This is a genomic window from Trichocoleus sp. FACHB-46, from assembly GCF_014695385.1.
In the GTDB taxonomy this organism is placed as follows: Bacteria; Cyanobacteriota; Cyanobacteriia; order FACHB-46; family FACHB-46; genus Trichocoleus.
On the sequence record NZ_JACJOD010000014.1, the window covers coordinates 57672 to 115342 of the forward strand.

At 49.2% G+C, this 57671-nt stretch carries 54 protein-coding genes and 1 tRNA gene (2 of these 55 cut by a window edge); 33 read left to right on the forward strand and 22 right to left on the reverse strand.

Going from position 1 to position 57671, the window contains the following annotated elements:
* From chlG to H6F72_RS10620, 3 genes are all read right to left on the reverse strand, one after another.
* Positions 1 to 630: the 5' portion of a chlorophyll synthase ChlG gene (gene chlG, locus H6F72_RS10610; RefSeq protein WP_190434506.1), read on the reverse strand. It extends 462 nt beyond the left edge of the window; the window shows 630 of its 1092 coding nt (coding positions 1-630); its start codon is at positions 628 to 630; its stop codon lies off the left edge, out of view.
* Positions 631 to 687: 57 nt separating this feature from the next.
* Complete coding sequence (locus H6F72_RS10615; protein ID WP_190434508.1) at positions 688 to 1800, reverse strand: ArsA family ATPase; 1113 nt, start codon at positions 1798 to 1800, stop codon at positions 688 to 690.
* A 157-nt stretch (positions 1801 to 1957) separates the two neighbouring features.
* Entirely contained in the window at positions 1958 to 2152 is a 195-nt protein-coding gene (locus tag H6F72_RS10620) for a DUF2862 domain-containing protein (protein WP_190434512.1), read from the reverse strand.
* A 207-nt stretch (positions 2153 to 2359) separates the two neighbouring features.
* Here H6F72_RS10620 and hisF point away from each other — a divergent pair, with 207 nt between their 5' ends.
* The 5 genes from hisF (at position 2360) to H6F72_RS10645 (ending at position 7326) form a co-directional block, all read left to right on the forward strand.
* Positions 2360 to 3130 (forward strand): imidazole glycerol phosphate synthase subunit HisF, encoded by a 771-nt coding sequence (hisF, locus tag H6F72_RS10625; protein ID WP_190434515.1) that lies wholly within the window; start codon positions 2360 to 2362, stop codon positions 3128 to 3130.
* 160 nt (positions 3131 to 3290) lie between these two features.
* Entirely contained in the window at positions 3291 to 3638 is a 348-nt protein-coding gene (locus H6F72_RS30200; protein WP_242016880.1) for a hypothetical protein, read from the forward strand.
* A gap of 496 nt (positions 3639 to 4134) precedes the next feature.
* On the forward strand, positions 4135 to 5106 hold the full coding sequence (locus tag H6F72_RS10635; protein ID WP_190434518.1) for a response regulator: 972 nt from the start codon (positions 4135 to 4137) through the stop codon (positions 5104 to 5106).
* A gap of 202 nt (positions 5107 to 5308) precedes the next feature.
* Positions 5309 to 6091, forward strand: a complete 783-nt coding sequence (ubiE, locus tag H6F72_RS10640) for a bifunctional demethylmenaquinone methyltransferase/2-methoxy-6-polyprenyl-1,4-benzoquinol methylase UbiE (RefSeq protein ID WP_190434524.1) — start codon at positions 5309 to 5311, stop codon at positions 6089 to 6091.
* A gap of 5 nt (positions 6092 to 6096) precedes the next feature.
* A complete protein-coding gene (locus tag H6F72_RS10645) occupies positions 6097 to 7326 on the forward strand; it encodes a DUF445 domain-containing protein (protein WP_190434527.1) in 1230 nt (409 codons plus the stop codon).
* A 22-nt stretch (positions 7327 to 7348) separates the two neighbouring features.
* Here the strand turns inward: H6F72_RS10645 and rsgA are convergent, their stop codons facing one another.
* The 5 genes from rsgA to grpE form a co-directional block, all read right to left on the reverse strand.
* Complete coding sequence (gene rsgA / locus H6F72_RS10650; RefSeq protein WP_190434530.1) at positions 7349 to 8470, reverse strand: small ribosomal subunit biogenesis GTPase RsgA; 1122 nt, start codon at positions 8468 to 8470, stop codon at positions 7349 to 7351.
* Positions 8467 to 8736 carry a sulfurtransferase TusA family protein gene (locus H6F72_RS10655; RefSeq protein ID WP_190434533.1) on the reverse strand — a complete coding sequence of 90 codons (270 nt, stop codon included), beginning with the start codon at positions 8734 to 8736 and terminating at the stop codon, positions 8467 to 8469. Before H6F72_RS10655 ends, rsgA begins: the two co-directional genes overlap by 4 nt.
* Positions 8733 to 9860 (reverse strand): molecular chaperone DnaJ, encoded by a 1128-nt coding sequence (dnaJ, locus tag H6F72_RS10660; protein ID WP_190434536.1) that lies wholly within the window; start codon positions 9858 to 9860, stop codon positions 8733 to 8735. Before dnaJ ends, H6F72_RS10655 begins: the two co-directional genes overlap by 4 nt.
* An 89-nt stretch (positions 9861 to 9949) precedes the next feature.
* Positions 9950 to 11908: a molecular chaperone DnaK gene (gene dnaK, locus H6F72_RS10665; protein WP_190434538.1), complete on the reverse strand. Its 1959-nt coding sequence runs from the start codon at positions 11906 to 11908 to the stop codon at positions 9950 to 9952.
* 185 nt (positions 11909 to 12093) lie between these two features.
* Positions 12094 to 12846 carry a nucleotide exchange factor GrpE gene (gene grpE / locus H6F72_RS10670; RefSeq protein WP_190434541.1) on the reverse strand — a complete coding sequence of 251 codons (753 nt, stop codon included), beginning with the start codon at positions 12844 to 12846 and terminating at the stop codon, positions 12094 to 12096.
* Between the two features lie 724 nt (positions 12847 to 13570).
* Between grpE and H6F72_RS10675 the strand changes: the two genes are divergently transcribed.
* From H6F72_RS10675 to H6F72_RS10690, 4 genes are all read left to right on the forward strand, one after another.
* Positions 13571 to 15571, forward strand: a complete 2001-nt coding sequence (locus tag H6F72_RS10675; protein ID WP_190434544.1) for a GspE/PulE family protein — start codon at positions 13571 to 13573, stop codon at positions 15569 to 15571.
* An 85-nt stretch (positions 15572 to 15656) separates the two neighbouring features.
* Positions 15657 to 16769 carry a type IV pilus twitching motility protein PilT gene (locus H6F72_RS10680; RefSeq protein WP_190434546.1) on the forward strand — a complete coding sequence of 371 codons (1113 nt, stop codon included), beginning with the start codon at positions 15657 to 15659 and terminating at the stop codon, positions 16767 to 16769.
* A gap of 246 nt (positions 16770 to 17015) precedes the next feature.
* Positions 17016 to 18245, forward strand: a complete 1230-nt coding sequence (locus tag H6F72_RS10685; RefSeq protein WP_190434549.1) for a type II secretion system F family protein — start codon at positions 17016 to 17018, stop codon at positions 18243 to 18245.
* Between the two features lie 237 nt (positions 18246 to 18482).
* Positions 18483 to 19094 (forward strand): hypothetical protein, encoded by a 612-nt coding sequence (locus H6F72_RS10690; protein WP_190434552.1) that lies wholly within the window; start codon positions 18483 to 18485, stop codon positions 19092 to 19094.
* Positions 19095 to 19120: 26 nt separating this feature from the next.
* Here the strand turns inward: H6F72_RS10690 and H6F72_RS10695 are convergent, their stop codons facing one another.
* Both H6F72_RS10695 and H6F72_RS10700 read right to left on the reverse strand, forming a co-directional pair.
* Complete coding sequence (locus H6F72_RS10695; protein ID WP_190434556.1) at positions 19121 to 21019, reverse strand: serine/threonine-protein kinase; 1899 nt, start codon at positions 21017 to 21019, stop codon at positions 19121 to 19123.
* A 240-nt stretch (positions 21020 to 21259) separates the two neighbouring features.
* Positions 21260 to 22303, reverse strand: a complete 1044-nt coding sequence (locus H6F72_RS10700) for a saccharopine dehydrogenase-like oxidoreductase (protein ID WP_199299025.1) — start codon at positions 22301 to 22303, stop codon at positions 21260 to 21262.
* Between the two features lie 367 nt (positions 22304 to 22670).
* Between H6F72_RS10700 and H6F72_RS10705 the strand changes: the two genes are divergently transcribed.
* The 3 genes from H6F72_RS10705 to H6F72_RS10715 are packed head-to-tail and all read left to right on the forward strand — an operon-like array spanning position 22671 to position 23792.
* Entirely contained in the window at positions 22671 to 22880 is a 210-nt protein-coding gene (locus tag H6F72_RS10705) for a DUF2997 domain-containing protein (RefSeq protein WP_190434558.1), read from the forward strand.
* Positions 22881 to 22926: 46 nt separating this feature from the next.
* Positions 22927 to 23313: a DUF1257 domain-containing protein gene (locus H6F72_RS10710; protein ID WP_190434562.1), complete on the forward strand. Its 387-nt coding sequence runs from the start codon at positions 22927 to 22929 to the stop codon at positions 23311 to 23313.
* Positions 23313 to 23792, forward strand: a complete 480-nt coding sequence (locus H6F72_RS10715; RefSeq protein WP_190434564.1) for a ferredoxin — start codon at positions 23313 to 23315, stop codon at positions 23790 to 23792. Before H6F72_RS10710 ends, H6F72_RS10715 begins: the two co-directional genes overlap by 1 nt.
* A 108-nt stretch (positions 23793 to 23900) precedes the next feature.
* Here the strand turns inward: H6F72_RS10715 and H6F72_RS10720 are convergent, their stop codons facing one another.
* From H6F72_RS10720 to H6F72_RS10735, 4 genes are all read right to left on the reverse strand, one after another.
* Positions 23901 to 24179: a YiaA/YiaB family inner membrane protein gene (locus H6F72_RS10720; RefSeq protein ID WP_190434567.1), complete on the reverse strand. Its 279-nt coding sequence runs from the start codon at positions 24177 to 24179 to the stop codon at positions 23901 to 23903.
* A 175-nt stretch (positions 24180 to 24354) separates the two neighbouring features.
* The gene (locus H6F72_RS10725) at positions 24355 to 25896 is read right to left on the reverse strand and encodes a DUF4335 domain-containing protein (protein WP_190434570.1); all 1542 of its coding nucleotides are present in this window, start codon (positions 25894 to 25896) and stop codon (positions 24355 to 24357) included.
* A 73-nt stretch (positions 25897 to 25969) separates the two neighbouring features.
* Positions 25970 to 26641 (reverse strand): DUF3038 domain-containing protein, encoded by a 672-nt coding sequence (locus tag H6F72_RS10730; RefSeq protein ID WP_370527476.1) that lies wholly within the window; start codon positions 26639 to 26641, stop codon positions 25970 to 25972.
* A gap of 210 nt (positions 26642 to 26851) precedes the next feature.
* The gene (locus H6F72_RS10735; RefSeq protein ID WP_370527477.1) at positions 26852 to 29257 is read right to left on the reverse strand and encodes an endonuclease MutS2; all 2406 of its coding nucleotides are present in this window, start codon (positions 29255 to 29257) and stop codon (positions 26852 to 26854) included.
* 379 nt (positions 29258 to 29636) lie between these two features.
* On the opposite strand from H6F72_RS10735, the gene H6F72_RS10740 reads away from it, so the two are divergent.
* The 7 genes from H6F72_RS10740 to H6F72_RS10770 all read left to right on the forward strand — a co-directional run bounded on the left by H6F72_RS10740 (position 29637) and on the right by H6F72_RS10770 (position 37374).
* Complete coding sequence (locus tag H6F72_RS10740; RefSeq protein ID WP_190434577.1) at positions 29637 to 30800, forward strand: GuaB3 family IMP dehydrogenase-related protein; 1164 nt, start codon at positions 29637 to 29639, stop codon at positions 30798 to 30800.
* Positions 30801 to 31088: 288 nt separating this feature from the next.
* Entirely contained in the window at positions 31089 to 31412 is a 324-nt protein-coding gene (gene trxA, locus H6F72_RS10745; RefSeq protein ID WP_190434580.1) for a thioredoxin, read from the forward strand.
* A 337-nt stretch (positions 31413 to 31749) separates the two neighbouring features.
* The gene (locus H6F72_RS10750) at positions 31750 to 32817 is read left to right on the forward strand and encodes an LOG family protein (RefSeq protein ID WP_190434583.1); all 1068 of its coding nucleotides are present in this window, start codon (positions 31750 to 31752) and stop codon (positions 32815 to 32817) included.
* A gap of 721 nt (positions 32818 to 33538) precedes the next feature.
* The gene (gene bchL, locus H6F72_RS10755; RefSeq protein ID WP_190434586.1) at positions 33539 to 34402 is read left to right on the forward strand and encodes a ferredoxin:protochlorophyllide reductase (ATP-dependent) iron-sulfur ATP-binding protein; all 864 of its coding nucleotides are present in this window, start codon (positions 33539 to 33541) and stop codon (positions 34400 to 34402) included.
* Between the two features lie 47 nt (positions 34403 to 34449).
* Entirely contained in the window at positions 34450 to 35856 is a 1407-nt protein-coding gene (locus tag H6F72_RS10760; RefSeq protein WP_190434588.1) for a ferredoxin:protochlorophyllide reductase (ATP-dependent) subunit N, read from the forward strand.
* A gap of 158 nt (positions 35857 to 36014) precedes the next feature.
* Entirely contained in the window at positions 36015 to 36572 is a 558-nt protein-coding gene (locus tag H6F72_RS10765; RefSeq protein ID WP_190434592.1) for a hypothetical protein, read from the forward strand.
* 196 nt (positions 36573 to 36768) lie between these two features.
* Entirely contained in the window at positions 36769 to 37374 is a 606-nt protein-coding gene (locus tag H6F72_RS10770) for a DUF3318 domain-containing protein (RefSeq protein WP_370527488.1), read from the forward strand.
* 140 nt (positions 37375 to 37514) lie between these two features.
* Here the strand turns inward: H6F72_RS10770 and H6F72_RS10775 are convergent, their stop codons facing one another.
* Positions 37515 to 38300: a 7-carboxy-7-deazaguanine synthase QueE gene (locus H6F72_RS10775; protein WP_190434600.1), complete on the reverse strand. Its 786-nt coding sequence runs from the start codon at positions 38298 to 38300 to the stop codon at positions 37515 to 37517.
* 315 nt (positions 38301 to 38615) lie between these two features.
* Between H6F72_RS10775 and H6F72_RS10780 the strand changes: the two genes are divergently transcribed.
* The 8 genes from H6F72_RS10780 to H6F72_RS10815 all read left to right on the forward strand — a co-directional run bounded on the left by H6F72_RS10780 (position 38616) and on the right by H6F72_RS10815 (position 46263).
* Positions 38616 to 39905: a glycosyltransferase family 4 protein gene (locus tag H6F72_RS10780; RefSeq protein WP_190434603.1), complete on the forward strand. Its 1290-nt coding sequence runs from the start codon at positions 38616 to 38618 to the stop codon at positions 39903 to 39905.
* A gap of 160 nt (positions 39906 to 40065) precedes the next feature.
* Positions 40066 to 40773 carry a bis(5'-nucleosyl)-tetraphosphatase (symmetrical) YqeK gene (yqeK, locus tag H6F72_RS10785; RefSeq protein ID WP_370527478.1) on the forward strand — a complete coding sequence of 236 codons (708 nt, stop codon included), beginning with the start codon at positions 40066 to 40068 and terminating at the stop codon, positions 40771 to 40773.
* 3 nt (positions 40774 to 40776) lie between these two features.
* A complete protein-coding gene (gene rsfS / locus H6F72_RS10790) occupies positions 40777 to 41208 on the forward strand; it encodes a ribosome silencing factor (protein WP_190434608.1) in 432 nt (143 codons plus the stop codon).
* A gap of 57 nt (positions 41209 to 41265) precedes the next feature.
* Positions 41266 to 41763: a CGLD27 family protein gene (locus H6F72_RS10795; RefSeq protein ID WP_190434611.1), complete on the forward strand. Its 498-nt coding sequence runs from the start codon at positions 41266 to 41268 to the stop codon at positions 41761 to 41763.
* A gap of 130 nt (positions 41764 to 41893) precedes the next feature.
* Entirely contained in the window at positions 41894 to 42847 is a 954-nt protein-coding gene (locus tag H6F72_RS10800) for an asparaginase (protein ID WP_190435073.1), read from the forward strand.
* 50 nt (positions 42848 to 42897) lie between these two features.
* A tRNA-Met gene (locus H6F72_RS10805) sits at positions 42898 to 42974 on the forward strand.
* A gap of 237 nt (positions 42975 to 43211) precedes the next feature.
* Complete coding sequence (locus tag H6F72_RS10810; RefSeq protein WP_190434614.1) at positions 43212 to 44858, forward strand: DUF697 domain-containing protein; 1647 nt, start codon at positions 43212 to 43214, stop codon at positions 44856 to 44858.
* Positions 44830 to 46263 (forward strand): GTP-binding protein, encoded by a 1434-nt coding sequence (locus H6F72_RS10815; RefSeq protein ID WP_190434617.1) that lies wholly within the window; start codon positions 44830 to 44832, stop codon positions 46261 to 46263. The genes H6F72_RS10810 and H6F72_RS10815 overlap by 29 nt, the downstream gene beginning before the upstream one ends.
* A gap of 177 nt (positions 46264 to 46440) precedes the next feature.
* Here the strand turns inward: H6F72_RS10815 and H6F72_RS10820 are convergent, their stop codons facing one another.
* A complete protein-coding gene (locus tag H6F72_RS10820) occupies positions 46441 to 47271 on the reverse strand; it encodes a TlyA family RNA methyltransferase (protein ID WP_190434620.1) in 831 nt (276 codons plus the stop codon).
* A 73-nt stretch (positions 47272 to 47344) separates the two neighbouring features.
* Here H6F72_RS10820 and H6F72_RS29700 point away from each other — a divergent pair, with 73 nt between their 5' ends.
* On the forward strand, positions 47345 to 47953 hold the full coding sequence (locus H6F72_RS29700) for a hypothetical protein (protein ID WP_199299026.1): 609 nt from the start codon (positions 47345 to 47347) through the stop codon (positions 47951 to 47953).
* Between the two features lie 167 nt (positions 47954 to 48120).
* Here H6F72_RS29700 and apcB read toward each other — a convergent pair whose 3' ends face one another.
* Together apcB and H6F72_RS29705 are read right to left on the reverse strand one after the other, a co-directional pair.
* The gene (apcB, locus tag H6F72_RS10830; protein ID WP_190434623.1) at positions 48121 to 48630 is read right to left on the reverse strand and encodes an allophycocyanin subunit beta; all 510 of its coding nucleotides are present in this window, start codon (positions 48628 to 48630) and stop codon (positions 48121 to 48123) included.
* 353 nt (positions 48631 to 48983) lie between these two features.
* Positions 48984 to 49346, reverse strand: coding sequence for a hypothetical protein (locus H6F72_RS29705; RefSeq protein WP_199299027.1), 363 nt, complete (start codon positions 49344 to 49346; stop codon positions 48984 to 48986).
* 520 nt (positions 49347 to 49866) lie between these two features.
* Here H6F72_RS29705 and glnA point away from each other — a divergent pair.
* The 4 genes from glnA to H6F72_RS10855 all read left to right on the forward strand — a co-directional run bounded on the left by glnA (position 49867) and on the right by H6F72_RS10855 (position 53886).
* Positions 49867 to 51285: a type I glutamate--ammonia ligase gene (glnA, locus tag H6F72_RS10840; RefSeq protein ID WP_190434626.1), complete on the forward strand. Its 1419-nt coding sequence runs from the start codon at positions 49867 to 49869 to the stop codon at positions 51283 to 51285.
* 170 nt (positions 51286 to 51455) lie between these two features.
* A complete protein-coding gene (locus tag H6F72_RS10845; RefSeq protein ID WP_190434629.1) occupies positions 51456 to 52364 on the forward strand; it encodes a ferritin-like domain-containing protein in 909 nt (302 codons plus the stop codon).
* Between the two features lie 243 nt (positions 52365 to 52607).
* Entirely contained in the window at positions 52608 to 53108 is a 501-nt protein-coding gene (locus H6F72_RS10850) for a YbjN domain-containing protein (protein WP_190434633.1), read from the forward strand.
* On the forward strand, positions 53065 to 53886 hold the full coding sequence (locus H6F72_RS10855) for a biotin/lipoate A/B protein ligase family protein (RefSeq protein WP_199299028.1): 822 nt from the start codon (positions 53065 to 53067) through the stop codon (positions 53884 to 53886). The genes H6F72_RS10850 and H6F72_RS10855 overlap by 44 nt, the downstream gene beginning before the upstream one ends.
* On the opposite strand, the gene H6F72_RS10860 is transcribed toward H6F72_RS10855, so the two are convergent.
* Together H6F72_RS10860 and psaK are read right to left on the reverse strand one after the other, a co-directional pair.
* On the reverse strand, positions 53879 to 55108 hold the full coding sequence (locus H6F72_RS10860; protein ID WP_190434636.1) for a site-2 protease family protein: 1230 nt from the start codon (positions 55106 to 55108) through the stop codon (positions 53879 to 53881). The two genes, H6F72_RS10855 and H6F72_RS10860, sit on opposite strands and share 8 nt — an antisense overlap.
* 316 nt (positions 55109 to 55424) lie before the next feature.
* The gene (gene psaK / locus H6F72_RS10865) at positions 55425 to 55733 is read right to left on the reverse strand and encodes a photosystem I reaction center subunit PsaK (protein ID WP_370527479.1); all 309 of its coding nucleotides are present in this window, start codon (positions 55731 to 55733) and stop codon (positions 55425 to 55427) included.
* A 188-nt stretch (positions 55734 to 55921) separates the two neighbouring features.
* Between psaK and H6F72_RS10870 the strand changes: the two genes are divergently transcribed.
* Positions 55922 to 56587, forward strand: a complete 666-nt coding sequence (locus H6F72_RS10870; RefSeq protein ID WP_190434643.1) for a phosphoribosylanthranilate isomerase — start codon at positions 55922 to 55924, stop codon at positions 56585 to 56587.
* Positions 56588 to 56665: 78 nt separating this feature from the next.
* On the opposite strand, the gene folE is transcribed toward H6F72_RS10870, so the two are convergent.
* Both folE and H6F72_RS10880 read right to left on the reverse strand, forming a co-directional pair.
* A complete protein-coding gene (gene folE / locus H6F72_RS10875) occupies positions 56666 to 57373 on the reverse strand; it encodes a GTP cyclohydrolase I FolE (protein WP_190434647.1) in 708 nt (235 codons plus the stop codon).
* A 57-nt stretch (positions 57374 to 57430) separates the two neighbouring features.
* Positions 57431 to 57671, reverse strand: the 3' portion of a protein-coding gene (locus tag H6F72_RS10880; protein ID WP_190434650.1) for an SDR family oxidoreductase. The gene runs 485 nt beyond the window's last position; the window shows 241 of its 726 coding nt (coding positions 486-726); its start codon lies off the right edge, out of view; it ends in the stop codon at positions 57431 to 57433.

A 57671-nucleotide genomic window follows, 5' to 3' on the forward strand; every position in this document is an offset into this window, starting at 1 on the left:
CCAGCCATTCTGTTTCAGCTTCAGTGGTGGAGCTGAGTAGATATAAGACACCAACGAACCCCCTGCCGCCAAAGCCGTCAGCGTGGGAAATGTATGCCCTGCCCACTGATCTAGGGCGTAGGCAATACCAATACCACCCAGCAGCAAGGCCCAAATTTGGACCTTGACTTGAGGTAGAGAAATGGCTCCCGAAGGAATGGGGCGGTAGGGTTCGTTGATCGCATCTAGATCTCGATCATAAAAATCGTTGATGGTTTGGGTGTAGCCCGTCAGCATGGGTCCCGACATCAACATACAAGCGGCTGAGATCAAGACATTCTCTAGACTCCAACTGAAGCGTCCGCCAGAAGCTGCACCACAAACGACTCCCCAGATTAGAGGAATCCAGGTAATCGGCTTCATCAGTTGCAGGCGAATCTTCCAAATCGAGGTTTCTCCTGCTTCCGCTCCTTTCATACCTAGGAGTTGCCGAGCTTTGGCACTCCGATTAGCAGCCTCTGGAGCAGTTGTGCTCAGAGGTGCAGCGGTATTGGCTTGCACCTCTAGATCTGCGGCAGTATTTTGGCCTTGTGCCACCTCAACTGCTGGAGAAACGTTGGAGTCTGGAGTTAAGGGAGTCGGGTCAGACATAGGGTTTCTAGATTCCATGCCTAGTCCAGGCAATTAGTGCTCAACAGATCTTATAGATTAAAACGAGATGATTAAGTAACCATCTTGGAATTTGGCACCTGTCACGGGTTTACCGCTTAATTCCGGTGGCAAGGAAATGTTACGCCGTTGGTCCCCTGCTTCAATCGTAATTTCAGGGCCATTTTGAGACAGCTTAACTTGCTTTTTGTCAAAGCCTGGGAGGAACAGAGCGACTTTGCGCTCAGCCACATTGACTGCGATCGCTCTAGGCGCTTGATCGGCTTGGCTGAAGTCAGGCAACGCATCGACTAAAGGTTGCCAATCATCTCCTGTTCGCACCGGAAAAGCATTAATTTTGAGCGGATCAAACTCAGTGGTGACAGTTTGAGCCACAGCCTGACTCACCATTGCTTGGTTCAAAATCACCCCGCCTACGGTGAGACCAATCTGCTGAGCACTGCCCCACAGATAACGAGCCGTTGCGATCGCTGCTGGGTCGGCGGTGGTAACTAGGTAGGCTGCCACACGATGAGGATTGGTAACAGCGGCTCTCCCGTCGTCTAATATATTGCTCACCTGATTCGTCGGCTGAGCCCAATTATCCGGTGACCAACTGACGTTTAGCACAGTGCCAACTAAAGGCTGAATAAAGGGAGATTCTAAAATAGTTCTGCCTAGATCAGAATCGGTAAACACCTTGCGAAAGCGGCGCACATACCAACTCAGCACTTCGGGCATACCCAGCATCCGCAGCGTACTTTGGTCGCCGGAACCGTCATAGACAATGACATCATACTGACCGCTGGCATCGTACTCGCGCAAAGCATTGAGGGCCAAAGCACTATCCATACCGGGTAGCACCCCCAACTCTTGACCAAACACAGCCTTTAAGATTGGAGTCCGTAAATACTGGGCTTCCAGTTTCTTCACTTCTTCCCAACTGCGTTCTAGCAAAGCAGCGCTTTGCAATTGCACAGCCTGCAAGTTAGAGGCAATTTCCTGAGGGTCAGCCGTCAAAGCATTTCCCAACAACACACCCAAGTTTGGGTCTGGCGCTTGACCGACGAGCAGGACTCGCTTACCTTCACTGGCATAGCGTTTAGCAGTGGCGATCGCAACCGTTGTCCGACCTGTGCCACCTTTTCCTAAAAACGTCAAAATTAAGGACATTAAAAGCTTCCTATAACAACAGCGCGCAACTCATTTGCTGCCTAGGACTTCTATGCTAAATGGCTGCACTGAAGGCTGTCCTCAGCTTAGCGGTAGGTTCAGCGTCAACCACTGTAAGAACGGAGCGCTTCAAGACTGGCTCACTTCAGCAACCGTCCTATTGGCTTACTTCTATTTCATCCTCAAAAAACCAAGTCGCAAATTTATCATCAAACTCTACGAGCACGCCCACACTGCTGCTATCCACCATCCTGAAATCACGAATGGTGCCAATTTGGCCCAATTTACTAATAACAGCAGGCGGAACGCGATCTCTCAAACGGCGAAGTTGTACTTTTTGACCGACTTTCATGGTTGAACTTAGTTGAACTCAATTGTTACAAACCATTTCACAGTCTATCAGCGTCTTGCTATTGCAACAGCATCCCTAGCGGCAAGAAATTTGGTTCCATCAAAAACCCTGGCCTCTGCTCCTGCGGTAAAGTCAAATGGGCTGGTAGAGGTTGCACAATCAACCGCCATTGCTGGCACCATATTGATACTGTGCAAGGAAACTGCGATGTTAGCGAAGCGGATTTTGCCCTGCTTGGATGTAAAAGCAGGACGAGTAGTAAAAGGAGTCAATTTCGTAGATCTGCGTGACGCTGGCGATCCGGTGGAGTTGGCGCAAGCCTATAACGCAGCTGGGGCTGATGAGCTGGTCTTTTTGGATATTACAGCAACCCACGAAGACCGAGGCATCATTTTTGATGTCGTTCACCGTACCGCCGAACAAGTGTTCATTCCTTTGACGGTGGGTGGAGGCATCCAAAACTTAGAGACAATTAAGAATTTGTTAAGAGCGGGAGCTGACAAAATCAGTTTAAATTCTGCGGCGGTACGCGACCCAGATTTAATCAATCGAGCCAGCGATCGCTTTGGTAGACAGTGCATTGTCATTGCCATTGACGCTCGGCGGCGACCAGATCCCAGCAACCCCGGTTGGGATGTGTTTGTACGGGGTGGGCGAGAAAATACAGGACTCGATGCGATCGCCTGGGCCAAAGAAGTCGAGCAACGAGGAGCGGGTGAATTGCTGATTACCAGTATGGACGCGGATGGCACCCAAGCAGGCTACGACGTAGAGCTGACCCGCACCATTGCTGAGCAAGTGCAGATCCCAGTCATCGCCTCTGGCGGTGCCGGAAACTGTGAGCATATCCATACGGTTCTAACTGAAGGTAAGGCCGAAGCAGCCCTGCTGGCATCTCTGCTGCACTACGGTCAGTTAACGGTGAGCCAGATTAAGCATCACCTTGCTGATCATCAGGTGCCCGTAAGGTTGCTGTAACTTTGGCTAGTTTTACTCTCAGCCTCTCCTGATAAAAAACTGATAACAAAGGCAATTCACTGAAATCACAGACAGCGGTCTAGATCCCGGACGGAGCTTACCGGTTAGGCTATCTTAATTTCTGTTACAATCCGTAAAGATTGCCTTTCGTAAACAACCAATGTTTACTCCTTTGATCGTTCTCGCTATTTTGATGGTCGTTATTGCCCTCGTGACCTGGGCCTTGCGCCTGATGCAAGAAGCCATTGAGCATCAAGAATTTTCTTTGATGCTGGCAGGGTGCTTAGTTGCGACAGCCGCCGCTGCAATCATGGGAGTTTATCTGATGATGGGCGACTACATGGGTTACGTGAGCCAGCTCGCCCAGCGTCCTTATGTAACCTACACTTTTTCCGAACTGCCGATTTGGGAAATTCAAGCCGAAGAAGTAGCCCAAATCAGCCTACCGCTGCATCGAGAAACCTTACAGAAGCGTGCTCCTCAAACCTTCGCTACTGTAAATCCCTAACAACAAGAATATTGGTGTCTCGTTCTTTCGACAGAAAATTCATAAAATGCTTGGGGTTGCTAGGTCTAACGCAGCTCTGAGCAATTCTGAGATAGCAGGTGAAAGCTTAAAACTCGATAAGATTCGAAACTTAAAGTCAAAATTATACAAATTTCCTGGGCTAGGAAAGCAGTTAAACTTTACTAGAAATTTCTCTGCATCAGGTTAGAAATACGGAACTAGAGGCCACACTAGAAGGGCTTAGCTTAGTGCTTCACCTCTTCACTTCTAGACTTAGCATTAGACATAGCATCTGGTTCGATCTAGGGTCCAATCTATCCAACCTTTGACCTGCTGTGAGGCTAATTTAAACAACTAAAGTTAAGTTGATAGTCCAATAATATTGGCATTTATCATTTACAACTTTGTTTGTAGTCTCACCAGTGTCTTTGGGAACTTTGAATAAAGTGGATGAGTTGCTCACCCAGATCTTCCGCAGAAATCTATTAACACCCGTATGGACAACGCCATCCCAGAACTTGCGATTCCCGAACTTGATAATATTAGTCGTCAGTTAATGAGCCTAGAAAAACCTCAAAAGCCCAAAATGCTCGTAGTAGATGATGAACCAGATAATCTGGATTTGCTCTACCGTACCTTTCGGCGTGATTTTCAAGTCCTACGAGCTGAGAGCGGCGTCATGGCGTTGGACGTGCTCGCCACCGAAGGTGAAGTAGCGGTGATTATTTCAGATCAACGCATGCCAGAAATGAAGGGAACGGAGTTTCTCAGTAAAACCGTCCCGCAATTTCCCAATACCATGCGGATCATCCTGACAGGTTTTACAGATGTTGAGGACCTAGTAGAGGCTATCAACTCTGGACAGGTATACAAGTACATCACTAAGCCCTGGGACCCTAACGAACTCAAGGCTGTAGTGCAACGAGCCGCAGAAACTTACGAACTGCTGAAGCAGCGGACTGAGGAGCTACGACGAGCCCAAGCCCAGACAAATCTACTCTCCGCCATTGTCCATGTTGCCCAAAGCTCCTCCAGCTTAGAGGATTGCTTAGAACCGATTGCGATCGCCTTTGGCAGAAACTTCCTGGCGTATGGTTGTATTTTGCAATTGGTAGAAGGTAACGCTTTAGTGGCAGGTCAGGGCACTTACAGTACAGCCGACGGTCTAGAAAACTGGCTAGATCAAGATCCACTAGCGAAAGCAGCGATCGCCAATCAGCAAATGCAAGTTGCGGTCAACATCCCCACAGATGATGCTTTGGCTAGTGTCGGCCACTATCAAACCTCTGGCGTGCAAGCGCATCTCATTGTCCCTATTACCTATCGTGGTGAAGTCTTGGCAGTACTCTCGCTGCAATGGAAAAAGCCTTGCAAGTTGCGGGAAGACGAGTTGACCTTGATTCACTTATCGGCTCAGCAAGTGGCACTGGCTTTAACCTGCACTCGCTACTATCGTCCCGTGGTCTAGGGTTTAATTTGGGCCAAAAATGCATTTCCATAGTTTGGGTGATCGAGGGGTGGGTGCGATCGCGCTCACCAAACTTTCTAAAACCTCATAAATCATGGGTAAGCATCGGCATGTTTAGTTACCAAGCTTGTCTTTCATGCCAAGGTAGAGTAGTAGGCTAGTGTAACTGGCCTAATTTTGACGCGGTTTTATAAGTTTGGTAATGACACCCGATTGCGATCGCAAAACTTCTTTAGTAGAAAACAGCCTTAGTTCTCAACAAACTGTAGAGCTACAAAATGCGGCTCAAGCCGCTCCGATTCAAGCTTTATTTGACCGGATTGCTCCCATCTATGATCAACTTAATGATTGGCTGAGCTTGGGGCAGCATCGAATTTGGAAACAAATGGCGGTCAAATGGAGCAATTGCCAACCAGGAGACACTTGCTTAGATCTGTGCTGTGGCAGCGGTGATTTAGCCCAGCGGTTGGCTCGGCAAGTTGGCCCGACGGGTCGAGTGGTTGGCGCAGACTTTTCTAAAGCCCAGTTAGCGATCGCTCAGCAACGGCTAGAAGCTAGCTCTTGTCCTGCCATTATCGATTGGGTTGAGGCGGACGCATTAAATCTTCCCTTCTCAGATGCTCAATTCGATGCAGCGACAATGGGTTACGGGTTGCGCAACGTGACCGACATTCCCCGTAGCTTAAAAGAATTACATCGTGTCTTAAAACCAAAGGCCAAAGCAGCGATTCTCGACTTTCATCGTCCTGCTAATCAAGATTTTCAAGCGTTTCAAGCTTGGTATCTGAATACCATTGTGGTGCCCTTGGCAGAACAATTTGGCCTGCGCGAAGAATATGCTTACCTCAGTCCTAGTCTAGAAAAGTTCCCTATCGGCTCTGAGCAGATGTATCTAGCTCGTCAGGCTGGTTTCTCTGAAGCCACACACTACCCAATCGCCGGGGGTACGATGGGAGTATTAGTTGTGACAAAAGGATCTGACTAAGTACCTTGGAGCTGTCTAACCTCTGGCTTTTCGCTGGTCCTCCTGTCGTCGGTGGCATCATTGGCTACTTCACCAATGATATTGCCATCAAGATGCTGTTTCGCCCCTATCGGCCCTATTATCTGGGCAAGAAGCAACTGCCATTTACGCCTGGCTTAATTCCCAAAAATCAGGAACGTTTGGCGAAACGAATTGCAGATACCATCATGGGGTCTTTGTTGACTCCAGAGGAATTGCAAAATCTAGCCCGTCGCCTGCTGAAGACAGAGCGAGTTCAAGGAGCCATTCTATGGCTGCTACAGTTAGGGCTAGATCAAGTTCAGGCAGATAAAGAGCAAAAAACCGCCAAGATTTTAGGTGGCATTCTACGGGATTTGTTGGGCCAGTCGATGCCGCGCTTGCTCAAAGTCCTAGCGCGGCGAGAAGATTTTTTAGAAACTCAGTTGAACCAGATTTTTGATCAGGTTTTGTTGGAGTTTCAACTGACAGAAGACCAAGCGAGCAAATTGTCAGACTGGCTGCTACAAGTCGTGCTACCACCGGATGTGGTTCGCCAGGCCCTAATCGATTTTTTGACCGATCGCAACATTCAAATTATTGATGAGGGCTTTCGGGAAAAAGCGAGTGGTACTTATTGGGTCGTTGCCAATCTCTTCGGGCTGCGTAACTCTTTGACCCGTCTACGCACTTTCTGCCTGGATGAACGGGAAGCTAGCAACACTCGTATTGCCGAGCTGATTTTGTCCTTAGCCGTAAAACAGCGCTTGCGGGAGTGGTTGCAAAATCTGTCTTTACAGAATTTGCCCGTCTCTACCGTTCGGCAGCTACGCAAAACCATGCGTGACAGCGTGCGGCTTTATGTGCAGAATCGGGGAGCTGAGGTCTTGCAGGGCTTGAGCAAATCTATCGACTGGGAAAACATCGCGACGATTGTGCTCAGCCGCTTACGCAATTCTGCTGTGGTTAATGCTTCCTTAGAAACAGTGAGTCAGGAACTCGCTTTGGTTCTAGAACGATATTTAGAGCGAGATTTGGAATCTATTGTGGCGCAAGCAATTCCAATTTTAGACATCGATCAGGTGATTATTGATCGAGTCAAAGCCACTTCTGCGGCTGATTTAGAAGGGGCGATTCAAGGCATCGTCCGTAGCGAATTACAAGCGATCGTCAATTTAGGTGGCATTCTTGGTTTTGTCATCGGCTCTTTTCAGAGCATTTCGTTCTTGCTACGCTGACTCAGCGGAAATCTAGTCACGGTTAGTCAGGCTCAACTAAACCGCTATCCATATCTTTGTATAGTTCTTTGAGGTTCTGTTGTTGCACACGACGAGACACACGGCGATACCGCTTAGTTTCCAGTTTAGGTTCGTACTGAACTTGTCCTTCTTCTCCGCTTTTCACTTTAGTGGTTGATTCTGCGTCTTTGAGGCGGGCGATCGCGGTATACCGAGCGACTGCTTCATCCAGCGAATTTAGATAATCCTCGTAGCGTTCCCAGTCACCCCGAACCGCGCAGTTCGGTTCATCACGGTGCAAGCAATCACTGAATTGACAGTTGGCACTTGCCAAGCGCTGTCGTGCTTCTGGGAAACAGTAAGCTAAATCTTCTGGCGCACTATCCACTTCCGGCTGGTTAAACCCAGGCGTATCAGCTAGCAGCCCTCCTGTAGGTAGCTCGAACAATTCCACATGCCGAGTGGTGTGGCGACCCCGCCCCAACTTGCCGGAAACGCGACCGACCCGTAAGTCCAACGTTGGAATCAAATGGTTAATTAAACTCGACTTGCCAACGCCAGAAGGTCCCGCCACTACCGTGATTTTTTGGCTCAGGCGCTGTTGTAATTCCGTCAGGCCATCCTCTTGATACACGCTAATCAGAATTGGTGCATAGCCCCATTGGTTGAGGCGATCGCACCATTGCTCCTGTTCGGCTGGTGTCAGCAAATCTCGCTTATTCAAACACAACACTACGTCTATCCCAGTCGATTCCGCTTTGACTAAAAATCGACTCAGTTGATGTGGGTCTAGCGTCGGTTCTGCTAAAGCAAACACCAACAGAATTTGATCCACATTAGAAATGGGGGGACGACTTAACTCAGATGTGCGCGTCAAAACCTGGGCAATCGCGCCTCGACCACCTGCCCAGTCGGGTTCTTCAATTTGTACGCGATCGCCCACCATCACCTGCTGACCAATCTTCTTCAGCCGAGCGCGACGGGTACATAACAACTCTGTCACTTCTAATGTCTCTGGCTCAGCAAACAACAAGTGAGCAGTGTCTAATCGCACCTGATAATAATTTGCTTGAACAGCCACAACCGTTCCGAGAAGCTGGGGTGCAGCTTCGGCAGCATTGAGTTCTACTCCAGCAACATTCATGTAGAAACAGTTGGCCGTCGAACCCTTAAAGCAAAGAATTCACTCCGATCTTCCACTAGTTCAATGCCGTAACCTTCCATTGCTAGACTGTCAGGCACTTGCTCAATCGGTTCTCCTGGATCAAGCCAGACCTCTAGCAGTGAACCAGGAGCCATTTGTTCTAAGCGGAGCTTGGCTCGCACAAAGTTGAGCGGACAGGGAGTGCCACGCAGATCAATTTGAGCATCTGGAGTACCAGAGTTCGTCAATGATTCAGCGTTACTCATCCCCGAAACAGTCCTCCCAGAAATCCTTCTAATCCGCCTTTACCCGTGCGATCGCCTTTGATTTTGGCTAGCTTCTCGAGTAGCTCTCGCTCCTCAGCCGTAATGCGATTCGGAATATCAATTAAAATCGTAATTAAGTGATCCCCCCGGCTGACAGGATTGCCCAGGCGAGGCACGCCTCGATTTTCCAGCGTTAATACAGTGCTTGGCTGTGTCCCAGGTGGAATCAGCAGTTCGGCTGGACCATCTACTGTATTCACCTCTAAGCGACACCCTAGAATTGCTTGAAGGTAACTAATTTTTATTTCCGAAAGGACATTAATGCCATCTCGCTGAAATTCTGGGTCTTCGTTGATGAAGAGGTATACATAAAGGTCGCCAGGTGGGCCACCCCGTTGTCCAGCATCGCCTTCACTGGAAACTCGCAACCGAGTGCCATTATCAACCCCAGCAGGAACTGTAATCTTCAGCTTCTTGGTTTCCTGCTTTTGGCCGTTACCACTGCAAACCTCACATTTGTCCTCAATCATCTGCCCAGAGCCATTACAGGTCGGACAGACTGAGACCTGAGTAAAGCTCCCAAAGGGAGTGCGAGTCGCGCGACGCACCTGGCCAGAACCCGTGCAAGTAGAACAGGTGCGCGGTCTAGTTCCCGGTTTAGCACCAGAACCGCTGCAAGTTGCACAAGTTTCTAAGTGACTAATCCGGATTTCTTTTTCACCACCAAAAACCGCATCACGGAAGTCTAGCTTCAGGTCTAAACGAAGGTCATCTCCTCGCGCCGGACCGCCACGTCTCCGCCCAGTTGAGCCCATCCCCCCAGAAAAGCCGCTAAAGAAGCTTTCAAAGATGTCCGCAAAACCCCCCATATCGCTCATATCTTGGAAGCCAGCTCCCGCTGCGGAGCCTACGCCTGCTTCACCAAAGCGATCATAGCGAGAACGAGTTTCTGGCTCGGAAAGAACTTCGTATGCCCGATTAATCTCTTTGAAGCGCTCCTCAGCCCCATCCTCTTTATTGACATCAGGATGGTACTTCCGTGCTAAACGACGATAGGCACGCTTAATTTCCTCCTTGTCAGCGTCTCTAGAGACACCAAGTATTTCATAGTAATCGCGGGCCATAGAATGCTGTTCTGGGGGTGATTGAGGATAAAAAAATAACTAAAAGAGCGGAACGAACCATTCAATAGAGTAGAGCATTACCACCGGGGCTAGTCGATGGCTTCGTAGTCAGCGGCTACTGTATCATCATCGAAATTCACATCTTCGTCTTCATCTTGAGAAGCTTTAAAGTTATCACTGCCATCGAACGTGGGGTCACCGTCAGTGAAAGAGTAGTCTTGATCGTCGCTGGAATCTGCTGCTTGTTGATAAACGGCTGCTCCAATTGCAAACAAGGTTTGCTGGAAGGTATCGAGCCGCTGCTTCATTTCTTCAATACTAATGGAGCGATCGCCAAGAGCGGCTTGTAACTCTGTCGCTTTTTCGTTAGCTTGAGCCTTGAGAGCGTCCCCAATTAAAGCACCATTGTCTCTAATTGTAGACTCGTAGCTGTAGAACAAACTGTCTGCCTGGTTCTTCAGTTCGACTACCTGCTTGCGTCTAATGTCCTCGTCTGCAAAGAGAGAAGCTTCTTGCCGCATCCGCTCAATTTCGCCGTCACTCAAACCCCCTGTGTTGGTAATCTGGATGCTTTGTTCGCGTCCTGTACCTTTGTCACGGGCCGAGATCTTTAAGATACCGTTCGCATCAATATCAAAAGCTACTTCAATTTGAGGGACACCGCGAGGGGCTGGAGGAATCCCAGTCAGCTGGAATTTTCCTAGGCTTTTGTTGTCTCTAGCCATCGCCCGTTCCCCTTGGAGAGCATGAATCTCTACCGAGGTTTGACCATCTGTCGCGGTCGAGAAAACTTGAGTCCGACTGGTTGGAATGGTTGTATTCCGTTCAATCACCTTGGTAAAGACTTCTCCTAGCGTCTCAATACCTAGGGATAGAGGAGTCACATCTAGGAGCAGTAAGTCTTTGACTTCGCCACCCAGCACTCCACCTTGAATTGCAGCACCCAAAGCCACTGCTTCATCAGGATTCACAGAGCGATCGGGAGCTTTACCACCGAAGAACTTCCGAATTGCGTCTTGTACCGCCGGAATCCGCGTGGAACCGCCCACTAAAATAATGCGATCGATGTCATCAGTTTTTAGATCACCATCTTTTAGGGCCTGACTAACCGGGTCAATGGTGCCCTGGACTAAATGGCCTACCAGTTCTTCAAACTTAGCTCTACTGAGATCCATCTCCAAATGCTTGGGTCCAGTCTCATCGGCAGTAATAAAGGGCAGGTTGATGGAAGTTGTCACTGTACTAGACAACTCAATTTTGGCCTTTTCCGCCGCTTCCCGCAGACGTTGAAGTGCCATCTTATCCATTGAGAGGTCGATGCCTTCTTGATCGCGGAAGCAATCAATCATCCAGCGAACAATGCAGTTGTCAAAGTCATCGCCGCCGAGGTGATTGTTGCCTGCTGTGGCTTTTACTTCAAATACTCCATCGCCTAACTGCAAGACGGAAACGTCAAAGGTGCCACCACCTAAGTCAAAAACCAAAACTCGTTGGTCTTGATCTTGTTTGTCTAAGCCATAGGAAAGGGCAGCAGCAGTCGGCTCATTAATAATGCGCAGGACTTCCAAGCCAGCAATGGTTCCTGCATCCTTAGTTGCTTGCCGCTGAGCATCTGTAAAGTAGGCAGGAACTGTAATCACAGCTTGGGTAACAGGCTCACCCAAATAGTTTTCAGCATCCTGCTTGAGCTTTTGCAAGATCATGGCTGAAATCTCTTGCGGAGTATAGGTCCGTCCGCGCACCTGCACATCAACGGTTTCGTCTCGACCTTTAATGCATCCATACGGAACCCGACCGCGCTCAGCTTCGGTATCTTCCCAGCGGCGACCGATAAATCGTTTGATACTGAAGATTGTATTCTCAGCGTTGGTTACGCCTTGACGCTTAGCCAGTTGCCCAACTAAGCGATCGCCAGCCTTACCAAATCCCACAATACTCGGAGTTGTCCGCCCACCCTCAGAGTTCGAGATAACGTTCGGTTGCCCGCCTTCTAAGACAGCAACACAACTATTCGTCGTGCCTAAGTCGATACCAATGACCTTTCCCATAGCTAGCGGCGGTTAATGTAGGACAACAGAAGTGGACAGAGCTTGAGCGTTTGTGGAACCCTAATCTCAAAGCATTGTTCTTTGCCTTGAGATTCCGTAACCAATCCAACCCTTAAGCACTCAGAAGCTAGACTACCCGTAACTGCATCTGAAGCTCACAAGGATTCCTGTCAAATCAAAGCCTATCAGCTGTCTCCATGACCTCGGTCACTCTCCTCAGAGGTTACCACGGGGTCTGGAGCAGCAGCAACTTTCACCATTGCGTGACGCAAGACGCGATCGCCAAGCATATAGCCTCGGACTAACTCCTCTACAACGGTGCCCTCTGGATGCTTATCTGTGGCTTCTCGCATCACTGCTTCATGCAGGTTTGGGTCGAAGTCTTTACCTTCAGATCGCATCGGCGAAACGCCAACTCGCTTCAAGCAGTCTACGAGCTGCTTGTAGACACTCTGATAGCTCTTGTGAATGTTCATCTCGCCGTCATTTTGCGGCTTGATGTGGGAGCGAGCCCGCTCAAAGTTGTCTACGACAGGCAACAACTCGGTAATGGTGGAGCACTTAATTTTTTCTTCTAGCTCTTCTTTTTCTTTCTGAGCCCGTCTGCGGAAGTTATCAAAGTCTGCGGCGATCCTGACATATTGATTAGTCCGGTCGTCTACCTGAGTCCTGAGAGACTCCACTTCTTGAGATAACTCTTCTAGAGCTGCCTGATACTCAGATTCACTTGCAGCATTATCAGGCTCCAAAGTGAAACTTCCATTCTCAGAGCTTGCTGCTGTAGGACTATCATCATTGGCCTGGGAGGCCAAGTTGAATTCTTCGGAATTTAAATCTGCTTCTATTGACATGGTTTGGTCGGCTATTTCTTCAGGAGACCCAGAAGAATCAACTGTCAGATCTTGAAGGTTCTCTGGCTGATTTTCTTCACCCATCATTGTGCACTAATCCTACATTAAGAGAATGCTACCTTGACAACCCCGCTCTTGGCATTCCCTAAAATGCCTTAAAGGAAACTCCATCGCCAAGAGTTGACTAACTCTCAACTGGCCAACCACGAGCTAGCAGCCGTAAACTTCCACGACATACCATTCCTCATTGTAACGACTGGGTCAGTAAGTGCCTTGACTGACTTGACAATTGCGATCGCAGCTCCAGGATTGCCTAATCTGTAAATTGAGTCTTTGCAATAAGACGCTTATCTGTCTCACTAAACATAGTTGAGTTAGAAAATTCACAAATTGGGCAATGAGTTATTTATAAGTGCAATACCACCAAAGTGTGTTGCAAAATCCTACTAATTTTTAGCTCAAGGGCTATGATCTTGAGAACTTCGTTATAGTCTAAACATCAAACCAAAGGTAGATAGCCTACGCTTTGGCGACTGCTAATTAGCTGAATAGCAAAAATACCTAAAGCCAATTTAATTTTTGCCTTCCCAACTCACACTCTCCGTCATAGCCCTTTGAGTTTAAAGGACCAAGATGATAGAGCAGTCTCTAGGCGTGACCTTTAAACCTCCCAGCTTGTCAAGGCTAGAAGTACTCAAGAATCCAAAGAATAGAGAGTTGGGATCATAGATTTACCAAACATCATATTGCTACTCGTAATTCTGCCCAGGACTTGTGGGAACACTTAAAAAGGAGATCTTCTTCATCAGCTATGACTAACTCTTCATCACAGCGGCGCGCCCTTATCGTCAAGAATGACTTCTCTCCCTTTGGGAATAAGCTCATTCAGTCTGGGTATGTCAACCACGAACAGATGCAGCAGGCTCTGATTGAGAGTCGTAAATCTGGCAGACCGATTACAGAAGTTCTAGAGACTATTACAGGGCGTCAACTTACTCCCGACCTGCTGCGGCAGTACAAGAAGCAGCAGCTTTTTGAACTGAAGATTCTCTATGGGGTTGAGTCCCTTGACCCTGAAGTCAGTGACATTACTGCAAGTCAGGTGGGGCATTTAATTGATACTCTGATCCCCATTGACATTTGCCGCCGCTACCGATTAGTACCGCTCTCTAGGCATGACTCCCCCCCTGGTGTCTTGGTCGCAATGGTTGATCCTGACAACTTAGACGCTCAGGATGACCTCAATCGCATTCTGCGGGCTCAAGGCTTAGCTTTGTCTCGGATGGTGATCACGCTGGAAGACTACAACCAGCTGATTTCTAAATACTTAGATGAGCAAGTTGAGAAAACTAAGCAAATCGAAATTCAAAAGTCTGTTGATGTTCAATCTGACTTGGAAGGCTTAGAAAATTTGGATCTTCAGGATGCCCCTGAAGATATGGAAGCCAATCTAGATGATGTCGCCAAAGGAGCATCCGACGCTCCAGTCATTAGCTTGGTCAACAAAATCCTCATCAAAGCGTTGCAAGACGGAGTCTCTGACATCCACATTGAACCCCAAGAGGAATACTTAAGAATTCGTTTCCGCAAGGATGGGGTGCTACGTCAGGCATTTGATCCACTACCCAAAAAAATCATTCCAGCCGTCACAGCCCGCTTCAAGATTATTTCTGAACTAGACATTGCTGAGCGTAGAGCTCCCCAAGACGGTCGGATTCGGCGGGTTTTTCAGGACCGCAAAATTGACTTCCGGGTCAACACCCTGCCTAGCCGTTATGGCGAGAAGGTAGTTTTACGAATCCTTGATAACTCAGCGACTCAACTGGGCCTAGATAAGTTGATCTCTGATCCAGACTCCTTGCAGATTGTCCAAGAGATGGTTAAACGTCCCTTCGGCCTAATTCTAGTGACGGGACCGACTGGTTCTGGTAAAACCACTACTCTGTACTCAGCTTTAGCAGAACGTAACGATCCAGGCGTCAATATCAGTACGGCAGAAGACCCAATTGAGTACTCTTTACCGGGTATCAATCAAGTCCAGGTCATTCGTGAAAAGGGTATGGACTTTGCGGCCATTCTGCGGGCGTTCCTTCGACAAGACCCAGATGTGATTCTGGTGGGTGAAACCCGGGACAAGGAAACCGCGAAAACGGCGATTGAGGCAGCCTTGACTGGGCACTTGGTATTAACCACCCTTCATACCAATGACGCTGCTGGCGCGATCGCTCGTCTAGATGAAATGGGCGTAGAACCATTCATGGTTTCTGGAGCCCTACTTGGAGTTGTGGCTCAACGTCTCATGCGACGGGTCTGCCCCGAATGTCGGATTCCTTATAACCCTGATCCTAACGAACTAGCCAAGTTTGGGATGTCTAGCACTCACGATGCGGGAGTCACTTTCTATAAAGCGAACACACTACAGCCAGAGCAAATTCAGGAAGCTAGAGCGCAAAATCAGCTTTGCTCTGTTTGTAATGGCGTTGGCTATAAAGGGCGTAATGGTGTTTATGAGGTGATGCGAATTACGGAGCAACTGCAAGTTCTGATTGCCCAAGGTGCACCTACGGAGCGGATCAAAGAGGTTGCCGTTGAAGAAGGCATGCAGACCTTACTCGCCTACAGTCTTAACTTAGTGCGTCGAGGTGCTACGACATTAGAAGAAGTGGAACGGGTAACCTTTACTGACACAGGCTTGGAAGCTGAGCTTAAAGCTAAGCGCAAGAGTTCCCTAACTTGTCGGGTTTGTGGAGCTGAGGCTAAACCAGAATGGATAGACTGCCCTTACTGCACTACTCCTCGTTTCCAAGATTGACGAAAACTGAGTTAACTACTTTTGCGATCGTCCCCAGCTATAGGCGAATCTTACCCATCTACCTTGAAATTTGTGAGAGAAATCTATGGAATTAATGATTGAAGACTTGATGGAAGAAGTGATCGAGCGGGGTGGTTCAGACCTGCACCTTTCTTCTGGACTGCCTCCCTACATTCGCGTCAGTGGTCACTTAACTCCTACAGAGCACGAAGTCTTGACGTCTGAGAGCTGCCAGAGACTTATCTTCAGCATGCTAAACAACACCCAGCGGAAGAATTTGGAGCAGAACTGGGAGCTAGATTGCTCTTATGGTGTTAAAGGATTGGCTCGTTTCCGAGTCAACGTTTATAAGGACAGAGGAACCTACGCCGCTTGTTTAAGAGCTTTAAGTTCCAAAATTCCTAGCATGGACCTCTTAGGGTTGCCAGACATTGTCCGAGAAATGTCAGAAAAGCCTAGAGGCTTAGTGCTCGTTACTGGCCCAACCGGATCGGGTAAGTCAACCACCTTGGCTTCCATGATCAACAACATCAATATGACTCGCGCAGAGCATATTCTCACGGTTGAGGACCCAATTGAATTTGTCTATGAATCAGTTAAGAGCGTGATTCACCAGCGCCAAGTCGGTGAAGACACCAAGAGTTTCGCGAATGCGCTAAGAGCGGCTTTACGGGAAGACCCAGACGTCATCCTTGTAGGTGAAATGCGGGACTTGGAAACGATTCAACTTGCCATCTCAGCCGCTGAAACAGGCCACTTAGTATTTGGTACATTGCATACCAGTTCTGCTTCACAAACCGTTGACCGGATGGTAGACGTGTTTCCCCCGGAGCAGCAAATGCAAGTACGAGTACAATTATCCAACTCCTTAGTTGCTGTCTTCAGTCAGACTCTCGTTCCCAAAAAGAACGTCAAGCCGGGTGAATACGGTCGAATCATGGCTCAGGAAATCATGGTTGTCACCCCAGCTATTGCTAACTTGATTCGAGAAGGAAAAACATCCCAAATCTATTCCGCGATTCAAACAGGCGGTAAATTAGGGATGCAAACCTTGGAAAAAGTTTTGTCCGATCTCTATAAAGCTGGAAGTATTTCTTTCGAGGCTGCCATCTCGAAGACTTCACGACCTGACGAGATGCAGCGGATGATTGGTGGAGCACCTGCTGCGGCCCAGGCAGGTACAGCCGCTAGACACTAGTTAAGTTGTAAGCAAGTTCTAGTTTCTGACTAATAATGACTTATTGAATCAGTCATGCTGATTAGCAGAAACTAGAAACCGTTACCATTTAGCCATGTCTCGAGTAATTTTTACAGGTCAGATAAGTTAATAAATATCTGGGGAGAAGTAGCATCGCTGTTTTTGACAGTGGATACTAAGTTAGGCTTCGCTGCTCCCCTAAACCAATTTTGAGCCAATTTAACCACTTTTAGCCAGATTTGCACTATGCCTACTTACATTGCCAGTGCACGTGATGCCAGAGGAAATGCCAAAAAACAAAAAATCACTGCAAATTCTCCGGGTGAAGCTCGTTCTACGTTAAGAGAACAAGGCTTTGTGGTCCAAGACCTTAAGGAGGACAAGAGCCTTGACCTTAGTAAGATTGACCTTCAGAAGTTTCAGCTTGCTTTCACGAGCGTTTCAGTCAAAGATAAGGCCGTTTTCTCCCGACAGTTTGCTGCGCTTGTGAATGCTGGGGTGGCAATGGTTCGTAGTTTGGGTGTGCTATCTGAGCAATGCACAAATCCCAAACTCAAAGCATCACTTCTAGAAATTAATGGAGACGTACAGCAAGGTACTAATCTATCGGATGCAATGCGTAAGCATCCCCAGTGCTTTGATATGTTGTACGTCAGCATGGTGCAAGCAGGTGAGGTAGGCGGTGTACTCGACGAGGTACTCAATCGTCTAGCTAAACTTCTAGAAGATATTGCTCGGTTGCAAAACCAGATTAAGTCAGCAATGGCTTATCCTGTAACCGTCGGTGTTTTGGCAACGGTTATTTTTATTGGTATGACCGTTTTCCTCTTACCAACCTTTGCTTCTATCTTTGAGGAATTAGGAACAGAGCTGCCAGCTTTTACCCAAGCTATGCTCGCTATTAGTAAATTCCTAAGAACTCCCCAGTACGTTGTAGGCCTAATTCTGATTCTCTTTGGCCTTAGTTTTGCCTATAAGCAGTACTACAAAACACGGGCAGGTCGCGAAACTATCGATCGCTTGTCCCTGAAAGCACCTTTGTTTGGCGACTTGATTCAGAAGACTGCAACTGCTCGCTTTTGCCGTACTTTCGGAGCCTTAACCCGCTCTGGAGTGCCCATTCTTACAGCTCTAGAGATTGTGAGAGATACGGCGGGTAACCAAGTCGTTTCTAATGCGATTGATGAAGCTCGGAGAGAAATTCAAACAGGCGGCATGATTAGCATTGCTCTCCAGAGAGAACAAGTCTTCCCAATCATGGCTATTCAGATGATTAGCATTGGGGAAGAAACTGGGGAAGTTGACAAAATGCTGATGAAAGTCGCTGACTTTTATGAGGATGAGGTGGAGCAGGCAGTAAAAGCTCTAACCAGCATTATGGAACCGATTATGATCATGTTCTTAGGAGGCATGGTAGGTTCGATTCTGCTTTCCATGTATCTGCCTATGTTCAAGGTTTTCGAAAGCATTGGCTAAACATTAAAAGGCTTTGACTTTCAGTTTCTCTAAACCCTCTGCTCTTTAGTAGGGGGTTTCTTTGTAGCTAGGAGAGTCTGAATTAAGGATGGTTCAGCTAGTACAAGTTCTCACTAGCATTGATTCAGGCAATGTTGATTTAGACAATGCTACTTTCGAAACATTGAACTCTGAACTTTTAAGCCTAGGTACAATACAGAAAAGGTCTATTGCTTACTCCAAAAGTTTAATAAAGTTATGGCGATTAAACCATCTCATTACGAAGAGCTATTAGCTGAGTACAGTAACCAGCTAGCAGCGATCGCTCTATTAAAACAGCATCGGCCTTACTTAGAAATGGTGCCTAGCATGCGCCGTTCCGAAGAGAGCATTATCACTATTCCTTTACCCTTAATCAGGGTAAACCAAGCTGAGCAATTTCAAGAGCATAATGCTGCTGATTATAGTCAGGCTCGTCCCAGGGTTAAGGAATTAGTTCGGCTGCCTTGTGAGGTAGCCATTATGATGTGTGATCCAGAATGGAAGATTAAAACGGGAGTTGAGATTTTAGTCTTTATTCATCGCCCTCAAGAAGACTTTTCTACCTTATTGGGACGTTGGCGACAAACTCAAGTATGGCTCGATCGCGGGTATGAATGGCTCATGCCGCCACGCTATGAACATATTTTGAATGAGGGAGCGGAAGCTGTTCATCCTCTGTTTATCACTTTTGATGAAACACCAGCCAGAATCAAGCGTGGCCTTACAGGGGCTACGCTACCTTTCGTGAATCAATCGCTTGGCAGCGTGAATGAGGTAGAGGAGGCAGGAGAGCCTGAAACTTCTAGCAGCTTAAATCTGGAAGAATGAGTGCGAGTTTGCAGCTCGCGGCTACCTTAGAGAAATTGCAGGGAGATCGTAAACTTTTCAGGCTTGAGAGACGAAATTTCGAGTGTATAGTCTCCATCGGCAGGAAATTTGCCGCGCCAAACTTGCGGCTGTTGCCCATTCAAGTTACCGATAGACTGACCATTGGGTGCGATCGCCTGGATACGAACCGACCCTTGTATCACCTTAACTACTCCTGTTTGGCCTCGCCTAGCCGCTAATAAGTATCGGCGGGGCTGTTCTGGAACAACGCTTCCGGCAACTTTAGCGCCCGTTGCCCCAGGAGCAATTGTAATGCGAGCGATCGCTTGGGTAGAGACTGCGATCGCCTGGCTTAGCGGTGTAATCGCTACTTCTAGCTTGTAAGCCCCACCACCAACCACTTGGATTAAGTAGTCGTCATCTTTGGGCAACTGACCCGTCCAGCTCTGAGTGGCGTAAGCAGCCGCATCAATGCCTTGTTGATCAGACCTTAGTAAGTTCATTGTCACCTCAGGTCCAGTCAGGGCCACTGTCATAATTTGACCTTGCGCGGCTCTAAGAACATAGGATTTCAACGGTTGGTTTTGTAAGTTGCCCTGGATGACGCTGGAAATAGCTCCTGAATCAAATTGAATCGGTTCAGCCTGATTCGTTCTAGATGAAGTGGCATTGGCATCTTGCTTAGAGCCAATGATTTGAGAAGCTTCCGATTGAGGAATCCGAGCCCCAGACACCCAAACCTCATTGCGCTGTGGTCCACCTGCTACGGTCAAGCGCCACAGCACTGGTACCGTTAGCGCTAACAGCAGCGTGATGGCAATGCCAACACTCACGCCGATCCAGCGGTGCCATTTTTTGGAACCTTTCAAAGTTTTATTTTGGTTAGCAGCTCCAAATTGTACGAAGGGGCGATCGCCACTCATAGCCTGGCTTAACTTGGACGACAGAATGGATGAACCCGCAATAACGGCGGCAGAAGCTGCAACATTGGCCCCGGAATTTAGCTGGGTCGTCGGTACAGCCGTTTCTAGCAGAGGTTGCAGTTCAGTAAGCACTGCTTGAGCAGACTGGTACCGATCGCCTGGACGTAACGACAGCATCTTGTACAAAATGGCTTCAAAGCGATCGCTAATCTGCGCATAGGGGCGCAACTGCCAGTTTAAGGTGCCGCTATCCAGCAAAGTCTTGGGTTCTTTGCCAGTTAACAAAACTAAGCTAGTGGCAGCTAAAGCATATAAATCGCTATGAGGATGTACCTTGCCCGTTTGTAACTGCTCTGGAGGTGCGTAGCCTGCTTTGCCTACACAGGTAATCTCCGAAGGATAAGAAGAAGTGGAGAACGAAGGAAAAGCAGTATAGAGGTAATTAGCAACCGATTTGACCGCCCCAAAATCAATCAGGATGGGCAAACCCAGAGTAGAGTTAGCAGCCACCTCTTCAGCTCGGCTAGGTCGCAGCCGTAAAATAATATTTTCGAGAGAAATATCACGATGAATAATGTTGCGATCGTGAATGTAGGTCAAAACTGGTAACAGATGACTAAGAAACTGCAAGACTTCTAGCTCTGAAAACACTTTTCCCTGCGTTTTTCTCTCTTGCAAAAGATGACGGTAAGTTTGACCATCCACAAACTCTTGCACAGAAAATAAACGTTGATTATCCTCAAAAGCGGCTAGAAACCGAGGAATTTGCGAATGCTGAATTTGGTAGAGTACCGTAGCTTCTCGCTGAAACAGGGCCTCGGCTTTTGCCAATAAAGCTCCATCTTGCTGCGGTACCGCCAACTCCTTCAACACGCAAGGTTCATTAAAACGTTCCACGTCCAGCGCTAAATAAGTCCGGCTAAATCCACCTTGACCTAAAACTTGCTGAATTGCGTACCGTTGCCGTAACAGCGTTCCTACAGGAATTGAAGGGGGCGTCATTGCTATTTGTAGTTCTTTGCCAAACCATCCCAACTTGGCCAGAACTCATAGGTCCTCACCAAGGTAATGATTCTTACGTATTCAGGCTGGAACTACCACGGTGTTACACCCCTCAAGGCTTTCAGCCCCAGAGGATGAGCAATGCTACAGCAAAGAACTAGAAAAATTGACTTTGTATATGGCAAAAATCAATTTTCCTAGTGTAAATGATTCAAAGACTGAAGTAATCACCCGAAGTTGTTATCGCACAAATTGCGGCATCACTTCCGCAGCACTCAACAATCCGTAGATCCCACGCTGACGCAGATTAAACCCAGCTTTGAGATAACCGAAGGCGGGACCGCAGACATTAGCAGCCATGCTGGTTTCATCTCCTAAAGTAAAGGTGTGAGTTGAGATTTTGCCCTCAAAGGTTCGTCCCGTCACTTGGACATTAGTGCTAAGGGGCTTCTTGGGGTTACGAGTATCAACTACGCCTCCCACAGTGACGCGATCGCGAGGGCAGATGCCTGCCAGCTCCAACATCACATCATCAGCATGTTCCATATTTTCTAGCGTAATTAGACCATTGGTTTGGTCCAACAGGGTTTCTATCTCGGCATCGGTCATGGCTCTCGCTTTTTCGACGTTGTAGCCAGGCAGATGGGCGATGTCTTCTCGCACGGTTGCTCGATAGGCTTCCCAGTTAGCAATCCCTACCCCAAAAGTAATTTTGACGCTGTGAATTTCCGCATAACTTTGGGCTGCTAAAGCCGCACCCGCCGTCAATAAGCCAGGAGTCGCTCCACATCCTGTCATGTAGGTAATTCCTGCCGCTTGCAATTCCGCTTGCATGCCTAAGAGCTGTTCTACGGCACTAGTGCGCTTGATCGCATCCACCAGCACCCCTTGCCAACCTGCTGCGATAAACTGCCGTGCCACAGAAGCCATAAATGTGTTGGGCAAGTTTGGTAACGCTAAGAAGTAGCCATCGACGTTACCTACCTGTTGAATCAAGTCAGCAATGCTGTTATTACTCAGCACACCTCCAGTTTCTAGGTATCCAATAGAACCTTCAGCCTGATATGTCGTGATACATTGCTGCGGAGATAACCCTTCAGATGCATAGGCGTATCCCTTTTGGTCGGCTACTGCGACCCAGAGCATCTCTTGTTTAGGAGCGAGAACTCTAGCCGCTGCCTGACCCAATCCGCCAAAGCCAAGGATTCCAACTCGAATGGGTGCCTTTACAGACGAAAAACTGGATGGAGAATAGTTCAAATTTGTCGCTTGCGCTTCGCTCATTACCGATTACATGAATCAAATTAGACTCTCATTATCCTGGGTTATTTAGGTGTTAGATCAACCCATAGGCGGAAGAGCAGAAACATTAGAAATGATTTTATATTTTTGTAAACCTTAATTTTGCGGTCTCGCTCTCCCTTGACTGGTTTGGAGAGTTAAGCGAAACTGACAGTTACTGGGGTAAAGCTCACTTCAAATAACAAGTTTCGTTAAGCTTCAACTCTTTATATCTCGGTTAATAAAAATTCAGCCCAGTGGCTAACTGAGGTCCCTTCTCTTAAAATCATATAAACATTTAATAATGCAGCGTCTTAGTGACCCCTGAACGCGCTCCTACCTAAATCACCCTACAGCCCTCAGCCAAAGCATGGAAACATTGGAGTTTGTGATTTACCCAGATGGTCGGGTCCTGGAAAAAGTAACCGGGATTGTTGGTGCCTCTTGTGCTGAAGTTACCGCAGCCATTGAAGCTCAGCTAGGGCAGGTACTCAGCCATGAGGCGACCTCAGAGTTTTTTGCTACAACGGTGCAACAGGCTACGACGGTATCCACTCAGGCTACTTTTAGTGAGTGGTAAGTTGTTTATTCAGTTTTGTCCTTGTTTAATTTTTTGACAAAAAACTATGTCACACTTTAGCCAAATTAAAACTCAAATCCGCAACCTCACCTCCTTACAAGCAGCATTGAGCGATCTAGGAGTTGACTGGAAGTCTGGTCCTCAGGCTGTTAGAGGATACCGTGGGCAAACCACCACGGCTGATCTTACTATTGAACAGAAGAATGGTTACGACATTGGTTTTAGCTGGAACGGCAGTGCCTACGAGTTAGTGGCAGATTTGCAGTTTTGGCAACAAAATTGGTCTGTCGATCGCTTCCTCAACAAAGTGACGCAGCGCTACGCCTACCACACCATTGTCAAGGAAGGGGCGCAATCGGGGTTTCAAGTTGCTGAGCAACAACAAAATGAAGACGGTTCAGTTCGCTTAGTGCTACAGCGCTGGAGTGCGTAATGTCTGACTTTCCTTCACCTTTCGCAGACCCTAACAGTTCGCATGTGGGAGGTGAAGGCCAAGCAAACTTGCGGACTGGTTTTGAACCAGAACTCGGTGGTCACTGGCGGGACGCTGCTGAACGCTCTGGTCTGGAGCCAGAACTGGGCGGCAGCTTTAGGCAGAAGGGAGTCTACGTTGATGAGATTACCTGCATCGGCTGTAAGCATTGTGCTCATGTGGCACGAAATACCTTCTATATCGAGCCAGATTATGGGCGATCGCGAGTAATTCGTCAGGATGGCGATCCGGAAGACATTGTTCAAGAAGCGATCGATACTTGTCCCGTAGACTGCATTCATTGGGTAGACTACACCGAACTCAGGCAGCTAGAAGAAGAACGGAAGTATCAAGTCATACCACTTCCCGGTTTTCCAGTTGACCGGGCTGTGATTGCTACCAATCGTCGCCGTCAAAAGCTGAGAATTCGCCGTAAGTGATTTGTTAGCGTTGATTGGGCGATCGCCTAAAGAGTTAAAAATAAGCAAGGGTGTCTAGTTACCCTTGCTTATTTTTTATGCTTATCTGGGCTTGGAGCAGCATTCAGCCTAAACGAGGGGGTGATGTTCTTTGAGCAACTTTTCTGCCCTTGCTTCATCTAGTTTGTAAGCTAGCTTTCTCGCCTCATGGGAGTCACGGGTAGTTTTAGCAACGCTGAATGTAGATCCAACCGAGAAGGTTAGGCCCATGCCCATAAACCCTTTAGTCCAGTTATCTACGGGCAGATAAGCAATGCCGATGGCTGTTGCAGAAATTGCGAGAGCAAAAGATGCCCAAGACTGAATAAGCCAGCCTGGGCTGTGAACTTGAGGTCCCATATCTTGCATAGTTTACTGATCGCCCCTTGTAATTCAATTGGCTTTGTGGCTCAACGTATCAATTCAAACAACAGCTACATGAATCACAAGGGCAGTTCCTGAAGTGCACACAAAAGCATAGACGGTATTAGCCTGCCTGGGTTAGGGAAAGCACTGCCTTTACTTCGCAAGCCATAGCTTAGCTTCATTCTAAGAAAGTGCGGACCTGTCCATCTGGGCTTAACACCACTCGAACTCGTGGAGATTGGCCTCCCTGAATCGGAGTTACAAAAGCCTCACCGACTAAAGGCATTCCCGTGCGATCGATGTAGTCTCCTGCCGATTGGCCTAAAGGAACGATGCGCTGAATTGAGCCATCTGCCCCAATCAGAAGCGTGTACTCTAGCGTCTGGGTCAATCCTTCTGGTGGTTGCCAACGCTCCTCAAAGTAACTTCTCACTTCGGCTACTTGAGGAATGCTATCAAACGCAGAACCAGCAGCTACGTCAGCCGCAGGAGCTTGAGCCGCCTCTGCACCCGAACGAGCAGTTTCACCTGCTGCCTCTGGCGCTGCGGCATTGCGAGCTGCATCTAGGGTTGGAAGCTTTGCTGCTGCTGGTGGTGGCGGCACAGGTTCTGCCTCCGGCACATTTTCCAGTTCAAACTGTGGCGCGGATTCAGCTTGGGGTGCTAGAGCCACTGGTCCAGACTCTACCGGAATTGAGGCGATCGGCTTATTGGTAGTAGGTGCAGGATTTGAACTAGCACCTGCTGGAGCGGGCGGCACTGGAGCCAGAGCGATCGCATTCGGAGCAGCCGTATCCGGTACTGGCACAATCGGCAATCCTGACTTGAGCGCTCCTGCGGGTGGCGGTGGCGGCACCATTTGAGGAGGGGCAGGAACACCTAAAGGTCCAGTTGCTACTTGTCCTGGCACCATTGCTTGCTGCCCGGTCGCTTGAGGGGTCGAAAGGGAGACCGCTGTTTTTAGTTCAGGCGTCGGTTGATCCAGACTCTTAACTACTCCAGCAGTCACACCAGCGGTTAGCAAAACAGCCGCAGCCGTAGGTGCCCAAGCTGGCAGAACTGGAACCCAGCTACGTTGATTCAGCTCGGGCAGCGCCATCGCATCTGCCGCATATTCATCTAATGCAGTGGCTAAGTCAGCCAATTGAGTGGCGCTTAACGTGATGAATGGTCTAGACAATCCACTGGCTAGAGAGCCTAGGTGAAGTCTGTGAGACAGAAGCCCTTGTGGTTCCAGAAAAATTCTGGGTGACTCAAGCACCAATGGAGCCGAGGGAGCCGCTGCCTCCGCCGCACTGGCTAGCTCACCAGATTGCTCAGTTGAGAGGGCATCCGGTTCTGGCTCGATGACGCTCAGCGCCGCAGTCCTCGCTGATCTCGCAGCATTGAGATCGATCGGAGGAGAAATTAATGGTGGTGCTTCCAAGGTTGCGACTGACGATCGCCCCCCGGCACTGATCAAAGCGGGCGATTGCTTGAGAAAGTCTTGAACGTAGGCACTCACCGCATCAGACAGTTCATCTAGCTGAAAGCGATCGCCCCGTAAAGAAACCTGCTCAGAGTCTGTCAAACGAGGGTCATCCAAACTCAGATGAAATCGCAGTTTTCTCAGGAGTGGACGACCTGCCCAACGAGACAATGGCGAATCATTGGCAACGATTTCTAGGGTGCAGGTGGGCGGAGTATACCGTCGCAGGACTGAGGTAGACAAAAAAGGCATGGGTGGTTCTGGAATGCGTCGGAGTAGGCTAGGCAATCGGAACTGAGTGAAGTAAGGGTGCTAACCCATAGGGTTAGACAGCGGCTACGCCATCCCGTGAACGATCCAAGAGGGCTAGCCAGAAACGACGAGGGCCACCAGGCGCACCGTAGAACAAGAGGTCGATCAGCAGCTTGAGCGCCAAGTGAGTCAGGATGTCGGGTGGCGTGTCTTCCCCTTCTTCCATGCGCTCCTGATAGGTGTTATTGAATTTGTCTAAATAATCTCCTAGAAGCGCCGCTTGGTGAGGTTCCTTGTTTTGTTCTGTGAGTTGTTCGAGTAGCGCCACAGCCCGACGAATTAATTCTTGGTGCTGTTTGGCCAGGTGACAACTAATTAAAACGAGCGATCGCGCCTCCTCAACATCCAACTTCTTGCGCCCCCCCTGGCCCTTACGTAGCGGACTCGACTGCCGCAACCGCCATAGAGCCACGCGATCGCTCACCATCTCTTCTAGGTTTAGATCTGTGGCTGCTTGCAGCATGGCCTCAGAACCAATCCCTGCCAACGCCTCTAGGGCCAGCAATATCAAGTCCAGATGAGCTTTGATATTGTCCAGTTGTCCAGAGTCAGGTTGGGAGGGTAGGGGAAACTCTTCCCATTGAGATGAAGCAGGCGGCTTAACGGTGGAGCGCATATCTTCAGGATAGAGAACGGGGCAAGACACAAGCAGACGGTTACAGGTCTTGAAACAAGACTGGGGCATCAGGTAAAGCTCTTAACTTTTACCTGACAGGAGAAAATAGGAATGCGAGGGTTTAAGGGCCATTTTAGCTAGTCTAACGAGTAGCCTGACGCAATCCAATCACCCTCTTGGATAGAGACAGATCCAGTCCGCCTCTTTCCTAAGATAGACCGCTGCGATCGCAGAAATGCTCCTGAGCTGTTGCAATTTTACTAACTGAATGGTCTACCTTCATTTGAGATAGGCAACCGTTACGCCTGAACCGCCTTCCGCTTGTTCAGCTAGTTCAAACCGCTCGACTTGGGGATGGTGCTTGAGAAATTCATGCACGCCTTGGCGTAAACGGCCAGTGCCATGACCATGAATAATCCACACGGTTCCCTGACTTTGAGCCTCTCTAATCGCTGCTTCAAGGGTGGCTTCCGAGTCGGCCACACGACTGCCTCGAATATCTACGGTATTGCGAGAGGTGCGAATCACCGGAGCAGGCTTTACCTCTACCGGAGCAGGTTCTGGAGCTGGTTTGGGTTTGGCTACTATTTCTGGCTTTTGCCCGTCCAGCGATTCGACATCCTGGAGCTTCACTGTCATTTTCATCAAGCCAAACCGCACGGTCAGCTCGCCATCGTCATCAGGACCGCTAAGGACGTCGGCGGTCTGACCTAAGCGGGGAATCCGAATGCGATCGCCCACTTGGGGACGGAAAGCAGGCTTGGGTGGTGCTGGCTTCTGTTTCGAGGGCAGACGGCGACCCGCAATCTCATTCAGCGCGTTGGTGGCTTTTTGCGCTTCCTGGGCGGTCATGGGGCCTTGCTGCAACTGCCGAATTACCTGGGCAATTTCCCCTCTGGCTTGGGCAATCGCGTCTTGTACCGCTCGTTCTTGGGCCAGTTGAAGATCCCGTTCCCGCTCTTGGAGTGCCGTTGCTTTCTGAGAAACTTGGCGATGCAACCGTTCTGCTTGCTCTAGCAGTTGGGACGCTTCTTGAGCTTTGGTTTCTTGCTGTCGGCGCTGCGCTTCTAGACCCGCAATTACCTCGTTTACCTCTTCGGACGCGCCACCCACATATTGCTGGGCTTGGGTGGTGATTTCTGCCTTTAAACCGAGACGGCGAGCGATCGTCAAAGCATTCGAGCGGCCAGGAATGCCCCACAGTAAACGGTACGTGGGTGAGAGCGATACATCATCAAACTCAACGGCGGCATTTTCAAACCGATCGTCTTGGTACTTCAGAGCTTTGAGTTCGCCGAAGTGAGTGGTCGCGATCGCCAGTTGAGCTTGATCCGCCAAGTATTTCAACAAAGCTACTGCTAGGGCACTGCCCTCAGAAGGATCGGTGCCTGCGCCGACTTCATCAAGCAGCACCAGCGATCGCTCAGTCATGGCCTCAAGAATGCGACTAATGCGACGAATGTGCCCAGAAAACGTGGAAAGACTTTGCTCAATCGACTGCTCATCGCCAATGTCAGTCAGAACCTGGTCAAACCAAGGAATTTCTACAGGTTCGCGAGCCGGGATAAACAGCCCCACCTTCGCCATCAAAGCCGCTAAGCCCAAGGTTTTCAGCGTCACGGTCTTACCGCCCGTGTTGGGTCCGGTGATGGCGACCACACGAATTTGGGGCCGAATCATTAGATCGATGGGGACTACGGCTCGCCCTTGTTCGTGCTGTTGTTGCCAGACCAGAAGTGGATGGCGCAAGTTTCGCAACGTCACGTTTTCCCCTGCCACTCGATCGACAAAGCGGGGTGGGTTGGCTTGCAACCATAAGCTGTAGCGGGCGCGGGCTGTGGCTAGGTCGAGGGTGGTCGCGATCGCCAATAACCGTTCCAAATCTGCTTTAACTTCAGCCACCTGAGTCGTCAGCACTTGGCGTACCGCTTCTTCTTCCGCCTGTTCTCTCCGCAGCAATTGCCGCAACTGGTTATTCAACTGCACCGTGGAATGAGGCTCGACATACAGCGTCGCCCCACTCATAGAAGTGTCATGAATAATGCCCGGAATCGCGTCTTTCTGCGGCGCTTTCACCGGAAGTACAAAGCGATCGCTCCGCTGCGTAATCAACTGTTCCTGCACCGCATTTGATTGCCGTTGCAAAATGTTTTGCAACATTTGATAGACACGATCGCGCACCTGCTTTTGCTGCTCGCGAATTTCGCCCAATTTGGGGCTAGCTCGGTCCATCACCTTGCCGCGCTCGTCAATGCAGCGGTGAACTTCCTGTTCTAATTCTGGATAAGTTCGTAGTTCTGCCACTAACTCAGTTAAGACGGGCACATCCGTCTGGTTGTCGATCACGCGGCGGAGGTTACGCGCTCCTGCCAATGTCGTCGCGATCGCAAACAGTTCTTCTCCAGTCAATAGCCCTTGGCGCTCTGCCCGTTCTAGCGCCTCCCCAATATCACTAATGCCCTCAAACGAAAGCCCCGATGTGAGGCGACTTTCTAGTTGATAAACTTCTTTGGTTTGGGCCAGCAACCCTAAACTTTCATCTAATGTAGTGGGAATGGTGAGGTGTCGCGCTGCGATCGCCCCTAACTTGGTAGCCGCAAAGGTCGATAAATGTTGGCACAGGCGCGGCCATTCTAAAAGGTCTAAAGTTTCAGCTTGAATCAAAGTCTGAGTGCCGAGTCTCAACGAATGGGTGACTGGGAATTGATTAAATAATCTTAAACTTAGCGAGTCCGAATCATCGAACCTCTACGCTTCTATCTATATTGTAACGAGCTGCTTCTGTCCTGCGATCGCCCACCATCCACACCCAGCAAGATTAGTCTTTTGAAGATTGAGAATTTCGGCCAGCAGGCTGATCGTTAAGTTCTTTTAGCTTTTGACAAAGAAATAGATAGTCCAGGGTTAAACTAAAAACCGCTTAGTGCTTTCCCGGATAGACAGACAAAATTACGCGATCGCCACACCCTTAATCGAAAAAGACCAAATCCTTAACGCTGACAAGACCCATCCTTCACCCAAATTTGGTAGTCTAGTCCAAATGGTCTTGTGAAGAAATAGAAGCGTGGAAATTCAACTTGGGCGGGGTAAGACGGCTCGTAGAGCATACGGATTCGACGAAATTGCGTTAGTGCCCGGTCAGCGGACGCTTGATCCAAGCTTGGCTGATACAAGCTGGAAGATTGGTGGCATCGAACGGCAAATCCCAATCATTGCGAGTGCGATGGATGGAGTCGTAGATGTCAAAATGGCTGTGCTCCTATCTCAGTTGGGAGCGTTGGGTGTATTGAACCTAGAGGGCATTCAAACCCGCTATGCCGACCCCAACCCCATTCTGGATAGAATCGCTTCGGTAGGAACCACTGAGTTTGTTCCCCTGATGCAAGAGCTTTACGCAGAGCCGATCAAGCCAGAGCTGATCGAGCAGCGAATTCAGGAAATTAAGAGCCAAGGCGGTATTGCTGCGGTTAGCGCAACTCCCGCTGGAGCGGCCAAGTTTGGTTCGATTGTGGCTAAAGCAGGCGCTGACCTGTTCTTTATTCAAGCAACGGTCGTTTCTACAGCCCACCTATCTCCAGAGTCCATTGTGCCCCTGGATCTAGCTCAGTTTTGCCAAGAAATGCCTATGCCTGTGATTCTAGGCAACTGTGTCACCTATGAAGTGGCCCTAAACCTGATGAAAGCAGGGGCGGCAGGCGTATTAGTCGGCATTGGTCCAGGTGCGGCTTGTACTTCTCGGGGAGTCCTGGGTGTAGGGGTACCTCAAGTTACCGCGATCGCCGACTGTGCCGCAGCGCGGGATGACTACTACCAAGAAACGGGCAACTACGTCCCCGTGATCGCGGATGGCGGACTGGTGACAGGTGGCGACATCTGTAAGTGTATTGCTTGCGGTGCGGATGGGGTGATGATTGGCTCTCCCTTTGCTCGCTCAGCTGAAGCACCCGGTCGCGGTTTCCACTGGGGTATGGCGACTCCTAGCCCCGTCTTGCCACGCGGAACCCGAATTCGGGTCGGCACCACAGGCACCTTAGAGCAAATTCTCCGTGGTCCTGCCCAACTTGATGACGGTACTCACAACTTCCTCGGTGCTTTGCAAACCAGCATGGGCACCTTAGGAGCTAAAAACATCAAGGAAATGCAGCAAGTTGAAGTCGTAATTGCTCCCTCTTTGCTCACCGAAGGCAAGGTTTATCAGAAAGCGCAACAGCTAGGAATGGGCAAGTAATTTTACTTCCCAACAAATTCTTAAAACTTTTCCGGTCTCTACCCAGGAACCCTGGAAAAAATAAAGCTGTCGCTTACAATAGAAGTAGCGGAGACGCATGTTTCCGTTCACTCCTCACACCACACTCCGCCTGGACTTACCGTTCGGGCGGTTCTTAATTTTAAAGGAAGATTTTCTGAGGATTGGAGCCCTGGAATCTCTACCTAAATGTATAAGCTTTAAGAGCCAAGGGGACTGTTTTGTCTATGATAAAATTTTGGAAAACAACGTAGGCAAGGATTTCCGAGCATGTCAGCAGCCGCACAAGTTACGGATTCTAGTTTTAAGCAAGAAGTACTTGAGAGTGAAGTTCCAGTTTTAGTCGATTTTTGGGCTCCTTGGTGCGGTCCTTGTCGGATGGTCGCTCCTGTCGTTGACGAAATTGCCCAACAGTACGACGGGCAAATCAAGGTCGTCAAAGTCAATACCGATGAAAATCCTAGCGTTGCTAGCCAATATGGTATCCGCAGCATCCCAACGCTAATGATTTTTAAGGGAGGGCAGCGAGTGGATATGGTAGTTGGCGCTGTACCAAAGACCACCCTAGCGAACACTTTAGAAAAGTATCTTTAAGCTAAGTGGGGCCAAACCATTTTGTTGAGAAATCTTTTGTATCTCAGGTCTTAATTGATTCAATAGCCTGGTTTACGAAGCTTTGTCTGCTTTGATGTTTTAGAACTTAAGCCTTCTCTTGATATCAGCGCTTGGGATGTAAATGCCGAAGCGCTTTTTGCATTTTTTTATATTTTTCAGCCCTAGCGACTGCACCAAGTTCTAGTGCGTTCTTGCTAATTTTTATGCCGCCAGCGTTGATCCCTATCGTGATCCCTCAGGCCTCAGCTTCCTTCTGGGACGTACAAATCGTCTGGGAATCTCGGTAGAATAGAATGCCGCCAGTTGAGAAGCATTCATGGTCTCCTCGTCATCTTTCAACGAGCTTGCATCGCTCCAGACCAATCTCACTGAATTAATTAATCGTCTGCCGACACATGAGCAGGGAGAGTTAATTCAACAAGCTTTGGTCACTATCATGCGGATGGCCGAGGGTGAAGTAGACCGCTTGGATTGGAAGATTGTGACTGCTTCCTTACAGGATATGGAACGAGCCTTTAAGGCTTTCTATCCTTACCGCCACGTTCGCAAAATTTCTATGTTTGGGTCTGCTCGGATTCAACCCGACAGTGTTGAGTATCGAATGGCTGCTGAGTTTGCCCGTCGCATCACAGAACAAGGCTTCATGGTGATCACCGGAGCAGGCGGCGGCATTATGCAGGCAGGCAATGAAGGAGCGGGAGTAGGTCAATCTTTCGGCCTCAACATTCATTTGCCTTTTGAGCAAGGAGCCAACCCTTTCATCCAAGGCGATCCCAAGCTGGTTTATTTCAAGTATTTCTTTACTCGTAAGCTTGTGTTTTTAAAGGAAAGTGACGCTCTGGCGCTATTTCCGGGTGGCTTTGGGACGCAAGATGAAGCTTTTGAGTCTTTGACGCTCAGTCAGACTGGTAAATCTGCTCCTGTACCTCTGGTGTTGATCGATCGCCCAGGTGGAGATTATTGGCGGAGCTGGGCTGAATACATTGACAAGCAGTTGCTACAGCGAGGCTTAATTAGTCCAGAAGACCCCAGCTTGTATACGGTTACTGATGATCTAGATTTAGCTTGTGAGGCGATCGCGAGTTTCTATCGAGTGTTTCACTCTAGCCGCTATGTCGGGAGTCTACTGATCATTCGGCTCAAGTCCGAGTTGATGGACAAAGATATAGAAAAGCTGAATGAAGAGTTCAGTGACATTTTGGTGAAGGGACGCATCGAAAGAAGCAAAACTCTGCCACAAGAAGCTCCAGACGAGACAATCGACTTGCCTAGATTGGCCTTGTATTTCAATCAACGCGATTTAGGCCGCTTGTACCAACTGATTGCTGCCATTAATCGCCTGGGTCTGCCTTCTCCCAACACCGAGCACCCAGAACAAAAGTAATCACCATCTTTGTCATTTTTACGAGTTGGGGCGAGATTCACTCACCCCAATTTTTTTGTGGATATTGTTGGAGGATTAGATGCGATGTGACGTTTGATAAAGCTTTGAGGCTGATCAGGGCAAAATTCACCATATTTAACAAAACTCTTGAAACTGCCTGGTCTCGTCTTTTTCGCCTGAGGATATGTACTTATCGCAGGTTGATTTCAAGTTGGCGATCGCCCTTCACTCAATTGTTCACTGCTGACTAAAACTGCTGAGTATTCAAGCGTTTCCAGGTTCAAGCCATTGAAGCAGAGACAAAGGGAGCCTAGAGTGTCGCGATCGCCGCTCAGTCATTTCTGGCGCTTTAGGGAAGAGATTGAGTGGGTTAAGAGCGCTCACAGTTTGAATGAGTCTGAATCCTCTCTACATAGAAATTGAAGTAGAACATTTTTTGTTTTTTGTTCCACTTTCTATAAATATTATTTAATAAAATTGTCTGATTGGGGTTTTATAACCTTGAAGTAGGTTCTGGCAGATTTAACCCTCTTGCAGAACCTTAAAGACTTCCTAGCATCGTTATACGCCTCCAAATGTCTCCACACCCCCTTTCTTTTCCTTGGAGGTTCAACAATAATGCATTCAACAGGTTGACTAAAGCGCATTCCACGGTCACAACAAGCGCCGTGCAGCCAATGCGTCCCCCAGATTTTGATACGAAGCTATAGGAGAGACTGGCGTGAAACTAGCAGTTTATGGCAAAGGCGGAATTGGCAAATCGACGACGAGCTGCAATATTTCAGCCGCTCTAGCCAAGCGCGGTAAAAAGGTTTTACAAATTGGCTGCGACCCAAAGCACGACAGCACGTTTACCCTCACGGGCTTTTTGATTCCCACCATCATTGACACACTGCAAGCCAAAGACTACCACTACGAAGATGTTTGGCCAGAAGATGTCATCTACAAAGGCTATGGTGGCGTAGATTGCGTGGAAGCTGGTGGTCCACCCGCTGGGGCAGGTTGCGGTGGCTACGTCGTAGGTGAAACCGTCAAGCTGTTGAAAGAACTCAACGCCTTTGATGAGTACGATGTGATTTTGTTTGATGTCTTGGGCGACGTCGTTTGTGGTGGCTTTGCGGCACCTCTCAACTATGCCGACTACTGTCTAATCGTGACCGACAACGGCTTCGACGCTTTATTTGCAGCAAACCGGATTGCGGCTTCTGTCCGAGAAAAAGCTAGAACTCACCCTCTGCGCCTCGCTGGCTTGATCGGCAACCGGACTTCCAAGCGCGACTTGATTGACAAGTACATTGAAGAAGTGCCCATGCCTGTACTCGAAGTGCTACCTCTGATCGAAGACATCCGGGTTTCCCGAGTCAAGGGCAAAACTTTGTTCGAGATGGCCGAGTCCGATCCTTCCTTGAACGTTGTCTGCGACTACTACCTCAACATTGCTGACCAGATCTTGGCTCAACCCGAAGGTGTCGTACCCACCGATACTCCTGATCGGGATCTGTTTGCTCTATTGTCCGATTTCTATCTCAACCCCGCCCCAGCGCCTAAGAGAGAAGACGAAGAACTAGATCTAATGATGGTTTAAGCACCAGCCGCCCCAAATTAATAGAACCCTGGAGAGGAACACCGTTCATGACCCTTGCTGATACTCAGCCCCAAGCCCTCAATTTTGAGTGTGAAACTGGTAACTATCACACCTTCTGCCCGATTAGTTGCGTGGCTTGGCTATACCAAAAAATTGAAGATAGCTTCTTTCTGGTCATTGGCACCAAGACCTGCGGCTACTTCCTACAGAACGCGATGGGTGTGATGATCTTTGCCGAACCTCGTTATGCGATGGCAGAGCTAGAAGAAGGAGATATCTCGGCCCAGCTCAACGACTACGAAGAACTCAAGCGCTTGTGCGATCAGATTAAGCGCGATCGCAACCCCAGCGTGATTGTTTGGATCGGCACTTGCACCACCGAAATCATCAAAATGGACTTGGAAGGCTTGGCTCCTAGGCTAGAGTCAGAAATCGGGATTCCGATTGTGGTGGCTCGGGCTAATGGGTTGGACTACGCCTTTACTCAAGGAGAAGACACTGTTCTAGCGGCCATGGCTCAGCGTTGCCCAGACAAGCCTGCGACGACCGAAGCAGGTAAAAATGAACAAAATGCGATCGCCAAACTGCTCAACTTTGGTCGCAAGAAAGAAGAAGTCGCCGCCGAAGAATCGGAATACGCCGAGCATCCTCCTCTCGTTCTGTTTGGCTCATTGCCTGACCCTGTCGTTACACAACTCACCTTAGAGCTGAAGCGGCAAGGGATTAAAGTCAGTGGCTGGCTACCTGCCAAACGTTACACCGAGCTGCCCGTAATCGAAGAAAACTACTACGTGTCTGGGGTAAATCCTTTCCTCAGCCGCACCGCTACTACACTCATGCGTCGTCGCAAATGCAAGCTGATTGGCGCTCCCTTCCCCATTGGTCCCGATGGCACCAGGGCTTGGCTAGAAAAAATCTGCTCGGTCTTCGGCATCGAACCCCAAGGTTTAGCCGAGCGGGAAGCTCAGATATGGGCCAGCTTGGAAGATTATCTCCAGTTAATTCGGGGCAAATCTGTCTTCTTTATGGGAGACAATTTGCTAGAAATTTCTCTGGCTCGCTTCCTGATTCGCTGTGGCATGAGTTGTCCAGAGATCGGCATTCCTTATATGGACAAGCGCTACCAAGCGGCTGAACTGGCGCTACTAGAGAAGACTTGTCACGAAATGGGAGTGCCAACTCCCCGAATTGTCGAAAAGCCTGACAACTACAATCAGATTCAACGGATTCACGAACTCAAACCAGACTTAGTAATCACTGGCATGGCCCACGCCAATCCCCTGGAAGCGCGGGGCATCAATACCAAATGGTCTGTGGAGTTTACTTTCGCCCAGATTCACGGCTTTACCAACTCCCGTGACATCCTAGAACTGGTAACTCGGCCCCTCCGTCGGAACAATAATCTGAAAGACCTGGGTTGGGATAAGCTGGTCCGAGAAGAAGCCAAACTCTAGTCTGTCAGCATCTACCTCCTGTGATCTATGCCTCTGCTCTGCCCCCACCCTTGGTGGGGGTTTTGTCTGATTACCTCTTCTCAGATAAATTCAATAGGGCAGAGGATTAAGCATTTTGATTTCACCCGCTTGCTTAGCGAATCACCGATGAGGCACCTATGGGCGCGACATTGCAACAGATTGCCAAATATTTAGATAACAAAGGTTGGACTTACGATCTTGATGAAGCAGACTATCGCATCGTTACAGGCGTTGAGGCGGACAATGTAGAAAACTTCGTCATTGTGGTTCAGCTAGACGAGGAGGGCAAATTCTTTAAGCTGTTTGCCCCTCAAGTCCTTTCGGACATCCAAAATCATCCCTACAAAAATGCCATCCTGCAAACCATGTTGTGCATCTCTTGGGAAACTAAGATGCTGCAATGGGAATACGATCCGTCTGATGGTGAAATTCGAGCCATCATTGAATTCCCTCTCGAAGATTCTCTATTGACAGAACGCCAATTTAACCGCTGTTTAGCAGGGTTAGTGCAAATCGTAGATGAAGTGGCGATGCCACGATTGCAAGCTGTGATGGAGACTGGGCAAGATCCAGGCTACGAAGAAGAAGGAGAGAGATTACTGTTGGCGCTGCAAGAACAAGCACCAGGACTTTTGGAGCTGTTAGAGCGAGCAATGGAAGCTAGGAAGCGACGCGGTACGTTTCCGTCTGAGTAAATAATAAATAAGGCGGAGGCGATCGCTAGTTTATTCTTACTGATGTAATTCTCGTCTAATGCCCTAGATTAACTAGATAAGCAGAGAATTATTGGCATAGAAAGACGGCTATACTCCAAAGTAGTATCTTTTCTTGTTGCGAGTTGCCAAGGCCCGGACTATGACATCGTATGCAACCTCCACGACCAGAGCCGAGATGAGCGAACTCCGGCGTTTAAAAGCCTTGCTACCCCCTGAACTGCAAAGTTGGGTCATGGTGGAGGGAGCCACAACTGTTAACCCTCCTTTGATTACGGCTGAAGAGATTGGCAAGGATCAAGTTGAAATTCAGATTGACTTAATTCGCTGGGAGCAACTAGCGATCGATCAGCGTAACTTACTATTTTGGCACGAAGTCGCTCGCATCCAGAACGATACAATCCCCAAAGATGGTTGGGAAATGGCAGCTTTAGCCATTGGTCTGGGTGGCGCTGTAGGAGAACTTTGGGTCCAAGATGGGTTGCTGTTGCTGCTAGCCCTAGGATTGTGTGGGGTTTCGGGCTACCGCTTGTTCCAGAAGAACAATAACGAGCGTACAGTCCGAGAAGCGATCGATGCCGATGAGAAGGCGATCGCCCTAGCAACTCGATTCGGCTACAGCTTACCCAATGCTTACAAGAGTCTAGGCAGTGCCCTCAAAGCTTTAATTGATCAAACTCCCAAGAAGCGGCAACGAGGCAAATACGAAGCCCGTTTGGAAGCTTTGAAGCGCAGTGCAGCGAAAGCTAAAGCCAAAGCCAAGGGTAGCCGTCCGGAACTGTAAAAAATTCATCATTGCGCCCCGTTGCCGAGACTTTTTGGCTGACTTAAACGGAGTTGGGGAAACACTCAGCTCCGTTTTAACTTATACCAACTCCCTAACTCTGCCTTACAGATTCTTATAGGGGCGAACGGCGTTCGCCCTTACAGTTGGCCCAACATTTTATGAGTTTGGGGGACAACCCGAACTTGCTTTAAATAGCGCTTCATCAGAGTTTGCCAGGTCAGAACTTGATCGGGAGTGGGTGGCGAAAAATCATGACCCAGGGAGTGAGCAGCATCTAGGGGAGTTACAGGTTGAAGAAAGACTGGAATCGCTGGATCCACCGCAGCTACTAATTCAGCCGTCTGCTCTAAATCTTCTAGTTTGGTGGCTTGGGAGGCGATCGCCTTGACAAACACTTCTACCGAGGCATCATGACAGCGTTGGAGAAACTCGGCATGAGTTTGCCACAAAGTCTCACCACTGACGCTAGGTAGCTTCACATCCATGCCCACCGCATCTAGATACGGCAAAATCATTGCCAACTGTTCAGGGCGATGCCCGCCACTTTCGAGATAAATGGGCAGTCCTGTTTGCTGACGCACTTGAGGTAAAAATTCGGCTAGAAATGCTGCGTGCAGCAGAGGTTCGCCTCCAGTTAGGCTAATGCTGTCGTGTAGTCCTGGCTGATTTTGCCGCTGCACCCAGTCTAATAAAGTGGGTAAAGACACTGGATTGGGATGCGTCTCAAAATCTCGTAGTCCAGGCGATCGCTCAATTTGACAAGTAGCAGGGGCCGTCCAGGTATGAGCGCTATCACAGAAGTAGCAACGTAAATCGCAGAAGGCAAACCGAATAAAAAGTTGGCGCGTGCCTACATTTAGTCCTTCGCCTTGGATAGCTGAAAAGACTTCAACCAAGCGAGCTGTGGCGGTGTCAGCGGTCATCTCAACAATTGCCGTTAGCAGGGAAAACCCATTGTAGACGACCAAACAGCGCAAAATTCGGGGTGTCTCTAGGTTCAGTGGCCCTACTCAGAAAAACAGCCGCTTTTAGAGGGAAGGTTCATCGGATCTTTAAAAGAACAAAATCCTACAAAAAGATTCGCTGAAGCATAACCATTAAAGTTTCTTAAGTATGTGATCTATCGCTAAGTTGCTAGTGAGGACGCAGCAACATTCTAGAGTCCTATGCAATATAGGCAAACTCTGAAGGTGTGCGTTGGACTCGCAGCTCCGTAGAACGATCTAAGTTTAGCGACTATGCGAATTCTAATTTATTCCTATAATTACCATCCAGAGCCAATCGGGATTGCCCCCTTAATGACCGAATTGGCAGAAGGATTGGTGCAACGAGGCCACGAAGTTCGCGTCGTCACTGGCATGCCCAACTACCCCCAACGTCGCATTTACGACGAATATCAAGGGAAGTGGTATGTCACTGAAGAAAAAAACGGAGTTACAATCCAACGCAGTTTTGTTTGGGTGAAGCCAAAGCCTGGTTTACTCGATCGCATTCTCCTAGATGGCAGCTTTGTCTTGACCAGCTTCCTGCAAGCCATGCGCGGTTGGCGGCCTGATGTCATCTTGCTCACGGTTCCACCTTTACCCGTTAGTGTTCCTGCTGCGCTACTCGGCTGGATACGACGCTGCCCAGTGGTACTGAATCTACAAGATATTTTGCCGGATGCAGCGGTGCATGTCGGGCTGTTGAAGAGTAAGACCATGATTCGTGTCTTCTCAGCCCTAGAAAAATTTGCTTATCGCACCGCCACCAAAATCAGCGTGATTACGGAGGGGTTCGTGGATAACCTCACCGCGAAGGGAGTTGATCCAGACAAGATGGTCTGCATTCCCAACTGGGTGGATGTCAACTTCATCCGACCCCTGCCTAAAGAAAACAATGCCTTTCGAGTCGCCCATAAACTCGAAAACAAGTTCGTCGTCCTCTACTCTGGCAATATCGCGCTGACCCAAGGACTAGAAACAGTCGTTGAAGCCGCTACCCGCCTACGCCACATTCCCGAAATCGCTGTAGTGATTGTAGGTGAGGAAAAAGCGCTGCAAGGCTTGCGAAACTACTGCCAATCTCGAGGGGCAGATAATGTACTGCTCTTGCCTTTTGCACCACGAGAGAAATTGCCGGAAATGCTCGCCGCCTCTGACATTGGCTTGATTGTGCAAAAGAGCAATGTGATCTCTTTCAATATGCCATCCAAAACCCAGGTGCTATTGGCGAGTGGTCGCCCCATTATTGCCTCCGTTCCTGACACTGGAACGGCTGCTAGAGCAGTCCAGCAAAGCGGGGGAGGTGTTGTAGTTGAGCCAGAAAGTCCTGAAGCACTGGCCGCCGCCATCTTGGAACTGCACGCCAATCCTGCTAAAGCCCAACTGCTGGGCCAGAAAGGTAGACAGTTTGCGGTTGAGCGCTATGCCTTTGACCAAGCACTTAACCAGTATGAAGCTCTGTTTAAGACAGTGGCAGCAAACGCTTCTAATAAGCGTCCTGTTTTACCAGAACTCGTGACTGAAAAATCCTTGGTCGATCTCTAAATCTTCTAGGAGAGAAACTTCACACTGAAAACCAGTGTTAGCCCAGGTATCGTGGTATCTGGGCATTTTTGTACGGTTTACAAACCCCTAACTTTAGGTGCTGATACCAATAATTCAGCTAAAATGGGAAGCAGATTGAATAAATCTTTCCTCAAAAATTTTGCAGGTCAAACCATCTTCTAGTTTGGGCAATCGTCCTTCTAATCACTCTTCAAATGCTTCTGGCCCTCCCCCTCCTGGCATTGACTATCAGCCAGGTATAGTAGAACGCGAACGGGTGTTGAGTTGGCTAGCAGAAAATGTGCCTGACGCGCGGCTCAAGCATATTTTGAGAGTGGAGCAAACTGCTGTAGAGCTAGCTCAGCATCATGGTTTAGATGTAGAGAGAGCAGCCCAGGCAGGCTTGATGCATGATCTCGCAAAGTATTTCAAGCCCCAACGTCTCCTAGAAATGGCTGAAGCTGAGGGTTTAGAGATAGACCCTGTAGAAGCGGCCCATCCTCACTTACTTCATGCACCCGCAAGTGCCATTGTAGCTAGAGATGAGTTTGGGATTGAGGACGAAGAAGTCTTGCAAGCTATCTGTGACCACACATTAGGTAGACCTGGAATGGGTTTATTGAGTTGTGTTGTTTTTTTAGCAGATAGTTTAGAGCCAGGACGAGGAGAGAATCCTGAATTAGAGGCCTTGCGACAAAGCAGTTTGCAGGATTTACACCAAGCAGTTTACTTAACTTGTGACTATTCTTTGAAGTATTTTCTCAATACCCATCGGCTAATTCATCCTCGAACTGTTCTCACGCGCAATTGGTTCTTGAAACGATCGCATCCTACGAATTCTGTTATTACACAAGGAATTGAGAACTAAATAATGACCGATTTCAAAGTACGTTCTTACCCAGCGGTTGCTACTTCATCTCAACCGGCTGATGTGGCGAAGCAAGATACCAGTAAGCAATTGGCTTTGATGGTTGCTGAAGCTGCCGACGATCGCAAGGGAGCTGACATTGTCATCCTCAAAGTCTCTGAGGTTTCCTACTTAGCAGATTATTTTGTCCTAGTCACAGGTTTCTCCAGCGTCCAAGTGCGGGCGATCGCACGCTCCATTGAGGACAAGGTAGAGGAAGAATCCCAACGCTTCCCACTCCGCACAGAAGGCCAAGGCGATGGTACCTGGATGGTGCAAGACTACGGCGATGTTATTGCTCACATCTTTATGCCAGAGCAGCGAGAATTTTATAATCTTGAAGCGTTTTGGGGCCATGCGGAAAAAATTGAATTTTCCACGTTGGCAAAGGATTAGGTAAATTAAAGGGACTAGATGGCTCTCGGGTAGCCTCTGCACTTGCTAGTGTTGCCTATGGATATTTCTACCCCTATTTGTCCCGTTCCTTCTGAGCAGCAACCGCTCAACGAATACCAAGACTTGAAGGAGTCTTGGTTTTTCCGTTGGGCTACGTTACCTCTGCAAACTTACTTCACCACAATGCTCTGGATTTGGGTTTGCAGTTGGGTTGTGGTTGGGCCAGTAGCAACCTACAGCTTTTCCTGGGTGAAGCATCCAGTGCAGTTTGCGCTCAGCGGTGCAGCAGGGGCCAGCTTGATGGTGGCGCTGCCTTTACTCCGCCTATATTTGGGCTGGAGTTATATTCGCGATCGCCTCCTCAACGAAACTGTCTTCTACGAAGAATCTGGTTGGTATGACGGTCAATATTGGCCCAAGCCGCCGGAAGTGCTGACGCGCGATCGCTTAATTGTCAGCTACGAAATTCAACCGGTTTTACGGCGTTTACAGCGCAGCTTCGGAGGTCTCATCGCGCTTTTCTGTTGTGGTGGCATTGTTTGGCAATACCTCTAAGCCCCAAATCTAAGCCCCAGAACATTAGCCGACAAAATTAGTCCCACAAAAATTAACCAAAATATTGCAAGTGTTATAGCTCTGTAAGCTAGGCTTGCCTTGGGAACTGGAGTATGTCACAGTCTTAGCCATGACTAGGGGAAAACGAACTCAAGCCGCTGAGCTAGAAGTTAGATTACTGCGTGAAGGTTTGGTCGAGTCCAGCCATCACGTCCAAGCTGTCGCCTGTGATGACCGAGGGCGGGTGTTGTCAGTTGCAGGCAATGCAGAAACTGCTACCTTTGTGCGTTCTGCACTCAAGCCGTTTCAGGCGCTATCTATAACCACAACGGGCACATTAGAGCGCTACAACCTGACCGATCGAGATTTAGCGATTATTTGTAGCTCGCACAAGGGCACGATTGAGCAAGTGCGGCAGGCTTTTAATATCCTGTGGCGGAGCGACATTGATCCATCGGCGCTGCAATGCCCAACTCCTGAAGGCAAGCGCAGCCCATTGGAGTACAACTGCTCTGGCAAACATGCTGGGATGCTAGCAGTCTGTCAACAACGCAACTGGCCGCTGTCTAATTATTTACAACGCAATCATCCAGTTCAGAAGTTGATTTTGGCTAAGGTTGCCGAGCTGCTCCGCATGCCAGCCGAGGAATTTATAGGTGCACGCGATGACTGTGGTGCTCCTACCTATTTCTTGCAGTTGGGACAAATGGCGACTCTCTATGCCCAGCTTGCCTCTGGCAGCAGTTTAGATATGGAGCGAATTGTCCGAGCCATGACCCATCACCCAAATATGGTGGCGGGAGAGGGCGAGTTTGACACCGAGGTCATGCGTCTGACTCAAGGCGAGTTGGTCAGCAAATCGGGTGCTGAAGGCGTGCAGTGCATTGGTCGAGTGGGTGAAGGCTTAGGGCTAGCCATTAAGGTAGTGGATGGAGCTAAGCGAGCTAAATACGCAGCAGCAATTCACATTCTGAAGCAGCTGGGTTGGGTGACACCGGCGATCGCAGAGACTCTAACCGAGAGCTTTATTACCCTGAGTTCATTCAAGCGTTTAGACGTTTTGGGTGAATTATCCCTAATTTAGAAATTGGGGGTTGCAATCTCAGAAGCTTTTGGTTATATTAATAAAGCCGACGCGGGGTAGAGCAGTCTGGTAGCTCGTCGGGCTCATAACCCGAAGGTCCATGGTTCAAATCCATGCCCCGCCACCAAATAAAAATAAAGCTCTGTAGTTAATCGCTACAGGGCTTTATTTTTGTCTTGAATTTGTTAGCCACCCGACTACACCCTCTAGAAGCAGAGTCCTACCCGTAGAATAGAGGTATCAAGGGCAATGTGAAGCTGGGCACGTAACACTTTTGGTCAGGCGTGGAATTTTTCGCCGCAGAAGTGATACTAGTCAGGCTAGAACTGCTAACAAAAACTTTTTATCAATTGCTGGTAATTCTATGACTGTCCTGTGGCGGCGACCTGTTTTAGTCGGGGGAGTAGGGCTTACCTTTGGGCTGTGGTTTCTAGAGAGTATGGCGCACTCGTTGGCAGAGGTCAGCGGTTTAGTCACCCTAGGAGCGATCGCAGCAGGGACAGGTCTTTGGTTTCTTCAGAAACCTAACGCTCAAATTGCTCCCATTTCTGCTCCAGCGTCTCCTGTGAGCCGTCTACAGGTTGAGCAAAGCCTCACGGAAGTTGAAGACAGAATTCAGCGGTTACAAGCTGAAGTAGCCACCTTAGACAAGGTGCGCCCGGAAACCATTGCCCGGATTCCAACCCTAAAAGCGCAGCTTCAAGCCTTAACTCCGGAATTAGAGCGGCAGGCACTTCGAGTTGCCGTGGTGGGGGGACAAGCGGTGGGCAAAACTTCTTTGGTTCACGTCCTGCAAGCACAAGGATTGTCTTTACCGCCATCTGTTTCTTGGCAAGATTTACCTGCCCTGCTCGCAGCAGAAACTTCCACCCTCGATGCCGATACGATCGCTGAGGCGCAAACCGCAGACGCAGTTATCTTTGTGGTGGTAGGAGACTTGACTGCGTCAGAGTTGCAGGTGGTGCAACAACTGGCTACAGCTAATCAGCGCTTACTTCTAGTTCTGAATAAGCAAGATCAGTATTTACCCACTGAGCGATCGCTGGTGCTCAAGCAACTGCAAACGCGCACTCAAGATTATTTAAGTAGTGCCGATGTAGTCGTGATCGCGGCAGTTCCTAGCCCTTTGAAAGTGCGCCAACACCAAGCCGATGGGTCAGTGCAGGAATGGATGGAACAGCCCCAACCCGAAATCAATCTACTCTCCGAGCGGTTGCAGCAGTTGTTAACTCAGGAGAGTCAGCAATTGGTTTGGGCAACCACTTGGCGGAGCGCGATCGCTTTGAAGGCTGAGGTGCAGGCAGTTCTAAATCAGGTTCGCCGCGATCGGGCCTTGCCGCTGATTGAGCAATACCAATGGATCGCCGCAGCCACGGCTTTTGCCAGCCCAGTCCCCGCTCTAGATCTCTTAGCCGCCAGCGCCATTAATGCTCAGCTAGTCCTAGACCTGAGTGCCATTTATCAGCAAAAGTTTTCCTTACAACAGGCGCAGACCATTGCTAAGACAATGGCTGGTTTGCTGCTGAAATTAGGGTTAGTAGAGCTGTCTACCCAGGCGATCGGTACCGTGCTCAAGAGCCATGCCATTACCTATGTGGCAGGTGGGGCTGTGCAAGGTGCTAGTGCTGCTTATTTAACTCGCTTGGCTGGATTGAGTTTGAGTGAATATTTTGAGGAACAAAGTGCCTCGATTCGCTCAGAGGCGGAAAATCCCCTCAGTCTCGATCGCCTCACTCAAGTTCTCAAAACCGTATTCCAGCAAAACCAGCAAGTGAGTCTCTTCCAAGCTCTAGTGAAGCAGGTGACAGAGCGCTTTACTCCCAATCCCTCTCCTCAGCCACAACCTCAATTGCAATTAATCGCTGCTACAGAGCCAGCCTTACCATTGGCATCTATCCCGTTGCCAAACCTACAGCTAGCTAGCCACGAATTGGAGCTAGTAGAGGAGAATAGATCTGCGGTCAGTCTTTCCAGTACTAGCCTTGAGTCATCCTCCCTCCTCTCAACCTAACGCCCCTAACAACGCTCAGTCTGCTTCCAGTTCGGCCCGTTCTACTCCACAAGAATCTCATTTCAGTCGAGCTAGAGCCAGCCTACGGGAAATCTTGGCACGGCATACCCACCGTTTGCGGCAATTTAAGCTGCCTAACAATTTAGAGTTACAAGCGGCTTTGCAAACAGAGCTAGAGAGCTTAGCTGCCACCCTGAATAAGCTGGACCAAGGAGTGATCCGGATTGCCACCTTTGGGTTGGTAAGTCGCGGGAAGTCAGCCGTATTGAATGCTCTGTTAGGCCAAAAAGTTTTGCAAACGGGTCCGCTGAATGGGGTTACGCAATGGCCCCGCTCGGTGCGTTGGGTGCCGAATGCAGACAGCAAGGTGCAAGTCGAATTAATTGACACGCCTGGCTTGGATGAGGTGCAAGGACAGGCTCGGGCCAAAATGGCTCGCGATGTGGCGCGCCAAGCAGATCTGATTTTGTTCGTGGTCTCTGGCGATATTACCCAGACTGAGTATCAAGCGTTGTGCGAACTCCGGGATGCTCAAAAACCGCTGCTTTTGGTGTTCAACAAAATTGATCTGTATCCCGATCGCGATCGCCAAGCGATTTATAAAAACCTACAACAACTAGGAGCGAACACCAAAGACAGCCGACGCCTCCAGCAATTGCTCTCGACTGAGGAGATTGTCATGGTGGCGGCTGAGCCTGCCCCGTTGCAAGTGCGGGTAGAGTGGCCCGATGGTCGTATCACCTATGAGTGGGAATCGCCCCCACCCCAGATTGAGCCGTTGCAAGACAAGCTGCTGACGTTGTTGAACCGGGAAGGGCGATCGCTCCTAGCATTGAATGCCCTGCGGCAAGCGCGGGAAGCCGAAACCAAAATTGCCCAAACGACCATTGAGCTATGCAGTCCGGAAGCGGAGGCATTGATCTGGAAGTTCACTCGCTATAAAGCAATGGCAATCGCCTTAAATCCAATCGCGTTTTTGGATTTAGCGGGGGGTGTGGTGGCGGATTTAGCGCTAATTCGAGAGTTGGCGCGGCTCTATGGCCTACCGATGACTCGCTATGAAGCTGGGAAGCTTTGGAAAACTATTTTGCTTAGTTCTGGCAGTTTGCTGCTCAGTGAGTTGGGCAGTGGCGTTTTGTTGGGTTTAGGCAAGAGTACGGTGGCGATCGCTTCGGGTGAGAACCCAGCCAACTTTTCTGCTTATGCTGGGGTAGCTGTGGTGCAAGCAGCGGCAGCAGGGTATGGAGCTTACGCGATCGGGCGGGCGGCTCAGGTGTATTTGGAGCAAGGTTGTACTTGGGGACCACAAGGGCCAAATACGGTGATTCAAGATATTTTGAGCCAAATTGAGCCGAACACGATTGTTTATCGCTTGCGGCAGGAGATTGGGGAGTTTTTGGGGTAGCTAGTGAAGCTGAGTTACCAAGGCTTGGGGCACTCGCCCCAAACCCCCGCTGAGGGACGGTTGCGTCCCCCAGACCCCCTCCAAACGAGTTAAATGGTGGGAGTTTCGAGTTTTAGGCTGTGGTAGCTGTTGGTTTTTAATTATTACTTTCTGACTCCTAGTTCCTGTCTCCTCTTTTCATCCCTCATCCTTCATTCCTGTAAGTTCTTGCTGAGCCGCTTTAGTGATCTGGACGATCGCGCCTAGATCTGGAATAGGAGTGGATGCACTCATACTTAGCCATAAAAGGTATTCGATGTTTCCGGCTGGGCCTTGTAGGGGGGACCAAGTTAAGCCTTGGTAGTGCCAACCGAGGGCTTGGGCAGTTTGGATGACTTGGGCGATCGCTTCCGCTTGGTCTTTGGGGTCGCGGACTACGCCGTTCTTACCAACGCGCGATCGCCCCACTTCAAATTGTGGCTTCACAAGCAAAATTGCCTCTCGCGGTTCTTTGAGCAATTGCCACAGGGCGGGTAATACTTTCGTTAAGGAGATAAAGGAGACATCGGCGACTCCGAGATCTGCGTCAGGCTGACTTTGCTCGTATAGCTCTTCTGGTTTTAAGTGCCTGAGATTGGTGCGCTCTCGGAGGACCACACGGGGGTCTTGGCGCAAGGTCCAGGCTACTTGCCCATAGCCAACATCAATGCCGTACACTTTCTGCGCTCCTGACTGCAACAGACAATCGGTAAAGCCGCCTGTAGAAATACCGCCATCTAAGCAGACACGACCAGTGATTTCAATGGGAAACGCTTCTAGGGCTTTGGCTAGTTTTTCGCCGCCTCTAGACACGTAGGGCGATCGCTGCTTCACAGCAATCTGAGCCGTAGGGTCAATCTCGGTACCCGGTTTATCCACGACCTGCTGGTTCACTCTGACTTCTCCTGCCCGAATCAAGCGCTGGGCCTGCTGTCGAGAGTCACAGAGTTTTAGGTCTACAAGTAAGGTATCGAGTCGTTGCTTAGCCAAGGAACTGCACTAAAAAATTAAAATGAAGGAACACCTATAAAATAAAGCTTTTGGGGCTATCTCATCTTCCACCATGCCACCCGAAGGTTCTTCGCAGACGACCGTGAATCCTCCACCTCGCATTTTAGAGTCTCGAACTCAATATCAGCCTTGCCACATCCGCGTACCCGACTTAGACGCTCGCGTTGCTGCAATCCGTGTGAATGGTAAGTTCTATAGCTTACTTAAGCTAGTGAAAGAGCGACAGCAAGCTCTAGAGATCGCCACCCGTCTCGCCAATAAAGGTGAAGAAGCTGTTATTACGGCGACTATCAAAGGGGATGCAATTTGGGTCTTAGAGCGAGAGGCTTATCTAGATCTTCCGGCTCAGACTGATTTAGCACCCACGGCACAGACAACGGGCAATAGAGAAGGCCCAGCAACAGCTAAAGTTTTGGAATCTCGCAACCAATATCGTCCCTGCCATATCCGAGTCCCGGATTTGGAGCACCGATTGTCAGCCATTGCAGTCGAGGGACAGTATTACAGCTTCTTCAAAGTTGTTAAAGACCGAGCCCAAGCACTTGAGGTTGCTGCTAGGCTGAGTCGTCGTGGTGATCAAACTGTTATTACTAGCAGCGTTAAGGGAGATGTGGTTTGGGTATTAGAACTGGATGCTGAGTTAGACTTCCGGCACCTTTAATCCTGGCAACAAATGCCAAAACTTAAAAAGTAGTAAGGGCAAAACTAATAGGGGTAAGCTCAGCAACAACCTTTGCCCACTCGCAAATTTTGCTCCCAAACCTACCCCTATCTAACTCAAACCTGAATGCCAAGACTCACCCCAAAACCTAGGGGTTAATCGAGCAATTAAACGTCCTGTTCACTGAGTTCGCGAGTCATGTAGTCAAAGGGTTGATCCACAAAGGCAGGATCAGCAATACCAGCGGCGGTTGCTTGCTCTTTGACAATGTCCTTCATTAATTGGATGCCACGCACTGTGGGGCCGATGGGAACTCCTAGAGAGTTGTAGGTTTCCCGTAGACCTTCCAAAACTCGCTCATCCAAAACGTCCATATCTCCTGCGACCAGAGCATAGCTGGCATAGCGCAGGTAGTAGTCCATATCCCGCAGGCAGGCGGCATAGCGACGAGTGGTATAAGCATTACCACCAGGACGAATCAATTCTGGAAGTTCGTCAAACAGGCGCGATCCTGCTTGCTTGACGATGGTGGCAGCATTCGCATTAATGACCGCTGCAGCCTGAACTCTAGCTGTGCCACTGCCAAAGTAGGATTTCAGTGAGTCAAGGGCGTCCCGATCAAGATATCGGCCCGTAATGTCGTAGTTTCTAATCAGGCTTGTCACTGCGTCCCGCATGAAATGACTCTCCTAAGTGGTTCCTATACGTGTTTGCTATGTTTTGACCCGCGTCAACCTGTCAATAGTCAGTCATTCTAGCTACTAAACGCTGACGTTTTAATAGGTTGAAGATGGCCCATGCAATTGCTACAGCTTACTGCACAAAATGACTCTGTACTCCTAGCGCAGCGCTGACTTCAACCGTGAGTCGGGCTGGTGCATTAGGATTTAGGGTTAAGTTTACCACGGCAAGATCAGCGTAATTGGCGCTGAATTCGAGCTGAATGGCTTCTAATCTGTTAAGTTTTATGTGCCTTATTTTCTACTATTCTCAACATTTAGAAATAGTAGGAATTAGTAAGGTTAAAGATTTAAGAGCAAACTTTGTCTTTAGAACGCTGACCGAATGTTGACTGCTGACTTCGACGGTTCGCTTGACGTGACACTTCACGATTCACCCGCCGTGATGCTTCGCGATCGCCCAAAGAACAAGCCGGATACTGAGTTTGTCCAGAGAAACTCAGCCAATTGCGGCTCAGGGCTGGAGCTGGCAAAACGTGCAATTCTTCTGGGTAGCGAGGCATAGGGTCACTCACCAGAAAAATGGGCGGCACCATCATCGGGTCGTAACTGGCAATCACGTCCACCATACCTGGCTGATGCTTCAGCTCAACCTTCTGGCCTGGCCGATATTTCAGGGCCTCTTGTTGGTCAAAATCAGTTTCAAAAATCATAGTGATTAGAAATACGGAACTGTAGCTTCTGATACTATTTTAAGGGCCAACTCAGCCTAAAAATGAAAAACTGTCAATTCCGCTACAATTTTTCATTTTTCAAGAGAAGGCTGAAGGAGGACAACGACAAAAGTAATTTCGTCCGTATTTTGGTAAGCTTCAAGAGAGTTTGGTAGCAAAGGATACAAACTATCCCCAACCCTGTTTTTAGGATGATTCAGGTATAACCAACCCTGCCGATGAGTGTGTGCTAAAAGACGCCGCAAACATTGCAAAATGCAAAGTGCCTCTAGAAATAACGAGTCGCAGGAATCATCAAGTAAAAGTTGTGACTGATCACCCATCAACCGCTAGTGACTTTGGGATTGGCTGACTGCTCATGTCTCGGCCCTACCTTTGTCACACCGTTGAGGCAGTGCAGTTCTGAATCAGGTTGTGCTCCATCTATATCACCTGGCTGACCTCCATCGCTCGCAGACCTCTCCCTTCCTAGATTTGCCCAGACATTAAGGAGTAATTCATGGCGACTGCACAAGACATCTTGAATCTGATCAAAGAAAAACAGATCAAGATGATTGATCTTAAATTCATTGACATGCCCGGAACCTGGCAGCACCTCACGGTCTATCATGACCAAATCGATGAGAGCAGCTTCACCGACGGGGTGCCCTTCGACGGTTCCAGCATCCGGGGCTGGAAAGCCATCAATGAATCAGACATGTCAATGGTGCTCGATCCAAACACCGCTTGGATTGATCCGTTCATGGCTGAGCCTACTCTCAGCATTATTTGCAGCATCCAAGAGCCTAGAACGGGTGAGCCTTACAGCCGTTGTCCGCGCACCATTGCTCAAAAAGCAGTCGATTACCTCACCTCCACGGGCCTTGGTGACACCGCTTATTTAGGTCCTGAAGCAGAATTTTTCGTCTTTGAAGATGTACGGTTTGACCAAACCGAGAACGAAGGCTACTACCATGTGGATTCGGTAGAAGGTCGCTGGAACTCTGGTCGCAAAGAAGAAGGCGGCAACTTGGGCTACAAGCCTCGCTACAAAGAAGGCTATTTCCCCGTTGCGCCCACCGACACGCTGCAAGACATCCGGACCGAAATGCTGTTGGTGATGGCTGAGTGCGGCGTGCCCATCGAGAAGCATCACCATGAAGTTGCTACGGGCGGTCAGTGCGAACTGGGCTTCCGCTTCGACACTTTGGTTCGCGCCGCAGACCACTTGATGACCTACAAATATGTGATCAAGAACGTCGCCAAGCGTCACGGTAAAACCGTTACTTTCATGCCTAAGCCTTTGTTTAACGACAACGGTTCTGGTATGCACACTCACCAATCCATTTGGAAAGGTGGTCAGCCTCTATTCTGGGGTGATGGCTACGCCAACCTGAGCCAGATGGCTCTCCACTACATTGGTGGCATCCTCAAGCATGCTCCTGCTCTGTTGGCTCTCACCAACCCCACCACTAACTCCTACAAGCGTTTGGTGCCTGGATTTGAAGCGCCTGTAAACTTGGCTTACTCCCAAGGTAACCGCTCTGCTTCTATCCGGATTCCGCTGTCTGGCACTAACCCCAAAGCGAAGCGCTTGGAGTTCCGTTGCCCTGATGCGACTTCTAACCCCTACCTCGCTTTCGCAGCCATGCTCTGTGCGGGTATCGATGGAATTAAGAATCAAATCGATCCGGGTGAGCCTTTGGATGTGGATATCTACGACCTCAGCCCTGAAGAGCTGTCGAAGATTCCTTCCACCCCTGGCTCTCTGCTCGATGCCCTAAAGGCTCTGGAAGAAGACCATGAGTTCTTGACTGTGGGTGGTGTCTTCACCGAAGACTTTATCAATACCTGGATTGAGTACAAGCTCGACAACGAAGTCAACCCCATGCGGTTACGGCCTCACCCCTACGAGTTCGCGCTCTACTACGATGTCTAATCTCCTGAATGCCCTGAACATCTAGTTTTTTAGCTACCGCTCCCGGTAGTTTGCAAGCCACTCTACGGGGTGGCTTTTTTATGGCTCGCATAGCGCATCAATTTTCTAGGCTGAGCCAGGAATGACTACGCTAGGATGAGAGAGTTGCTTTACAAAACCACATAAAAAGTATGACTGTTGCTTATCCTCGCAAGCTGCTCAACACGCTGGGCGCACGCGAGATTTTGAGCCAAGTAGTGCGCGATCGCGAGCTACATTTAGTCACTCTCAACCGCTACCGCTATAGTGAGCAGCGCAGTTGCAAAGACTTAACTGATTTAATCGAACAGTTGGATGGGCAACCTCCGGAGCTAATCCGCGATCTCTCTCGGCATATTTCTGATGAAGCTCGGCATGCCATGTGGCTGACGGATCTCTTGGTGGACTTGGGTGCCAATGTCGGCTTGCCACCTGGTTCTTCTTATATTCAAGAGTTTGAGCGCTTACTTGATAGCGAGGCTGTGGATCTAGGACGCGATCGCGATGAATTCTTGATTTCGGTACTAGCAGCCATTAACGTCACTGAAAAGCGCGGTTGCGAGTATTTTTCGGCTCACATTCATGCTTTGAAAAAAGCTCCGCAAACTGAGGAAAATATCAAAATCCGGGAAACCATTGAGCGGATTTTGCCTGAGGAAGCGGGGCATGTACGCTGGGGTAACCGCTGGCTGGCAGAACTGGCTCGCAAAAGTCCAGAACATGCCCAGAAGGTAGATTTAGCCAAGCGCAAGTATGGAGCTGTTGAGCAAGCTGCCTTTGAATCAGGCATGGACATTACGTTGGGGGCTGAAATTCGTCGGGTGGAGAAACTGATGGCGATCGCCGAGACCATGCCATTGTGGCAACGCCCTCAATACCTGATGGAGCGACTGCCCCAAACCCTACTGGCACCCGATCTGCAACAAACCCGGATTGACGTAGTGCAGCGGGCTTGGAAGCGTGACCCTCAAGCTTTCTTACAAAAATTTGTCCCCATGTTTATCAGTGGCATCAGCAAACCAAGCACCAGCAAGCCGGAAAACGCCAAAGCCACCGCCTAGCGGTCTGGCGATCGCCTAAACGCACATAATGGCATTAGCACATTATGAAATGCTGCCTGTAAGGGCAATCCCTTGTGGTTGCCCTACTGGGTGACAGGGTGGGCACAAGACCTGCCCTTACTTGAATTATTCCGTGATTGAAAAATCCCTCACAAGCTACAGTTGGGGTAGCGACAACCGACGAGACGTGAGGTAGATTGGTACTTGCGTCACGCCGATCTACTCTACTGAGCAGGAACTCCTATGACTAACTATCAACCCGATGCGGAAGCTGTCTCAACCCAGAGTTTATCTAGCAATCAGCTGGTTAACGAGCTAATCGAGGATTCTACTCAGAACAATCACGCAGATGTGATTGAAACAGTGATTTCTAGTTTGGATCAAGACCAAAGCGCGATGGTCAATCATACCGAGAGCGGCCATCTGTGGAAATTTAAGTATGGTAGCGTCGAAGTTTTTGTCCAACTCACGGGCAACACGGACGACGACACATTTACCACTTGGGCGCAGATTTTGAAGCTGCCTGTGCAAAATGAAGCCCAGCTTCTCCGCAAATTGTTGGAGATGAACTGGAGCGACACCTTTGAAGCTCGTTTTGCTCTGATTGATGAGCAAGTTGTCGTTGTGGCCACCCGCACCGTTGCAGAGTTATCTCCGGGTGAAATCTCCCGCGCCATTACTGTGGTCGCCTCTATTGCCGATGACAACGACGACGCCCTCCAAGCTGAGTTTAGTGCCGCTTGAGTCTGCAACTCCGTGGCGCTTCATTCCCCCATTCCAAGCGCCAGGCCGAGTGCAAATGGCTTTGGATGCTTGGCTGTTTCGTCAGCATTGCTTAGGACTTCACCCTCCCACCTTACGGTTTTACACTTGGGCTCCAGCGGCGATTTCCTTGGGCTTTCATCAGCGGCAGTGGCCTACTGAGTGGCAAGAAATTACTTGGCAGGAAAGGCCATTAGAGTTGGTGCAACGACCAACTGGCGGTCGCGCTGTGCTGCATCAAGGCGACTTAACTTATGCCGTGATTACTTCCAGTTTTCCATGCAACCGCACGCAAGCATACCAAGCCATTTGCGAGTTTTTGATTCAGGGCTGGCGATCGCTTGGCGTTGAGTTGCAATACGGCGAGGCGGGCCGAGGCTACATTCACAATCCCAACTGCTTTGGCACAGCCACTAGCGCAGATTTAGTTCTGCCGAACGGCGAAAAACTGATTGGTAGTGCCCAGCTACGCCGAGGGTCTGCAATTCTACAGCATGGCTCTATGCGCTTAAAACCCGATGCTACTCTCTTTGCCCAAGTATTTGGACCCGATAACCTGCGTTTGCCAAAGTTGCCTTTATCTTTACAGGGAGAAGCCTTGACTCAAACGCTTATAGAAGCCTTAGTCACAGCATTGCAACGCTGCTTTGGAGTGCAACTAGTGCCGCAACCGCTCTCAGACGCGGAGTGGCAAGCTGTCAGGACCCAAGTAGAGCTGAGCCAATCACCCGCTGGCTCTGGGCCAGTAGCGGTTAGTTAGCTTCTAGAGAAAATGATTCTGCGGTTGTCCGAGCGATCGCAGGCAAGGGCAAGCCTGGAGGGTAACTCCCTTCTTCCTTAATTCGCTTAATTGCCGCTTCAGACACTTGGATATTCAGTTTATTGCCGACTGCCCGGACAATATCGCCGCGATCGATCACACCTGCAACAGTACCCGCTGGAGACAATACGGTAATCCGGTTAATCTGCTGAGTCTCCATCTGATTAATCACCTCAATCAAGGTAGTAAACTCCTGGACCGCAGGGATTGCTGTCAATGGATGCAACACCGCTTGTAGGGCTTGGTTTTCCCATTGGCTCCGCTCCACTTGGCGTAAGTCATCAGCCGCCACCATTCCGCGATAGCGCCCCTCTGAGGCGGCAAAGTAAGTGGGAGGTCGAGCAACTTCTAGCAAATAGTCATCCGCAAACTGACGCAAGGTGAGATTGGCATCCACTACCCGAAATTCTCGGGTCATCGCATCTGCGGCTTTGATCTGCATCAAGGCTTCTTGCAAGTCAGTCATGCGATCGTAAGCGCTAGCATTCCGCAAGATAAACCAACCCAGAAAAGCTACCCACAATCCACTAATGAAATAGTCTGAGTCCAAAAAGACAACGAACATTCCGAGGATAATGGCAAACCAGCCCAAAGTTTGGCCAGACCGCACTGCCCAACGCACACCTTGAAATCGGTTGCCTGTCGCCTTCCACACCGCCGCCTTAAAGATTTGGCCTCCATCCAGTGGTAGTCCAGGAATCAAATTGAACAAGGCCAAAACTAAGTTGATGCGGGATAGATCAGCGGTGACGACTGCAACCACGCTCTGAGTTGGTAGAATATGCGCGATCGCTCGCAACAGCAGGTATAAGCTGAGGCTAACCGCAGGCCCCGCAACGGCAACCTGAAACGCTTTGCCTGGAGTTTTAGATTCCTGATCAATGGAGGCAATCCCTCCAAACAAAAACAGCGTTATTGAGTTAACTTTGATTCCCTGCGACTGTGCTACCAGGCTATGACCCAATTCGTGTAGCAGTACCGAGGTAAACAATAATAGAGCGAGCATGAAACCCGCAGCCCAAGCAAAAGCTGGATTCCAGGATTGTTGTTTGAGGTAGTTCTCGCTGTTGAGGATCGAAAAGAACGCGAGAACATACAACCAATTGGGGTCGATAAAGAGGGGAATACCAAATACAGATCCGATTCGCCAGCCTGCCTGCATAGGAATTTCCTAAATTGAGGTTGATCAATGCGGCCAAAACCCAGCCCCATTGTTCTGCGCTGCCTTTCCTAAATGTGCAGCTAAGTCAGGCTCAGTCGATGTATGCGGTACTAATTTTGTGAAACAACCATCTAGCTAGAGCCCTCTCCCTACTAGCATAGACAATGGCTCACGGAAACATCAGGCTAGCGGTGCCGTAGATAATCAGCAGCTAGAAAATAGGCAAAAAAAAGTAGTAGTGCTAGCCTGTCAAGAAACTTCGCAAGGCTGAGCGCTACTACCTGAACTAGATTGAGAGTTTCAAAAAGTGCGGAGTCTAGAGAACACCTGCATTGGTGAGCCCTAGGATGACGCCTGCACCTAAGATATGACCAAAACTCATGGTGGCGAGTAACTCAGGAACGCCAAAATTGCTAAAGAGAGCAGGGGTTTGGACAGGAAGTTTTGGACCTACACCCTTCTTTCTGATCGCAAAGCGACCGATCGCAACTGCAAATAAGCAGCAAGCAGTCATAATTAGCCCGATAGTGGGGCTCCAATCAGTGGAGCGAGCCGAGGCCACCTGTAGCGCTAGCAAGGTCGGATAAAGCAAGATTTCGTCTCCTGCATTGATAAACTTATACAAACAAGAAGGATTATAAAAAGAGCCTTCTAAACAATTAGGATTTGTCTTAAGAGTTAACAGTCCACTAAACTTTTGCTACAAATCCGCAACAGTTTCGGCAACCGATCGCGATCGCAACCACCTCGATCAATCCTGAACCTTGGTTAAATATCTTACCGACAACCTACTTAACGGGTTTACAAGTCAGCATGCGGGTTAAAATTTGCGGCATTACCAAACCAGACCAAGGGCGAGCGATCGCAGAACTGGGAGCAACGTCTTTAGGGTTCATTTGTGTTCCAGTTTCCCCTCGCTATGTCTCGGCTGATCAAATTCGTCAGGTAGTAGAGCAGTTACCCCTTAATCCCCAAACAGGTCACTTAGTAGATCGGATTGGCGTGTTTGCCAACGCAACGCTAGCTGAGATTAGTCAAGTCGTCGCGATCGCTGGCTTGAACGCTGTTCAACTGCATGGCGCAGAAACCCCAGAATTCTGTGCTCAGGTACGTGAGACATTACCAGACACAGAAGTGATTAAAGCGCTCAGAATCAAAACGGCAGCAGCACTCCAGGAAGCCGCCGCTTACTATAGTCACGTTCATACCCTTCTACTGGATGCTTATCACCCTGGAATGCTAGGAGGCACAGGTGTCACCCTGGACTGGCAAAGCTTGCAACAATTTGCGCCCGCTTGTCCTTGGTTTTTAGCTGGCGGCTTAAACCCAGACAATATTATTCAAGCACTCGCTCAGCTACAACCCGACGGTATCGATCTCTCAAGTGGAGTTGAGCGATCGCCCGGCGACAAGGATTTAGCCCAGGTGGCTCAACTCTTTCACCAACTTCAACAAACACAAAAAATAGGGGTCAGTTAGACTCACCCCTACCTTTTTTATTTTGCTCCCCTTCCCTGCTAGGGAAGGGCTGGGGGTTAGGTCACCCAGAATGGTGCTTTAGAAGAAAGAAGGACGATGACGAATCAGGTTGAGAAACTCTTCACGAGTTTTCTGGTCATCCTGAAACACACCGACCATCGCGCTGGTGACTGTCCAAGAGCCTGGCTTCTGCACACCCCGCATCACCATACACATATGAGTCGCTTCTATGACAACAGCCACACCTTTGGGATCCAAAATCTGTTGTACCGCTTCAGCGATCTGACGAGTTAGGCGCTCTTGCACTTGTAAGCGACGGCCATACATCTCAACGATCCGAGCTAATTTACTCAGACCTACCACCTTTTGGTTGGGGATGTAAGCAACATGCGCTTTGCCCATAAACGGTAACATGTGATGTTCGCAGAGACTGAAAACATCAATGTCTCGCACCAAGACCATTTCGTTGTGGCCTTCATCAAAAATGGCACCATTCACCAGTTGCTCTAAAGACTGGGTATAGCCACTCGTAAGAAAGCGCATAGCATCTGCCACTCGCTTGGGAGTTTTCAGCAATCCCTCTCGCTCCGGATCTTCTCCAACCCCTAGCAAAAGAGTCCGGACGGCATCTGCCATCTCATCCTTGAGTTCGTTATCCGCAGGAGGAACTACTTTGGCCTCTTGACCATGAAGTGTATTGCGATCAGGCCGAACTTCAGGGGTTATGGAATCAGACACAGTAGGTACGTTAGAGCCGGTAGCACTGTTGGAAGAAGCAGTAGTCATAAGTTAGAGATTTTGTAGCTGCAAAGTGGGTGTTGCTGAATCAGGAGTGGGAAAAACTTAAAACACTCCTGCGTTGGGCATCAAGGTTAACTCTTCCATCACAGCCTGCTTGGGTAAAAGCACGGCTTGTAGAATTACTTGAGCCACAACTTCTGGTGTTAACATCGCCGAGCGGTCGAAGTCAGCCTGAACACTCTCAGTATCCCAAAGCGGTGTGTTAACTGAGCCTGGACAAATAGCAGAGACACGAATACCGTTAGCTCGTTCTTCAGCCGCTAGGGCTTTGGAGAGGGCCATG

Coding starts and splice junctions, on each gene's coding strand:
- H6F72_RS10615 (WP_190434508.1), bottom strand. CDS start 1,800: ATGTCCTTAATTTTGACGTTTTTAGGAAAAGGTGGCACAGGTCGGACA.
- H6F72_RS10620 (WP_190434512.1), bottom strand. CDS start 2,152: ATGAAAGTCGGTCAAAAAGTACAACTTCGCCGTTTGAGAGATCGCGTT.
- hisF (WP_190434515.1), top strand. CDS start 2,360: ATGTTAGCGAAGCGGATTTTGCCCTGCTTGGATGTAAAAGCAGGACGA.
- H6F72_RS30200 (WP_242016880.1), top strand. CDS start 3,291: ATGTTTACTCCTTTGATCGTTCTCGCTATTTTGATGGTCGTTATTGCC.
- H6F72_RS10635 (WP_190434518.1), top strand. CDS start 4,135: ATGGACAACGCCATCCCAGAACTTGCGATTCCCGAACTTGATAATATT.
- ubiE (WP_190434524.1), top strand. CDS start 5,309: ATGACACCCGATTGCGATCGCAAAACTTCTTTAGTAGAAAACAGCCTT.
- rsgA (WP_190434530.1), bottom strand. CDS start 8,470: ATGAATGTTGCTGGAGTAGAACTCAATGCTGCCGAAGCTGCACCCCAG.
- H6F72_RS10655 (WP_190434533.1), bottom strand. CDS start 8,736: ATGAGTAACGCTGAATCATTGACGAACTCTGGTACTCCAGATGCTCAA.
- dnaJ (WP_190434536.1), bottom strand. CDS start 9,860: ATGGCCCGCGATTACTATGAAATACTTGGTGTCTCTAGAGACGCTGAC.
- dnaK (WP_190434538.1), bottom strand. CDS start 11,908: ATGGGAAAGGTCATTGGTATCGACTTAGGCACGACGAATAGTTGTGTT.
- grpE (WP_190434541.1), bottom strand. CDS start 12,846: ATGATGGGTGAAGAAAATCAGCCAGAGAACCTTCAAGATCTGACAGTT.
- H6F72_RS10675 (WP_190434544.1), top strand. CDS start 13,571: ATGACTAACTCTTCATCACAGCGGCGCGCCCTTATCGTCAAGAATGAC.
- H6F72_RS10680 (WP_190434546.1), top strand. CDS start 15,657: ATGGAATTAATGATTGAAGACTTGATGGAAGAAGTGATCGAGCGGGGT.
- H6F72_RS10685 (WP_190434549.1), top strand. CDS start 17,016: ATGCCTACTTACATTGCCAGTGCACGTGATGCCAGAGGAAATGCCAAA.
- H6F72_RS10690 (WP_190434552.1), top strand. CDS start 18,483: ATGGCGATTAAACCATCTCATTACGAAGAGCTATTAGCTGAGTACAGT.
- H6F72_RS10695 (WP_190434556.1), bottom strand. CDS start 21,019: ATGACGCCCCCTTCAATTCCTGTAGGAACGCTGTTACGGCAACGGTAC.
- H6F72_RS10700 (WP_199299025.1), bottom strand. CDS start 22,303: ATGAGCGAAGCGCAAGCGACAAATTTGAACTATTCTCCATCCAGTTTT.
- H6F72_RS10705 (WP_190434558.1), top strand. CDS start 22,671: ATGGAAACATTGGAGTTTGTGATTTACCCAGATGGTCGGGTCCTGGAA.
- H6F72_RS10710 (WP_190434562.1), top strand. CDS start 22,927: ATGTCACACTTTAGCCAAATTAAAACTCAAATCCGCAACCTCACCTCC.
- H6F72_RS10715 (WP_190434564.1), top strand. CDS start 23,313: ATGTCTGACTTTCCTTCACCTTTCGCAGACCCTAACAGTTCGCATGTG.
- H6F72_RS10720 (WP_190434567.1), bottom strand. CDS start 24,179: ATGCAAGATATGGGACCTCAAGTTCACAGCCCAGGCTGGCTTATTCAG.
- H6F72_RS10725 (WP_190434570.1), bottom strand. CDS start 25,896: ATGCCTTTTTTGTCTACCTCAGTCCTGCGACGGTATACTCCGCCCACC.
- H6F72_RS10730 (WP_370527476.1), bottom strand. CDS start 26,641: ATGCCCCAGTCTTGTTTCAAGACCTGTAACCGTCTGCTTGTGTCTTGC.
- trxA (WP_190434580.1), top strand. CDS start 31,089: ATGTCAGCAGCCGCACAAGTTACGGATTCTAGTTTTAAGCAAGAAGTA.
- H6F72_RS10750 (WP_190434583.1), top strand. CDS start 31,750: ATGGTCTCCTCGTCATCTTTCAACGAGCTTGCATCGCTCCAGACCAAT.
- H6F72_RS10760 (WP_190434588.1), top strand. CDS start 34,450: ATGACCCTTGCTGATACTCAGCCCCAAGCCCTCAATTTTGAGTGTGAA.
- H6F72_RS10765 (WP_190434592.1), top strand. CDS start 36,015: ATGGGCGCGACATTGCAACAGATTGCCAAATATTTAGATAACAAAGGT.
- H6F72_RS10770 (WP_370527488.1), top strand. CDS start 36,769: ATGAGCGAACTCCGGCGTTTAAAAGCCTTGCTACCCCCTGAACTGCAA.
- H6F72_RS10775 (WP_190434600.1), bottom strand. CDS start 38,300: ATGACCGCTGACACCGCCACAGCTCGCTTGGTTGAAGTCTTTTCAGCT.
- H6F72_RS10780 (WP_190434603.1), top strand. CDS start 38,616: ATGCGAATTCTAATTTATTCCTATAATTACCATCCAGAGCCAATCGGG.
- rsfS (WP_190434608.1), top strand. CDS start 40,777: ATGACCGATTTCAAAGTACGTTCTTACCCAGCGGTTGCTACTTCATCT.
- H6F72_RS10795 (WP_190434611.1), top strand. CDS start 41,266: ATGGATATTTCTACCCCTATTTGTCCCGTTCCTTCTGAGCAGCAACCG.
- H6F72_RS10800 (WP_190435073.1), top strand. CDS start 41,894: ATGACTAGGGGAAAACGAACTCAAGCCGCTGAGCTAGAAGTTAGATTA.
- H6F72_RS10810 (WP_190434614.1), top strand. CDS start 43,212: ATGACTGTCCTGTGGCGGCGACCTGTTTTAGTCGGGGGAGTAGGGCTT.
- H6F72_RS29700 (WP_199299026.1), top strand. CDS start 47,345: ATGCCACCCGAAGGTTCTTCGCAGACGACCGTGAATCCTCCACCTCGC.
- apcB (WP_190434623.1), bottom strand. CDS start 48,630: ATGCGGGACGCAGTGACAAGCCTGATTAGAAACTACGACATTACGGGC.
- H6F72_RS29705 (WP_199299027.1), bottom strand. CDS start 49,346: ATGATTTTTGAAACTGATTTTGACCAACAAGAGGCCCTGAAATATCGG.
- glnA (WP_190434626.1), top strand. CDS start 49,867: ATGGCGACTGCACAAGACATCTTGAATCTGATCAAAGAAAAACAGATC.
- H6F72_RS10845 (WP_190434629.1), top strand. CDS start 51,456: ATGACTGTTGCTTATCCTCGCAAGCTGCTCAACACGCTGGGCGCACGC.
- H6F72_RS10850 (WP_190434633.1), top strand. CDS start 52,608: ATGACTAACTATCAACCCGATGCGGAAGCTGTCTCAACCCAGAGTTTA.
- H6F72_RS10855 (WP_199299028.1), top strand. CDS start 53,065: ATGACAACGACGACGCCCTCCAAGCTGAGTTTAGTGCCGCTTGAGTCT.
- H6F72_RS10860 (WP_190434636.1), bottom strand. CDS start 55,108: ATGCAGGCAGGCTGGCGAATCGGATCTGTATTTGGTATTCCCCTCTTT.
- H6F72_RS10870 (WP_190434643.1), top strand. CDS start 55,922: ATGCGGGTTAAAATTTGCGGCATTACCAAACCAGACCAAGGGCGAGCG.
- folE (WP_190434647.1), bottom strand. CDS start 57,373: ATGACTACTGCTTCTTCCAACAGTGCTACCGGCTCTAACGTACCTACT.